This is a genomic window from Candidatus Diapherotrites archaeon (assembly GCA_040755695.1).
In the GTDB taxonomy this organism is placed as follows: domain Archaea; phylum Iainarchaeota; class Iainarchaeia; order Iainarchaeales; family 1-14-0-10-31-34; genus JBFMAK01.
The window spans coordinates 223,723-278,442 of the sequence record JBFMAK010000001.1; the positions used below are offsets into that span (position 1 = coordinate 223,723).

Genomic DNA, 54,720 nt, shown 5'->3' on the forward strand with positions numbered 1-54,720 from the left:
TCAGCCTGCTCTGCCAGAACTTCAACTTCCTTTTCTTGCGCCATTTTCTCCCCATACAAATTAATGCAGTAAAGCCCTTTTGAATTCTTTTGGAAGCATTTTGCCCGTGAAATCCACTGCAGAATCAGGTAATGGGAGTTAATAATTGAGAGAAATTTTTTCCCCTATTAAATTACAGGTGAAAACAATAAAAGAATTTTGGGTTCAGAAACCAAACTTCAAAAAAATTAATTAAAGGCAATTAATTATGCAGCAGGCTTTATTGGACTGCTTTTCTTTGCTTCCATTAGCATAACCACAAAGAATACTATCAGTATTAATGCAATTGCAGGCGCAGTGAATGGCATTAAATCAAACGGTTTCTCTCCAATGCAATCAATAGGACAGCTTTTTGCGTCTTCCCCTTCTTCGCACTTGCTGTTTCCGCATTCTGTTTTTGCTGTAATAAACTGTAATAGCATTGCTCCTGGTTCGTATGCGTCTGCTCTTGCTGTTATTGAGTTGAATCCTTTTTCTGTTGTTAATGCAACCATTCCTTCACTGTTTGTAGTGTAAGTTTTTCCTGCGTAAACTACTGTAGCGTCAGGTACTGCAGAACCATTGTCTAAGGTCACTAAAACATCTATTGTCTGCCCTGAAACAACCTCGGGGTTTTCGGTGCTTACTCTTAGGGAGGTTTTCTTTCCTTTAGGGCAGTCTTGCGAGCAGTTTCCGTGGTTTTCTCCTAGGTCGCATATGCTGTTGCCGCATAAAGATGAAGGCTCTTGCCCTGTTACGGTAATCCTTACAGTCTTATTGTTGTATCCGTCCTTCTTTACTGTAACAAGAGAGTATCCTTCTGTTGCGGTGAATTCTGTTTGGCCTTGGGCATTAGTGTATTGTGTTGTTTTGGCGTAAGTAACTGAAGCATTCTCCACAGGGTTTCCTGAACTTGAGTCTTTTGCTGTTACCATAAAGTTTGCTCCTGCATTTACTGTAGAAGGATTTAGTTCAACAGAGAATTCTTTTAGTGTTGGGCCGCCGCCTCCGCCACCGCCCCCCCCACCTGTACCGCAGTTGGGGATAACAGTATTAGAGCAAGCTCCAATAGAACAAGAGTCTGTAGTGCAATCGTTATTGTCATTGCAGTTCACCCCGCAACATAAGTCTGCTTTAATGCATGGATTCCAGGCTCCTTGTTCTGAGCATGTTTGGCTTCCGTTGCAGTTGTCTATGGTGCAGGATTGAGTTTGCCCTGGAGTGCATATTCCGCATGACTGGCTTTCAGTTCTTGGAGTTGAATTGCAGTTTATGTCAGTGCAGGTTCTTGTCTGGCTTCCATTCAAACAAGAACTCCAGTCTCCGCACTGCCAGTTAGGAGTGCAAGGAACAGTGCAAGCACTAGACTGATAAACATTACTACAACAGTATCCTGTGTTGTATGCTGTGCCCCCGCACAAGCATCTTTGAGTTATTTGTCCTTCCGGACACAAAGAGCATGTTAGGTCTGCTCCTGAACAGTCTTCGTCTGTTCCATTAGAGCATATTTCAGTTTGAGGAGAAGGGCAGCCGCCCCAAACATTATTAGTACAAGTTTCTGTTCCTACAGCACATATTCCTTGGTGTGCTATACTGCAAGACCTTGTTGTTCCGTTAGTGCAGGTTCCTGAAGATATTGTCAGGAACAAGTGTTTTGTCTGGTTTGAGTCAACTAATGGAGGGGCATAAGTTGTTGGAGTGTATTCTGAAAAGAACTCCCACCTGCTCCCTAAATTTCCTGTGGGCATTACACTCCAAGTATTGGTGCATGACTGGCCTCCTTTCAGGTTAGCGCAATTAGTCTGTGGGTTACTGCTTGTAGTGTAGAAAGGCTGAGCGCCAACTGTAGTGCTTACAATCCCTTTTGTGCCCCCTGAACCTGAAGTATAGGTTATTGTAAGTTGTGGCCTTTGAGTTGTGCTGGCTGTTTCTGAAGAGAAAAGATAAGAATAGGCATCGCTTTGAGGTGAAGTAGGAGTTATTATTAAACCATTATTCTGCCTTGAACCTGAAACCCACTGCTGCACTAAACTGACGAAAGCCGCACTCTGAACAGTAAAGAATCCTTGCTGGTTTGCAGCCAAAGAAATTGAATCAACTGCTGTACCATCATGGTCGTTGGGAGCATTGTCTGCGCCTAAAGCAGTCCATGGATTAGAGCCATCATAATAAACATTAGTGACTGTTAATTCACTCCAGTTCCTTCCATTCGCAATAGGATAAAGGGAGAGAGTAACAGCAGCGAGGTCATCGGAATCAATATATAACCTCAAAGAAGCAGAAGAAACAATAGAGCCAGGAGAAATAGAGCTCAAATTAAATTTAAGCAAAGCCCTCCTGTCATTATAGTCAGTTGAAGACCTCCTCAAATAAATAACTTCACCATTCCCTATATTAACATTTTCATTCTTACGAGAAAGACCGGAATCATCAATTCCTGTAGTATAATCTAATGTGACAGTTGGATCTAAAGTAGCTGAAAGAGAACCGCATTCTCCGCCAGTGCAGTCAACCCTTGAAGTGAAAGTGAAGGATTGATTTAAAGTTACATTTGCATCTGCAGTAGGGGTGATAAGTGAAGTTATAAGTTTTCCCCAGGGAATACTCCAAGAAACAGTACTCGAACCCTGCCCCCCAAGATTATCAGTGCAAGAAGCAACCAAGTTAAACTGACCAGAATCATTCAATCTTAAGTCAGCATTATCATAAACCCAGTAGCCTGAAGACTGTGTTGTTGTCTGCTGGCTGAAGAAAGTATTAGAGTCAGGAACATTTGTTAGGGAGAAATTTGCTCTAGCAACAGTTCCATCAGGGTCAGTGCATGAAGCCCTAACTCTAAGCAGTAAATCATTGTATGATAAAGTGTTGCATGTAACCCAGTTGCCTGAAGTATTCCTCTCACACTGCACTTGAGTCACAGTAGGAAGACTGTTTGCTCCTGTACAAGAGCCAGAACAACAATATCCTGTAGTACAGGAACCATTAATTGAAGTGCAAGAAGTATAAGTACTGCAAGCATTGGCATAACAAGTGCCGCCAGCAGTAGAACATTCAGGAATGGGTCCAGCAGGAATTAATACTACCCCCATTCCCATTGGGCCATTGTCTGTTAAAGTAATTGAACTTACTGCTGCCCCCTGAGTTCCATCAGCATTCAAGTTATAGTATGAACTCCCAAGATTTATTGTCATGCTGCCTCCACCACTATTTCTGGGTCTAGAAAACACTATTCCTTTGCTGAAGTCTCTTCTCCAAGCTTGATTACTGCCTTGGGTTACAAGAGTTGCTGGGCCAGCAGGCATTCCTATGTCTATTTCCATTAAGCCAAACCACCATCTATCAGGATAAGATAGGCCTACACCATAAGATGGCTCTGTTCCAAACAAGAAATAAAATTTGTCGTCTTTCAGAATATAATATGAAGACAAAGCAAGTATTTTCACTTGGTCTGCAGTGCTGTTTCTCTTGAAATGGAAGAACAGATATTTTTCTTTTGCCTGCATTCTTTCGATATCACTTTTTTTGGAATTGAAGGTTCCCAAGGGAGTATCATAATCCATATAGCCTTCAAGCATTGATCCATCTGTCACATCATTTGCAAAATAAAAATTTCCTCCAATATTCCAAGGATTCCCTATGACATAAGTTGTGCCTGGAATGTTTGCTGTAAGAGCCTGCTTTATTTTTATTAGGACATCCCTTAAATGATAGGAGAAGTTTCTGTCTGGGTTTTGGGGGTTGGAAAGTAAAAGTTCTGGCTCAAGGTATGTGCCTCCGTACACTGAGCCCTGCCATGGAGCAGTTCCAATTTTTTCCGGAACAAACTGGTCCCATACATTATCGTGAAATATTCCTAAAGGGCCATTACATGGAGGTCTCATGCTTTGCACTTCTTTTACTGCAAAAGCTACTGCCCAGTCCTTTGCTGTTGAGTTGCTTATGTTTACTGCAGTCTGTCCTTTTCCGTACACTTGAATTCTTGCCTTGTCTGGGGTCATAGCAATAGCATTATGGTTTGGAGCAGAAGCTTTATCAACATAAAAAAATATGTAAGTATTAGAAGGAATAGTCCTGTTAAGGCATAAAGTGTTTGAGGTGCTGCTTGATACAGTGAAATCTTCTATTTGAGTATCAGATCCATAACCCATCCTGACAAAATCCCCAACCCATTCTCCTGAAGTCCAGCTCCTTCCCGTAACAGTAATGCAGGAGCCTGAATAACTAAATTGAGTGGGCTGCCCTGGAATTACAAATGCAAAATCAGTCTTCCAATTCCTTATGTCGTCCCCGTTAGGGTCATTCACTGGATCCCATCCAGGAATCAAGTGAGGGTATTCCTGGCTGCTTCCTCCTCCTCCACTATAATAATCAGACAGATTCTGAATTGTGTTTGTCTTCCAGTGGGCAAAACCGTTTTCTAATCTAATCCCCCTGCTTTGAAAATAATTAATTAGGTCAAGATAATCTGAGCCAGGATTGCCACCTGTATCCTCCTGTAGCACGTGATGGGCATTATAATATACTCCGTCAGGCTGGCTTCTTGAAAAATAATTGCAAGGGCACGTGCCATCGTCAGTGAGCCAGTCCAGGTGGTCATTTAAAAATGGGCCTAAAGAGCTCCAAGGCATGGAAGGATTATAACTGTCAATGCAAGCAGGCTCGCAATTGTTGCATAAGCCTTTTGTTCCCCAGGTGTTCACTGAAGGGTGTGTTGGCCCGTAAGCGCTCACGCCCAAAGATAATAAAAGCAGAAAGGAAAAAACTGAAATTAACTTGATTGAATTAATTAATTTCATAATTAGTATACTAATAAGCATTTGGAATTTATAAAATTATCGCGTGCTTTATGCCGTCCACAACGAACTGCACTGCAATTGAGGCCAAGATCAATCCCATGATCCTGCTGAAGACCTTCAATCCAACGCTCTTAAAGACCTTCAATAAGATTTCAGATTTCAGCAAAATAATTAATGAGATTACATAAACAGCAATGGCCGCAATTACGAAGGCAACCTGCAATTCAGTTGTGTTGGCTGAATTAAAGAAAACAATCCCTGTGGTAATGGCAGCAGGCCCAGTGTGCAAGGGCACAGCCAAGGGGGTGACAGTAATGTTCTCTTTCTCTTCCTCTAATTCCTTCTCGCTGTATTCTGTCCTTGTCTTAAAGCCGAACAGCATCTCAATAGCAATAATGAACAGGATTATGCCTCCTGCAATCTGGAAGGAATAAAGATTAATCTTCAAGTAATCGAAAATCTGCTGGCCTGCAAAAACCATCAGCATTAAAACAATGAACGCAATAAGCATTGCCTTGAAAGCAATGGAATTCCTCTCCTTTTTGGTGTATCTTTCAGTGAGCGCAATAAATATTGGAACATTAGCTATGACATCCACTACAACAAACAGTGAAACAAGCACTGAAACAAAAAACTCAATTAAAGCCATTTAATTACCCTTAATTAAACCTGAATTAAAAAAATAGCAGTATTTAAAATAAAAAGTTATTGCTGGATTAAATAATAATTGCCTAAAATTCTCGTTCTATTTCAGATCTTGAAGGGTGGTTGAATTCAATAAAGAAAAAAAGTTCTATTATATTACAACGCCGTTGTATTACGTGAATGACAGGCCTCACATAGGCCACGCTTACACTACAATAGCAGCAGACGTTTATGCGCGCTATAAAAGAATGAAGGGCCTGAAGGTATTCTTTCTCACAGGAACAGACGAGCACGGCCAGAAAGTTGAAGGAGCAGCAAGGAATGCAGGCAAAAGCCCTAAAGAGTTTGTTGACTCTATTGCGCTAGAATTCAAGAAGCTGTGGGAACTGCTCAACATCAAGTACGATTATTTCATTCGCACTACAGACCCAGAACACGAAAAAGCTGTATTAAAGTTCTTCAACAAAGTGAATGACGCAGGAGACATTTACTTGGGCGAATATAAAGGCTATTACTGTGTGCCCTGCGAAACATACTACACTGCAAGCCAATTGATCGAAGCAGACAAATGCCCTGACTGCAGGAGGCCAGTGCAATTAATGACTGAACCCTCCTATTTCTTCAAGCTCAGCAAATACGAGAAGAAACTGCTTGAGCACATTGAAAGAAATAAGGAATTCATTGAGCCTGAAGCAAGAAAAAATGAAGTAATAAACTTCATAAGGCAGGGACTGCAGGACTTGAGCATAAGCAGGACTAGCACCAAGTGGGGCGTGCAGCTACCGAAAGACAAAAAGCACGTGCTGTACGTATGGTTTGACGCTTTACTTAATTACATTACTGCTCCAGGCTATGGCTCTGACTCAAAGAAATTCAATTCAATTTGGCCTGCAGACCTTCATCTCATGGGAAAAGAGATTGTAAGGTTTCATGCAGTAATATGGCCTGCAATGCTCTTGTCTGCTGGAATTGAATTGCCCAAAAGGGTTTTCGGGCACGGCTGGTGGACTGTTGAAGGACAGAAGATGAGCAAGAGCCTGGGTAACATGGTTGACCCCATTGAAGTAAGCAGGAAATACTCAGTAGATGCCTTCAGGTACTTCCTTCTAAGAGAGGTTCCTTTCGGCTCTGATGGAGACTATTCAGAAAAAGCTTTAGTGCAGAGAATTAATTCAGACTTAGCAGACGATTTAGGCAATCTTTTGAACAGGACGATTGCAATGATACAGAAATACTTTAATGGAGAAATCCCTGAAGCAAAGAAATTGAACGAAAAAGAACTGCAATTGAAAGAATTCACACTAAAAAAAGCAAGGGAAGCAGATTTGTTTTTGGAGAAATTAGAATTCAGCAAAAGCCTTTACTGCATCTGGGAGATAATTTCCTCAGCCAATTCCTTCATTAATGAAAAAAAGCCCTGGGAGCTCGCAAAGAAAACAGAAAAAGAAGAATTAGCCTCAGTGCTCAACACTCTCGCAGAAACCCTGCGTGTTATCTCATTGCTTTTGTATCCTTACATTCCTGAAACAGCAGAGAAAATTCAATTGCAGTTAGGGATTAAATCACAAAAATTTGACGAAGCCTTTGAGTGGCCTTTGATTCCATCAAAAACAAAAACAGGAAGAATTGAAATACTTTTCAGGAAAGTGCAGTGAATAATATGAAGATAATTGTTGCATCAAAAAACCAAGTTAAGGTTGATGCTGTAAAAGAAGAATTAATTGAAAAAATGAGTTCTGCGCTATTAAGTGAGAAAAATTTAGCCAAAGGATGGTTTTCAAAATTAGAAGATAAAGCGTGGAGCCACTTGTAAAAAAATATTTAAAATAAAATTTATTTTTTGAAGGATTGGATCTTTACAAAATCATATATTGCCGCAATAGTGAAAATTATTTGGAGGATTACGAAAATTAGGTCATTGATGTAAACGCTGTAAATCAGCAGGCAGACTCCCCCCCCAACATAAAAAATATCCTGCTTTCTTCTTTTTTTAATCAAAATTCCCACAGCAATTAGGATAATTCCCAGAGCGCCAATCAGCTTGAAAAAGTCAATCATAATTTTGTCTTTTTTTTTTTACTTTTTCCTTAAAATTCTTACCTGTTCATCCAACTGCAAATACTCTACTTCGTCGCCTGCTTTTATGTCAGGAACGTCTTTGGGCATAGGGCAATTGAATGCCTCATAAGAAGCAGTGTCCATAAGGGAAAGAGTGTCTCCCATTACTGCTACCACTTGTGCATTGCTCCTCTTAATTATTGGAACTTCAGCATCAGAGCCTGTTGGTTCAAGCAAGGTCCTCTTGTTTTCAGAGAAAATGTCTATTGCAGTAATCCTTGCTTTTGCGCTCCCGTGCTTTCCGGGCTTTGATTTTTCAATGTCAATTATCCTGCACGCGAAACCGTCAATTAGGACGTAATTTCCTTCTTTCAGCTGTCCGACCTTGACAAATTTTTTCTCCATTTATAGTATTAAAGGAACAGCACTAATTTTATAGCTTACGGTCGCTTCTTTCTGTATATATGGCAGAAAATGTATTAAGCAGGGTGAAGAAATCCCTCTTCGAAAAAAAGAAGAAAGAAAAACAAGAAAAAAAAAGGAATATTGCAGTATTCGTTGACGGCCCAAACATCCTGAGAAAGGAACTTCAGATTGACTTGGAGGAAGTTAAAAAAGTTTTATCAAATTTTGGGAACATAAAAATAGGGAAAGTCTTCCTGAACCAGTATGCTTCGGACAAGCTTCTTGAGGCAGTAGCCAACCAAGGCTTTGAGGCAGTAATTGCAGTAGGGGATGTTGACGTTTACATGGCTGTGGACGCAACAGAGGCAGTATTCAATCCCTCGATTAACACGATTGCCTTTGTGACAAGGGACTCTGATTTTCTGCCCGCAGTAGTGAAAGCAAAAAGCCACGGAAAAGACACTATTGTTGTATTGGCTGAAGAGGCTTCGGCTGCAGCATTAAAGAACACGGCAGACTATGTCATTGTTTTAGGCAAAAGGAAAGCATGAAGGCAAAGAACACAAATAATTTTTTATTAAGAACCCGCATTAAAATAATTAATGGAATGAATTGCAGGAATTTTTATGGATTTAATTGAAGGCGAAGTAATAGAGCAAGGAAAAAACCTGAAAGAAATAGACTTTAAGGGGGTCATAATCAAATTAATTAATTCAAAATTTTCAGGCTACATCAACCTGCTCATAGAAGGATTTGACGGCCTTGAAGAGGGAACAATTGTGATGAGAACAGGCTCAATAATTGCCTCATCCTATGAGTACTTAAAGCACGGAATAATAGTTAACGGCAATCCTGCTGTGCCCCAATTCTTTAATGCAGCAGGTGCAGCATACGGGGTATTGGACATTTACTCCTTCAAGCCAACGGACGCAGAACTGGTCATTGCAGTAAACCCTAAAGTAAGGGTTACAATAGACATAAGGCAGAGCGATATTGACAAGCTTTACAAGAAAATTTTCTCTGACGTCTACGCAAAAAAAATCCTTGCAATGGTCTCAGAGCAAAAGCCCTCAAAGTACGAGGCATTAAAGAAGCTGGGCTTAGGGGAAGTAGTAGAGAGTGAAACATAAAAATGAGGATAGCTCCAATAAAAGCAATGAAAGCATTCGCTGAAGTATTATTAGGGTTAGACAGCACTCACGTCCCTGAAAGCCAGATAAAAGCAATAAAAGACCTGCTCTCAAAATACAAGTTTGAGGTGACAGGAAAAGACATAAACAAGGTCCTCAGAATCCTCAAGAAAAAGCATTTGGTTGACTCCATCCTCATAACCCAAAAGAATGGATCCATAATTGCAACAACAGAAAATGGTTCAAGCACAGCAGAAGCAATTACAGGCACAGCCTTATGGAATTATATTTCATCAGAGCTCCCAAGGTCAGAGACAGCACTAATAAAAACAAATGCCTGGCACATGATAATGCCCTACAAGCAGAAAATCTACATCATCAAAGCTTCCTCCAATCTAACAACAATAGAACTCAGAGCCCTCGTAAAAGAATTGGAAGAATTTATTTCTTAAAAGAAATAGAACCCTTTATAAAGCTTTAATTCCCAATAATAATAGAAGAAACTTTTTTTTGGGGGAGAAAATGGGAACAGTATACGCTTTGGCCTCAGGAAAAGGCGGCACAGGCAAAACCACTATAACAGCAAACCTAGGAATTGCCTTGGCGCAGAGAGGAAAAAAAGTATTATTGGTTGACGCAGACATTGCAATGGCAAACCTTTCCCTTTACTTGGGAATGCATTCCTCTCCAATTACACTGCATGACGTTCTCTTAGGGGAGTCAACCATCAGGGACTCAATATATGACGGCCCTGGCGGCATAAGTTTTATTCCCTCAGGTTTATCCTTTGAAAGCTACAGGAGGGTTGACTCTGACAGGCTGGGCCAGGTAATTGGGACAGTGAAAGAAGACTATGATTTCGTTTTAATGGATGGTCCTGCAGGAATAGAAAAGAATGTCATGGCAACTCTTGCAGCATCTGATTCAATCCTGTTGATTACAATGCCAATAAGCCCTTCAATTGCTGATGTCCTCAAAACAAAAATTGTTGCTCAAAGGCTTGGAGCAAAACCTATTGGCGTAATAGTGAATTTCGTTAGAGGAGAGAAAGGGGAGATAACAGCAGACGACATTTCAAAAATGCTGGAACTTCCAATTTACGGCATGATTCCATACGATGACGACCTGAGAAGGAGTTTCATGCAGGAAAAAATTATTCCAACAATCCTCACCAAGCCTAAATCAAATGGAGTAATGGCAATACAAGATGTTGCAGCAAAGCTTTCAGGAGCGCCAATAAAAATCGGAATAAAAAAAATTGGCCCAATAAAAGCATTTTTAAACAAATTGGCATCCATTTTTAAGAGAAAGCCAAAGCAGCCTAAACCGGAAAAACCAGAGAAAATAAAAAAAGAAAAAAAGCAGGCAGAAAAAGAAATAAGAGAAGAAAAAGAAGAGGAAGAAGAGTTCCCGGAAATAAGCGAAGAAAACATTGAATTAAAAAGGTGAAATTAATGACGAACAGACCATTCGATCTATTGAACGACTCAGTGGGAAAAGAGGTATTGGTAGTATTAAAAGGAGAGCTTTCAATAAGGGGCGTCCTAAAGGCTTTCGATGTACACATGAACATCCTCCTAGAAAACGCAGAGGAATTCCAGGACGGCCAAATCAAAAAAAAGTACGGCAAACTAATCCTCAGAGGGGATAATGTAATACTAATCAGCCCTTAATTTTTTCAGAATAAAAAAACAACTCTAATTCTGCTCAATTAAAAAAATTATTCAATTAAAAATTAGTTACTTGAAGGGCTGGTGGCGAAATGGCATCGCACCCCCTTGGCATGGGGGAGGCTCCGGGTTCGAGTCCCGGCCAGTCCATCTAGCTTTTCTTTTTTCACAAAAAAGAAAAGTACAGTCTGCAAAAGAAAAAAGGGTAATTACCATAAAAGAAATTTTTTTATCCGAATTCTTCCATTAGGTTTTTATTTTATTAATCCTATTTTTTTATGAAAAGAAGAATAATTGGTTTTTGCATGGAGAAAAAAGAGGTTCTGCTTGAGAGCATTAGAAGGCTGTTCCAGTTAAATGTCTCGGACGAAGAAATAGTAATTGAACTGCAGGACGTAGGATTAAGCGCAGAAGATGCAAGAGAACTGATAAGAGAGGCAAGAGGTGAAACCAAAGCACAGCAGGCTGTCCAGCCAAAAAAATTGTCTGAAATGACAGCAGAAGAGAGAAGGGATTTCAGGGCGACAAGAAGGGGCGGAAAAGCAGAAGAAATAATGATCCCCCAGGAAGTGCTCAAGCAGGCAGAAAAAGCAATCTCGCAAAAAGAAAAGCAAACAGAAAAAGAATTGACTGAAGAAGAAGAGCCAGAGGAAGTGGAAGAAGAAGTCAAAGCAGGCCCTCCAAGAAAAACAAAAGAAAAATTTGCGGGCAGAGAAAAACCAGGGGGCATCTGGGAGAAAGGAATACTTACAACCATAAACGAGAAACTAGAAGAAATTGAAGGAATAGAAGAAAACATAAATAAGGTAATGGACTCAAAGCTGCAGAAACTGTTCGAGAAAGAAGCAAAAAAGAACAAAGTGCTATTCGATTCAGAGTACTCCCTGCTTTTGGAAAAAATAAATTCCACTCTAGCGCAGAAAACAGAAGAATTCAACAAGATGATGAAAGCAAAAATGCTGGAATTAGATAAGGCAAGCAAGAACTACCTTGATTTAATGCAGAAAGAGTCAGCAAAAAAACAGATAACGCAAGGACTAATAGAAGAATTGAATTCCAAGATTGAGGATATAACAAAAACAAGAAAGAAAATGCAGGAACAGTTCAGCGCAGAAATAGATAAAGTGAAAGCGCAGTCAGCGAGCTTCAGTGGCAATATTGAAGGCAAAATAGATGAAATGGAGGAAAAAATAAATAAGGCATTAGAATTGGAAGTAAAAATAACCGAAGGCCTTGTGGCTGACGCTGAAGACAAAATAAAGGAATTCATTTCGCGGAAAGAAGGGGAAATAACAAAAGAGTTCTCCGGCATAAAAGGAAGGCCTGCACAGCAGGAAGACGTAACAAGGTTTCTGGCTGAAGTCAAAAAGCTTGACTCATTCAAGCAAAGCCTCCAAGACCAGGTAACCCAATCAAAGAATGAACTGGAGAACATTAAAGGTGAATTAAAGAAACTTATTGCAGCCCAAATGGTTGAGGCCTCAACTGAAACAGAAAACAAGATCAATGAATTGTTCGAGGAAAGAAAAGACGAACTGAAGGCTTTCGGCAAGGACTTGACAAAAAAACTGAACTTGAATGAGTTCGCCCAGAAAATGGAGGAACTCAATTTATTCAAGGACCAATTCATTAAAATGATTGACAAGAATGTATCAGAATTAAAGCAGACAAGACAAGAAATAGAAGAGGAAACAGACAAGAAATCCAAATTGATTGACTCAAAAATCAATGCAGTAGACAGGAAAATGAAGGAACTGGCAGAATTCGAGAAAAACTTCGCCAAAGAAATGGGCCTGCAAGTAGAAAAGCTCATTGAAAAAAAGAAGAAGTCAGCAGAAGTAAAAATGGCCCGCAAATTAATCCCAAAAAAAGCCGAAGCCAGAAAACTAGGCAAGAAAGCCCTGCGCGAAACAATAAAAAAAGTGAAAAGAAAAAGGAAACGCTAATTAAAAAATTCTGAAATTGGGCTTGGCCGGAATCGGACCGGCTGCTTCCACCATGTCAAGGTGGCGTCATGCCAATAGACCACAAGCCCTTTTTTTTTTACTTCAATTTCTTTGTTTGAGCGCAGGAAAGCCTTCCCTCTTTCTTTGCTTCAGTCTTTCTTGCACTAACAATTTTTTGTCTGCTTAAATTTTTTAATTTACTGCAGAGAGCGCAGAGTTCTTTAGAGCTGGGGGCACCGCAGAAAGAGCATTCCTTGAGCTCTGCCTTTTTGTATTTTCCTTCAATCAAAGGCTTTAATTGCATGAAAAACCTTAAAATTGAATACTTTGTTCCGGGGAATTTTGACTCCATCTGATTTATCATAGACCTGAATTCATTTCTTTTGGCCTGCCAGGAGAAAGGGCAGCATTCTTCTCCGTAATACTTTATTCCCTTGAAGTTCGCGTAAGCAATTATTTCGCTTTCAGGGCACTCATACAAAGGCTTAATTCTCGGAACAAATTGGTGAAAGGCCTTTACTCCTGCAATAGGGCCAAGCCTTGCCATCCTAAGCAGGTCGTTATCAAAAAAATTCATTGCAATACTTTGAACTTCGTCATCCAAATTATGGCCTGTGGCAATCTTGTCCGCCTTTAATTCCATGCTCACGGCATTGAGAAGATGCCTTCTCATGGGGCCACAGAAGGAACAGCTTGAACCCAATTCTTCTTTTCCTTCAATTTTATTCATTATCTCCTGCATTGTTATGCCGAACCTTTCCTTGAATTTCACTATTTTATAGGGAACCTTCCATTGCCTGCACTGCATTACAGCAGTCTTCAGGGCTTTATCCCTGTAGCCCTTAATTCCCTCATCCAACATTAAAGCGGTTAATTCATTGCTCTTGGAGAAGAATTCATTCAAGAGAAAAAGCGTTGTAAGAGAGTCCTTGCCTCCTGAAACTCCCACAGCAATTCTCTCTCCAGGCTTGATTAAACGGAACTTCCTTACTGTTTTCTTTACCCTCCTCTCAAAGAATTCAAGGAAATGCTTCTCGCAGAAGTAATGAGGCCCATAAGCAAGAAAGATCTTGTGAGGCCTGCTGCACCTGTCGCATTTCCTTTGCCTTGATTCCTTCAATTCCATTACCTTTTAAATTTCTTTCCCTTTAAAGATTTAGTAATAAATTAGGTATTATAAAACCTATTTTTTCAGTTTTTTTAGAGTGAAAAAATGAGTTTCACGCAAGCAGTAAAGCAAACATTCCAGAAGGAATTTAAAGGGGAGAAGGACTCCTTTTATGACTACAAGAAAATCCAGAGGGAAAGACTGATAGAGTACAGGAAAGAGCCTCTGGCAGTAAAAAGAATAGGGAAGCCCACTAATATTCCTAGAGCGCACACTTTAGGCTATAAAGCAAAGCCAGGCTTTGTTGTAGTGAGAGTTAGAGTAAGGAAAGGCTCTGGAGTCCACAGGAGGCCTTCGAGGGCTAGAAGGCCGAAAAGGATGGGGGTAAACAAGTTAACCAGAAGGAAGTCTGTTCAGGCAATAGCTGAAATCAGGGCTTCAAGAAAGTATCCTAACTTGGAGGTATTAAATTCTTACTGGATTGGAGAGGACGGAAAAAACAAGTATTATGAAATAATCCTTGTTGACCCCCATAATCCTTCAATTAAAGCAGACAAGGAAATAAACTGGATCTGCAATAAAAACCAGAGGGGAAGGGCAGAGAGAGGCCTGACCTCAGCAGCAAAGAAAAGCAGGGGCCTCAAAAAGAAAGGCTTCGGCGCAGAAAAGGTCAGGCCAAGCAGAAGGGCACACGACAGGCAAGCATAATTTTTTGATATATTCCTTTAATTTTATTATATATGAAAAAATGTTTTTGCGGCGGCAGCCTAACCGAAGAAACGGCAGTTACCCCTGAAAAAATTAACTATAAATACTTTAAATGCATTAAATGCAACGAAGAATTTTTGAGTTTAGGGCAATTGCATGAAGCAGCTGAAAATTATAGAGTAATTAAAAAATAATCCTTCAATAAAATGTTTTTATGTTCGACCTGGTTTTTTTTAGCGAGAGAATTTCTGATTTGAAGGCAATAGCAGAAACTGAAAGCAGGCTGGGCAACAATACAGTAATCCTTGCAAAAAACTTTCATTCAGAAAAAGAATTGAATGAATTAAAAGAAAAAATTAAAGGAATAAACTTTAAATTTAAACTGTGCCATTTAATTACCGCCCCTGAACCAAAAGAACTCAACAAATTCAAGGGCAAAGCACTGGTTGCAGTGCTTGGAGGGAATGTTACCTTGAACAAGTTTGCTGTGAGCACCAAGGGAATTGATTTCCTGCTTCAGCCATGCAATGAAGGCCAATTAAGCTTTGATACAGCAATAGCGCAGACAGCAGCAGACAATGGAATTCCAATTGCTTTTGCCTTCAGCCAATTCCTTGAAATGGAAGGAGTAAGAAGAAGGGCCCTCTTCAGGAATTATTCTTTTACCTCAAGGCTCATAAGAAAATTCAAGTTGGAATGCATGATGTTCAGCGGGGCAAAAGGCCTTGGGCAGATGAGAAGCATTAAAGACTTAACCTCAGTACTTGTATTACTGGGTTTCACTAGAGAGCAGGCTGAAAGGCTTGCTGAAAGGAGTGCTTTGGAACTGTTCACGCAACGCGAACAATATGTTTATAAAAAGTAAACAGCATGAAAAAAAATTTGAATAATTGATCAGGTGAAAAAATGAAGCCTTTAAAAAAATCATTGAATGCAATCCCTCTTTCCCTGAGGGACAGGAAGCGCTACATAGTATTTGAATTGATTTCAGACAAAAAGTTGAGCGGGAAAGAGCTGAATTTTTCCTTGAATAAATTATTCCTGCAATTGTATGGGGAGATAGGCTTTTCTAAAATGAATTTGTCCTTGATTAAATTCAATGAAGAGAATGGGAAGGGCATTCTGAGGTGCAGGCATTCCTTCCTTGAAGAAGCAAAGGCAGGAATCATGTTTTTGAGCAACAAAGCGAATGAAATCAAGTTGATTCCAAGAATAGTGCGCGTTACAGGTACTGCAAGGAAGGCAAAGGAATTGATTGCCTGAACCTTAAGTAAAGCTTTAAAAACTATTTATGGAAAAAATAATAAGATAGGAGAAAAGGAAAAAGAAAAGAGGGGTTATGGATTGTATCCTGTTTCTAGGGCTCAAACAGCAGCATACGACAGAGTTGCCACAATGTTCTCGCCTGACGGAAGGCTTTACCAAGTTGAATATGCTTCAAAGATTGTGGAGCAAGGAACTTTAGGGTTAGGCCTGATTTACGATAAAGGCATACTCTTGGGGGCAGACAAAAAGGTAACCTCCCCGCTAATACTGCCAGACTCAATAGAGAAATTATTTATAATTGACGACAAGATAGGGGCAATAAGTTCAGGCCTTGTTGGAGATGCAAGAAGGCTTGTGCAGGTTGCAAGGCAGGAATGCCAGGAAAATTATTATTACTACGAGGAATTACTGGACGTTGAAACTCTAGTAAAAAGGATTTCAGGGGTAATGCAGATCTTCACCCAGTACGGCGGCATGAGGCCTTTCGGGGTAAGCCTGATAATTGGAGGCATAGACTCTGACGGAACAAAAAAATTGTTCGAGACAGAGCCTTCAGGGGCCTTGGCTGAATACAGCGCTATAGCAATAGGGAAAGGGAAAAAAGAGGCAATGAAGGTGCTGGAGAAGGATTACACTTCAAACATCAAGTTCGAGGAAGGAGTGAACTTGCTTATAAATGCAATAAAGAAAAGCCTTGCAGAGACAGAAAAACTGGACTACAACAGGCTGGACTTTGCCTTCATTGAAGAAGCAAAAAAGATTACAAAAATAGGCAAAAGCGAATTAAAGTCAATAATGTCAAAAGCAAAACAGCAGTAATCAATTGAATTTCAAAGTTCAAATAAAAAATTTTGTTTATTTCATTTCAAGCAAAGCTTGAAACATTTCAATCCACTTCAGTTGAATTGAAATCCTTTAATTTTTTGGTTCACTTCATAAAAAAAGGTTTAATTTTATGGTGAAAGTCAGCGAGGCAGTAATAGCAAGATACGAGCATTCAGGAGAAAAATTCGAGGTATTAGTTGACCCGAACCTTGCAATGGAGTTGAAGAAAGGAAATCAAGTGAACTTCGATGAATTGCTTGCAATTGACTCAGTATTCAAGGATTCAGCAAAAGGACAGGAAGCCAGCCCTGAATCAATAAACAAGGTATTCCATACAACAGAAATAAAGGAGGTAGCAAGACAAATAATACTGCACGGCAGAGTGCAATTGACCACAGAACAGAAAAGGGAAATGACAGAGCAGAGGAGAAAAGAAATAATAGACTTCATAGCAAAAAACGCAATGAACCCTCAAACAAGTTCCCCTCACCCGCCGCAGAGAATAGAGAACGCACTCCAGGAAGCCCGCATTACAGTAGACCCCATGAAGAGCGTTTCAGAGCAGGTTCCGGAAATAATAAAAGAAATCAGGAAGCTCATACCGATTTCATTCGAGAAACTCAAGATTGCAGTAAAAATTCCCGCGCAGTACGCAGGAAAAGCAAATTTTGTATTACACAAATACGAGGTAAAGCAGGAGGAATGGCTCAAGGACGGCTCGCTTGCAGTAGTAGTAGAAGTGCCGGCAGGAATGAAAGCAGAATTATTCAATGAATTAAATCATCTGACGCACGGTCAAATAGAATCAAAAATTCTGGAAAGATGACTTCAAAAAAACTAAAATTAAAAAACAGGAGAATTAAATTATGACCAAAAAAATTGTAATACCCGGAGAACTGGTTACAGAGGAAAGGAAAAGGCTTGGAGACCATGTCTTCGTAAGAGACGGAAAAATTTATTCTGATGTGTTAGGGTTAGTGGAAGAAGACCCGAAGATTGCGTCAGTTGTACCACTTGAAGGAACCTACAAGCCCAAATTAAACGACATAATAATCGGGGTAATTGTCTCAGAGACATTCTCTGGGTTCATGACAGACATAAATTCCTTTTACAATTCATTCCTCTCAAAAGAGAAAGTGAATGAGCCATTAAGGCCTGGCTCAATAATTTCAGCAAAAATTGTTAGAGTGAACGAAGTAAACGAGGCAGACTTGGACGATGTAAGGGTATTCTACGGAGGCGAAATCATTTCCCTCTCACCAGTGAAAGTGCCCAGGGTAATAGGAAAGAACGGCTCAATGATGGAGGTCCTCAAGAAAGGCACAAACTCAAACTTTGTAGTTGGAAGAAACGGAAGGATTTGGGCTAAGGGAGGGAACATTGAATTGCTTGCACAGGCAATAGAAAAGATAGCAAGGGAAGCCCACCAGTCAAACCTCACAAACAAGATAACAGAATTCCTTGCACAGCAAAGGAATGTACTAATGAACAACAGCGTGAATAACAACGCAAAATAAATTAATGTTTAATTCTAAAGGTGGAAAAAAATGACGGCAAAAGAAGAAAAAGAAAAAAAGAAAGAAAAAGAAGAAAAAAAAATTTACGTTAACAAGAAAGGATTAAGGCTTGACGGAAGGACAATAGACCAATTAAGAGAAATAAAAATAATGGCAGGTGTTCTCCCCAGGGCGAACGGTTCAGCCTACATTGAATGGGGGCAAAACAAGATTCTTGCCTCAGTGCACGGGCCAAGGGAAGCAATACCTAAACACACAGCAAACCCTTACAAGGCAATAGTCAGGTTTGACTACAGGATGGCAACATTCTCCGTGCCTGAAAGAAAGAGCCCTAAGCCAGGAAGAAGAGACATAGAAATAAGCAAGGTGTGCGGTGAAGCACTCGAAAAAGCAATCTTCCTGGAACAGTACCCTAATACCGCAATAGATATATGGGTTGAAGTATTAGACTCAAATGCAGGCAGCAGGGTGGCATCACTAACTGCGGCTTCAGTTGCATTGACAGACGCAGGCATTCCAATGAGAGACCTCATCTCATCTGTAGCAGTTGGAAGAATTGACGGAACGATTGTATTGGACTTAAACAAGGATGAAGAGGATGCACCAGATGCAGTAGACATGCCTTTAGGCATTCTGCCAAACACAAAGGAAATTGTACTGCTTCAAATGGACGGCTTAATGAAAAAAGAGGAATTCGACAAAGCCTTTGAATTAGGAATTCAGGGCTGCATGCAAGTCTACCAAAAACAAATAGAAGCACTAAAGAAAAAATATTCATTGGAAGAAAACATTGTGAAAGGTGAACAAAATGAGTAACATTATGTGGGAACTCCACTCAGACAAGATATTGAACTTAATAAAAGAAGGAAAAAGAATTGACGGAAGGCCATTAAACGATTACAGGAAGGTTTCAATTCAAAGAAATCCATTCCAGAACGCAGAAGGCTCAGCAAGGGTGCTCCTCGGGGAAACAGACGTAATTGTAGGAGTAAAATTTGATATAGGAGAGCCATATCCTGACATGCAAGACGAAGGAACAATCTTGGTTGGAGCAGAGCTCCTTCCACTGGCTTCACCCACCTTTGAGTCAGGACCTCCTGACGAAGAATCAATTGAATTAGCAAGAGTGGTTGACAGGGGCATAAGGGAAAGCAAGGCAATAGACTTCAAGAAATTGTGCATAAAAGAAGGAGAACATGTTTTCATGGTGTTCGTTGACTTGTACGCAATAAATTATGATGGCAACCTCTTTGATGCATGCTCTATTGGGGCGCTTGCAAGCCTCTTAGATGCAAAAATACCAAAACAGGAAGACGGAAAAATAATAAAAGGAGAGTACGAAGGAAAATTAAAGCTTTTAAGGAAGCCATTGCTAAGCACTTTCGCAAAAATTGGAACAACAATGGTGTTAGACCCAACACTTGCAGAGGAAAAAGCAATGAGCGCAAGGCTTTCAATTGCAACAACAGAGGACGACCAAATTTCAGCATTACAGAAAGGAGGCAGTGGATCACTGACAGCACAGGACATAAGCAATTCAATTGAAACAGCAATAAGCAAAACAAAAGAATTAAGGAAACTTATATGAAAAGAATTTTTCAGGCGGTTCTTTAAAATGGGCAAAACAGAAAAAGTAAAAACAACAGGGCGCTTTGGGGCAAGATACGGTGTAGGCATAAGGAAAAGGATAATAAAAATTGAATCAGAGCAGAGGAAAAAGCATTTATGCCCTAAGTGCGGTTTCACTAGAGTGAAAAGAAAAGGCACTGGAGTGTATTACTGCACTAAATGCGAAACAGAATTTGCGGGCGGGGCATACCTTCCTGAAACAATGACAGGCGGCATAATAAAAAAGATGGTCACACAGAAAAGCTTCCTGCCAAACCTTGAAGTATTAATGGAAGCCAAAGAACTTGAAGAAAAAGGGGGCGTCACCCCAGAATTAATAGAAGAAATATCTGGAGAAAAAGAAGAAAGAGAACTGCCTGAAGAAAAAAGGGAAAAGGAAAAGCCGAGAGAAGAAAAGCAAAAAGAAAAATTCAGGAAAGAGAAAGAAGAAAGAAAACCCGAAAAGAAAGAGAAAAAAGAGGAAAGAAAGAAAGAGGGAAAAGGCATAATAGGGAAAGCCAAGTCTCTCTTCCAGCTAAAAAAAGAAAAAAGTGATAAAAAATGAAAAAAGAAGAAGGAAGATACAGGTGCCCTAAATGCAATGAATTCTTCGATTTAGCGTCAGGCGCCATTGTAAGATGCCCTTCCTGCGCAAGCAAGATAGTATTAAAGCAAAGGCAGCCTGTGCTAAAAAAAATTGAGGCAATCTAAAAAAAAGAGTAAGTGACTTTCATTGATCGCTACTACTTCCAGAAAGGCTTCAAGGCGCACTATTTCTCTTGCAAAAGAACTCAACAACTCAATTCCTAGCGCAAGATATGTTTCCAGGGGAAAACGGTCAATAGAGCAATTAGGGCAATCAGCCTTGCAGGAGGGAAAACAGTTCCTGCTGATTGTAGTAGAAGAATACGGCAACCCAAGCGAGATAAGAATAATCAAAATCCATGAAAAGCAGTGGGGTTATTTTGCCACACTAAAAATTTCACTCCAGAAACTGCGGAAGGAATCAAGCAAATTCAAGTCAAAAATTGAATTATTGAATATTTCAGTTGAATCCCCTCAACTCAAGAAACTGGTTGAAGAATTAGGCATCCACTCAGGCAAGAGCTCTCACTTCACCCTTTCAGAAAAAAACAGTGTAATGGATTTCCTGAAAGAAGGCAAGAGCATTGGCCCGAAAATAAAAATAAAAGAGATTGTCTTCAATGAAGCCCAAATATGAATTCAGCCTGAAGGTATTGTTTCCTTCAGCAGAAAACGCTGAAGTTATAATTAATTCCTTTAAGCCGGAGTTTAAGAGAGAACCATCAAACAGGGCTTCCTCCAGAGCGTTAAGAAAAAAAAATGTTCTGCAATTGAATATTAAGGCATTGGACTTAACTGCATTAAAAGCTTCAATGAATTCAGCCTTGAAAGCAATAATTTTATCCCATAAATTAATTGAATTGCAAACCAAATAAAATTTGAAAATGCAAAAAAAAGGAGGCAAAAAAATGAACGAAGACATACAGCAGGACGTAATGGAATTCGATAAAAGCAGGAGCCAGTTGCTCAACATTACAGCGCAGAAACAGCAGATGCAGTTCCAGAGCAATTCACTGAACGAGGCATTGAACGAATTAGAGAAAACAAAAGAAAAAAAAGTATACAAGGCAGTAGGCAATATCCTCGTGCTAGTTCCAACAGATGCAGTGAAAAAGGAATTGAAAGACCAAAAGGAATCAGCAGACCTGAGAATAAAAACCTTACAGAAACAGGAAGACCTTACAATAGAGAAACTGAACAAGCTAAAGCACAAGATTGAATCAAAAGGCGAAAAGGCACCAGAAGAAGAAAAAGAAGAAGCAAAGTGATTGCAATTGCATTCACACCCTTCATTCAATTCATTCCTGCACTCAATCAAAGGAAAAAAAATTGCCCTCCTCACGCACAGCGGGGCAGACGTTGACGCCCTCGCTTCAGCTTCCTCACTCTATTTCGCGCTCAAACCAGAATTCAAAACAAAAATAATTATTCCAGACCACATTTCATTGAATGCAAAAATCCTTGCAGGGAAAACCCAAACCCCTTACACCATAAATGCTAATTCCCTCAGCGAATTCAAAGCCCTCATCATAGTAGACTTGAATTCCATTGAAATGCTGGGCTCAATGAAAAAAAAAGTGCTTTCCTTCAAGGGCCCAATCCTCCTCATAGACCATCACACAAAAACTTCTCATCTTCCAAAAACAAAAAACTTCCATTCAATAATCGACCCAAAAAAAGTGAGTTCAACAGAGATTGTTTTTTATCTACTGAAAGAAAGCAAAATCAAGCTGAACCCTAAGACTGCCTCGCTGCTCGCAGCAGGCATTATTACCGACTCAGCAGGCTTCCATGTGGCTGACTCTGACACTTTTTCTTCAATGGCTGAATTAATGAAGCAGTCAAAGAAAAGCTTTTCAGAAATAACAGAATTGTTTGAGTCAAAGCCTGAGCCAAGCCAGAAGATAGCAAAGCTGAAGGCAGCAAAAAGAGCCAGAATTTACAGGACTGGAGAATTCATTATTGTTACAGCAGAGATAGGGGCATTTGAAGCAGACGCTGCCTCAATACTGACAAGATTGGGCGCAGACCTTGCCTTTGCAGGCAAAGCAGAAAAAGGCCTCATAAGATTGAGTGCTCGCGCGAATAATTTCTTTATCCTAAAAACAAGAATTGATTTAGCCAAAGACATTCTTTCAAAACTGGACAAAAAATTTGAAGGCAATTCAGGGGGTCATTCAGGGGCAGCAGGCTTCAACGGCAAAGGCGAGAGCATAGAGAAAGTGTTCTCTGAATGCCTTGCCTTGCTAAAAGAATTCCTTAAGCTTAAAAGCTTGAATGCAGAAACAAAAGAATACACTTAATCAGATAATTAAAGCAAATTAAAAAAAAGAAAATGAATTAAAAAAGAAAAGATTCATTCAAGGCTTGCATGTTGTCATATTGTCAATCATGCATCTCTGGTGGCATTCAATCCAACTGCACTGTGAGCCATCGGAAATATAATTGTCGCAAACGGCCTCACATTGAATAGATTTCTGCACTTGACTCTGCTGTATTTGAATAGCGCTACCAGTGTTAGCTGAGATTGTTCCAAGCAAGACAAGTTCCACTATCAAAGTGATTACCAGAGCTGCTATAAAAATTGAAGCCATCCTGTAGATTTTTGCTTCTGCCATTATTTCTCCTCCTTTTTTTTGTCAATTAAAATTTTAATAATTATAATAGAACTTTGAACTTGTATTTAAAGCTTTCACTCTATCCTGACTTTTGAGACAAAAGAGCATGGCTTGCAGTCGGATGCATTCTCTTCAACGTACCATCCGTCCTTTAATTCGGAGCTTCCTTTAACGTAAATGTGAAGGCTTCCGCTTGAATCACAGTAAGCGTCAGGCAGGGAGCCATTATATTTAAAGCAGTCTTTTGCGAGAGGCATTGGAACAAAGGCATGGCCTGAGAAGGCAAGATAGATTGAAGAGGCATAGCCTGCAATGAAGCCCAAGACCAAGGCAATTAATGTGAATTTCCATTTAACTCCTTTTTCTCCCATTCAATCAACTCCAAAAAAACATTCAATTCAATTAAATAATATTCATTCGCCTTTAAATTCTTTTGCTGGAAAAACCCCCTTAAAGCAGAAAAATTTATTAAGCCTGAGCACCTTATATTAAAAGCATGAACTCAAGCGGTTTTGCCTTGATTGGGGCAGGCCTTACAGTAATCGTATTGATTTTAGGAGTGGCAGAAATAGCCTTCCTGGGAAAAATTGAGCCATACAATTACATCTTTGCAGCAATAGTATTCGTAATTGCTGCGGCAATGGCATTCAAGACATTCAGCGCAAGAGGCACAAAAGAAGCTTCAGTGCAACAGCAAAAAGAGCCTGAAACAATTGAATTCAGGCCCCAGGAATTGAGTGCAGAAGAATTCATTGAGTCAAGCAAGTCAACAGGCGAAGAAGAAGGAAAAATGAGCCTAGACGAATTCATTCTCTCAAGCCCAAAAGAATTCAAAGAGAAAAAGGCAGAGGAAAGCACTGAAAAAAAATTAGATGCAATAAAAAGCAGCATTGAAGGGCCATTAGAAGAAGAAAAAGAAGAAAAGCCCGAATTAAAAGAAGAAAAAATAGAATTAGGGGAAGAATTAAAGGAAGAAGTTCCAGAAGAAGAAAAGCCCAAAAAGAAGGCCGAAGCACCTGATTACGAAATCATTAAGCCAAAATCAAAGCCTGCCGAAAAAAGGTCGCAGGCAGAAGAATACGAGGAAATGAAGAAGAAGGCCTTCAAAGAACTCAAGAAACTGGTTGAAGAAAAAGAAGAATAATTCACTCTTTGTCTTTCTTTTTTTCTGTTAAATCCTTTGGAAGCCTTACAAACTTCCTGTACTTTGCTTTGGCCCAGCCTGGCGGCTGCTTCTTCCTTAAAGCAAATTCCTCTTTAAGAAGCTTCTTCCTTAATTTCTCGTCAACGTCAGTCTGCTTCATTTTTCCTGCCTACTTGTAATTCTTTAAACCAATAAAGCACTGCTCGCAAATAAACTTCTCATTGAAGTACACTCCAAGGTTGTCTCTCTTCCCGCACAGGACACACAAGTCAATAATCTTCTCCCCTTTCTTTTTTACTTCTGAAGCCCAGCTGTAAAGAAGCTCCCAGGAAACCCATTTCGGGAGAACAAGCTCCTGCATTACCTTCTTGTCTTCAATCAGAATCCTGTCAATATGGCTGGGCCTTATGTGCTTCTCAATGTTTTCAATCCAGTTAATCTTCTCCTGGTCGCCCCTTCTCTTGAGCTCCAAGTACTTTTCCTCAAAAAGCGAGCGCATAGCAATTCCACTCAAACAAAAAATAATGGCTTTCGGAATTAATAAGTCTATCCCCTCACCTAGCAATTAAACAATCAAACCACAGTTATGTAGAAGTAATTAAATAGTTTTTAATAAACTTTTTGCACACATTCCTTTTGCATGGTTTCAATTCCACTGATTAAAATCAGTGGATTGAAATATGTCAAGAGGTTCTTGACATGGCTGAAGTAAAGGTTTTAATTGAGGGATACACAACTGCTGATGCAAAAGAATCCGGCGAAGAAAAAACATGCCCGACAATTACCCTGGTTAAAGACAGGAATATCATAATGGTTGTAGACCCAGGCATACTTGAAGACCAAAGCATGCTTGCCGGAAAATTAAGAGAAGAAGGGCTAAGCATTAATGACGTGAACATTGTTTGCATAACCCATTCTCACATTGACCATTACAGGAATATAGGCATGTTCCCGAAAGCAAAAACATTGGAGTATTACGGTTTATGGGACAAAAATACAGTTGAGGACTGGAAAGAGCAATTTACAAAAGACATAAAAATTATCAAAACCCCAGGGCACAATTATGATTGCATAAGCCTTCTGGTAAAAACTGACAAAGGCATTATTGCAATTGTAGGGGATGTTTTCTGGAAAGAGAATTTTCCTGCTGACGACCCTTACGCAAGCAATAAAAAAGAATTAAAGGAAAGCAGGAGGAAAGTCCTTGCTGTAGCTGATTACATTATTCCAGGCCACGGAAGAATGTTCAAAGTCAAAAAATAATTCTTCTCTTTATGCGAGAGCATACTGCAGTGCTTCCTTGATGTCCTTGACTTCCTTGATTTCTACTTTCCAGCCCTGCTCTTTTGCGTAATCGTTCAGGTTCAAGGTCTTTGGAATGTAATTAATTCTCCTGATAATGAAGCTCCCCCTTCTTTCTTCTTTAACTTGCTGTTCATAATATGAAAGAGTGCTTTGTCCTTTTGGAACAAGGAATAATGCCATGTGGTTTTCCTCTGCTGCTGCAGCCTTTTCTATTACCCCGCCAATCTGGCCTATTGAACCATCTGCATTGATTGTTCCTGTCATTACAATGTCTGCCCTCACCTTTTTTTCCTGCATTGCTGCAATTGTTGCTACAGTGAATGCTGCTCCGGCGCTTGGGCCTCCGATAAGCTGTGTGTTTGCGTCTTCAACTGAGTAAATTATGTCCTTGTCTTTAAGGCTTTTTCCTGTAATTGTTTCTGCCACGCCTGCTGCTGTTTCAATTGACTGCTGGGTGTCAGTTTCAACGAACGGGTTTGTGTTGAAGAGAACCCTTCCTTGCCCGTCCCTTATTTCTACAACTCCCTTGCTTATTACTCCTGCCTGACCTTGCTGTTTGACCGCAACAATGTTTGATGTAGCAGTATAAGTTTTTGAAGGCAGAGTGACAAGCGAGGTTACTGGCTTCTGCTGCTGCAAGAGATAGTATCCTGTTCCTATGCCTACAATGTACACTATGATTACTGCTGTAATTAATGCAATGCTGTTTATGCCTTTTTCTTTTGCCATTTTAGTTTTCCTCCTTTAATTTTTACCTTTAATTTTTGACATGAATGGAATTCCTTCCTTTCTTCACCTTGTTTTTTGCTGCATACTTCACCAGGTAATGGATTGTGCTCTTAGGAATTCCTGTAATCCTTGATATTTCCCTCAGGCTCTTGTAATCGTTCTTCAACTCATTTATTTCTAAAATTTTGTTCAATTCAATGTCCAAGGGTCTTCCCTTCCTTTTCTCTTGAAGGATTGTAATTCCTGCGCCTTCAATTAATTGCATTGCCTTGATGTTCAGTCTCCTGAAGGTTGAAGGGGAAGCGCTTATCTCCCTCAGCTCGCATCTTTCAATCAATTGCTTTAACTTTGCTGCTTTTATTGGCCTCACTAAATGAATTGAAGTGCATTCAACCGGAATTGATTCAATTCTTGTTTCCTTGTCCACCAGGTAAATCATTTAAATTTCTCCTAAAATTTGAAGTCATTTCTTTTGCCTCAAAAGCCTTTTCATTCCTGATTTTACCTTTCTCTTTATCCCTAATTTCGGCCTGGCAATCTTTTTTGCCACGTACTTCAGCCCCTGCAATGCCTCCTTCCTTTTCACTGACCTCTCCACAATTTTGTATATTCCCGGCATTGTTTCAATTATTAGGGGTCCTGCCCACACAATGTTTTCTTTTTTTTTGAGTTCACTCAAAAAGAGTTCATTGCTCAATCCTGCTTCAATGCTTTTCATTTTCATCATTCCTGTTCCAATCCTGTCAGCGCTGTGCGCATCAGAGCCTGCAGTAATGAATTTTGCTTGGGAGCCTAATTCGACTGCCTTAAAGCACCTCATTACAATATCAAAGGTCTGCCTTTCAATCTTTGAATGCACTTTTTTTGCAATCCTTGAAAGCCCTGTCTTTTTTGCCACGACATTTTTTTCAAGATAAGAGAAAAACCTTACAGGCCTCTTCACCCAATTAGACTCATACAGGAAATTGCTCAGGTTTCCGATCATTCCAGTGTAGCACTCTATTCCCAAATCATTTTTTCTCAGCAACTTCACTAATTTTCCTGTTCCAATAACATAGCCTGCGCTGTCATAGTCAAAGCCGAATGGATGCGAGAAGCTCATAGTGAGAGAATTATCTTGCGCCAAGTTCAAAACATTTCCAAAATCAACTTTCTTTGCATTCAAACTCTTTAAATCATAAATTCTTTCGTCCTCGCTGTAAAGCAGCACATGGCCTGCTGTAGTATTAACCTCCATTCCTGGAATGAGAAGAATATTATCAGGCTTGATTTTATTTAGGAGATCAAAGGCTTTTTTTGGATTCATGTCAGAATGTTCAGTAATTGCAACGGCATTCAGGCCTAATTCTATTACCTTGTACCACCATTTAATTGGATTGACTTTTTTTTCAAGTAGGTGAGTGTGCAGGTCAGCAGAAATGGTTTTGGGTAAAAGCTCAAAAGGCATTATATAAAAGGGCTTCAATTAAAATAAAAAAATATGCATTTCTGGCATGCCAGAATTACAATGCAAAGCTTTTTATTCCTGAAAGGCGTTCATTTTATTGCATGAAAAATAATTCTGGCATCACAGAAAATTGCTTTGGCCTCAAAGAAAGGGAATTAATGCTTTACGACCTAATACTGAAGAATTGGCCTACTACTGCAATTGAACTGGCTGCCCACTGCAATGAAAGCATTGCCTCCAGGCACGAGAAAAAGAAGGCTTCAAGCAAATACTCTTACTACCTCAAGAAATTGATTGACAAGCAGTTGATTCTTTCAAAGCGCTCTGGCCACACATTAATTGTATGGCCTCTGGTAGTAGAAAAATACAAGGTAATTCACAGCATCTTAAATGAGAGAAAGTGATGTTTAATGCTTAACCCCTATTACGATAAATTCATTTTTGTAGGCGAAATAAAATTCGTGAACAACAATTTTTCTCTCATGGAAATTCCTTTTACCATAATCCCTAACAGCATTCTCTCTGCCTTGAGCTCCACAGAAAACGAGGCCCTAAACAAGAAGATTTATTACTCTGCCAAGAAAATCGTGAAAGAATCCTTGGTAAACGAATTCAATTTGAGGCCCAAGCTTGAAGGCAAAAACATTGCCTTATTCATGCATGACTTCCTCTCCAATTCAGGCTTTGGTCTCATAAAAGATGTTCAGGTTGACGAAAAAAACCTTAGGGCCATCCTGATTGTCTCAAACAGCGCTGTTGCAATGCAGTTGAAAGGAAAAATTTCAGAGCCCTGCTGCCATCTACTGCGCGGGATCCTGGCAGGAGCGTACAGCAATGCCTTCAATGCTGAATTGGACTGCCTTGAACTTCACTGCGCTTCCCAGAACAGCAGTGAATGCGAGTTCATCGTGAACAAGAACAGCTCCTTTGACTTCGGCAAAGAAAACACAAGAAAACAATTAGACCCTGAAATATAAGTGTAACTATTATTGTTACACTTTTAACGTAAAGTGATACTATTATTGTATCACTTTAGAAAGGTTTATATCAATCAAAGATTATCCAGGCCCCTGACTAATACAATAAAAAGTCGTATTGGCAAACTGCCAAAAGCCCCATTAATTTTAACCAGTTATCATCATACGGGAATATAGGCAATGATTTAGGTTAATTCCACTTTTTTCATTCTCTTGGGAATGACAAAAGGAATCTTTTTTTTGCAGACCAGGCATTCTGCCATGAATGCTGCCTTCTTGTTCTGCTTTTTCACTATTAAAGGGAACTTTGCTTTTCCGCCGTAGCCTTGCTTGTGCTTTTTCTTGAACCTTCTTGTCCCGAAAGCAAGCGACCTGGCCTTGCCTGTCTTGAATGCCTTCAGCTTGTGCACTGTATGCTTCCTGCACTTCCTGCAGTAGACCTTTATTTCCTTAGGCAAATTCATTCAATTTCACTCAATACTTTCTGCAAAGAAAACAATTTAAATAAGTGCTTTCATCTCTTAATGTTCTTCAATTTCGCGTACCATTCTTCTGTGCTCGACTTGTCAATCAATTCCAAAAACAGTTTGGCATTTTTTGTTTTGACGCATTTCTTTGAATTCTCTCCCGTATCCTTCCAGGATTTTCTTTAATTCAATTCCAATTTCTCTTGGAACAGAATCAAGCTGTTCTTTCAATGCTTTCTCTTCAAACTTCTTTGCGTCAACGTATCTCTGCATTAATTTATGGGAATCATTGACCCTGCATTCAGGCATTTCATGGAACAATGAAATCAAAGCGCATTTTTGTGCGTCAGCCTTTTCCATTAAACCCAAAACATAAGAAACTGCAGCAGTCCTCCAGGCATGCTCTGCAACGCTCTCAGGATTCTTTACCCCTGCAAGCCACCAGCCGCTCCTTGCAACCCTCTTCAATTGCCCTAATTCGTAAAAGAAGTTCAGCAATTTCCCTAAATCTTTTTTTTTTGCCATCAATTTTCACACTAAAATTTTTCAGATAAATAATTTAAAAAATGAAATGTATTAAAAAATTATTAGGGCATAACATGGATAAAATAATACTTTACTACAATAAAGAAACAGACGTTCTGGATTTGTCTTCAGGAAAGCCAAAGAAAGCATTATGCGAGGAAACAGAAGACGACCTAATAATAAGGAAGGACCCCAAAACAAAGAAAATAATTGGATTTACTGTGCTAAACTTTCAGAAAAGATTTGAAAACTCAAGAGAAAAAATCACCCTAAAATTTTTTTGAGTTTAATTATGATTAATGCTTAATCTTTGCAGGATTATATTTCCTTATTTTTTCCAAAATTTTATCAAAATTTTCGGGCAGGAAGCTACCTGTCTTGTCCCGCACGTCAGCACTTTTCTTTGCAATAACAATATTTTTTTTCATATTGACCCAACCATACTTACAATCAAACCTTTCTCTTTATTGCGAATTCAGCGAACTCTCTGAGCCTTTCTTTTGCTTTGCCTTCAGGCAGGATTCCTTTTATTTCAGCCCAGCTTTTCTGCACTAATTCCTCTGCCTTCTTTCTCGCGTAATCTATTGCCTTATACTTCTCCATTAATTCTATTGCTTCAATTATTGTTTTTTTGTCTGAGGGATGAGAATTCAGGATTTCCACCAATCTTTTTCTTTCTTTCTCATTCGCTTTGCTTAAAGTATACAACACCATTAAAGTCCTCTTTCCCTCGTGGATGTCTTCCCCTATTCCCTTCCCTTTCTGGAATTCTTCTCCAGTCAAATTAAGAACGTCATCTTGTATCTGGAATACTACTCCAATTGATTCCCCGAACCTTCCAATCTTTTCAGTCTGCTCTTTTCCTGCATCTGCAAGTATTGCCCCAAGCTTTGCCGAAAGCCTTGCAAGCGTTCCAGTCTTGAAAGCGCACATCTGCAAGTACTGCCCTTCACTAATGCCCTCTTTTTTTCCTTGATGCCAGTAAATGTCTGTTGCCTGACCAAAAGACAATTTCAGCAATTCAATTGCGTACAAGTCATAAATTTTAGTTCTTTTCTCGTAACTCAATTTCATTAAATTCTTGTAAAGCAGAATTAATGGGAGAAAATACAAGGTGTTTCCAGCATTAATTGCAATGTCTATTCCGAAAATCTTGTGCGTGCACGGCTTTCCTCTCCTTAATTCTGAGTCATCTTCGATGTCGTCAACCATAATGCTTCCATTATGGGCGAATTCAGGCAACAACACAAAAGGCATTATCTTTTCTGCGCTTTTGCCGCTCAATGCCTCGTACACCATTAACATTAAGGAGGGCCTCCATCTCTTTCCTCCCCTGTCCAGAAAATCCCATATTGGCTCGCTTAAAGCCCTTGTTAATGTTTCCGTGTCATAGGAAAAAGAGGGCTTTCCTGCTGCCATCTTAATCCATTTTCCAGTAATTTTTCTGGGAAAAAACCTCTCAATCTCCTTATTAATCTTTCCAGTATTCTCCTTCAAGTATTCCTCAATACTCTCCTTCAATTGATTTCCCCCGCTTTATTACAGCTTATATAGTTTAAAACAAAAGTTTTTAAATTAAAACAGCATTAATAAATAACTGAATTGAGTTTGAAGGTGAATTAATTGATTGAAAGGGTTAAGACTGGAATTGATGGCTTAGATAAGGCATTAAATGGGGGCATTCCTGCACGAAACCTCGTGCTTATTTCAGGGGGAGCAGGAACAGGAAAAAGCACTTTATGCATGCAGTTTCTCTATAACGGAGCAAAAAAGTTCGGGGAGAAAGGACTTTACGTTTCAACAGAACAAAGAGAGCAAGACCTTAGAAAGCAGGCAGAACAGTACGGCTGGAATTTAATGGAATTAGAAGAAAAAGGCCTGCTGAAGATTGTATTCATTGATATAGTGAAGGAAAATCATTTCCTTGAAAGGCTTAGGGAAGCAATAAAACTCTTCAGGCCTAAAAGACTCATCATTGACTCACTGAGCACGCTTGCAGACTACACCGCAGTAACAGACTACTCCAAGAAGTCCTGGACTTTCGCTCAAATCCAGTCAGAAATCATTCCCACAGCAGTAACAGAAAACATCATGACAAAAAAAATTCTTGTGGCACTAATATCAGAATTAAAAGAGTTCGACAGCACTGTCCTCCTCACTTCTGAATTGCCTGAAGGCACAAATGATTTAAGCGCTGACAAAATAAGTGAATTTATTACGGATGGGATAATAGTCCTGTATCATACCAATATTGGGGGGGAAGCTTTCGGCAACATTCAAATAAGAAAAATGAGATACACTTCTCACAGCCACGCATTATATAACTTATTAATAACCCAGCACGGAATTGAAATTGGTGAAGAAACAACTGTTATGAAATAAGGGTGATTTTTGAGTGGTAATGGGTTTATTAGCAAAATTGCTAATGACAAAACAACTTCGCTTTGAAGATGGAGTTATAAGCCTAAAAGATATTAATCTTACATTATTACCTTCTTTTTTTATAGCAGAACTCACAAAATATTATAAAAAAGAAAATAATATGTCAAAATTTTATTTTATCTCATGGTATTGGGGTTATGTTCTTGTAAGAACAGTTAAAGAAAGATTTAAGCTTGACACCCCAGATCATGTGTATTCTCTTGGAATGGATTTAGGGGAAGCGATGGGGTTAGGTTTGTATAAAACACACGATTATTTTCCAGGGAGGTACACTCATTTTGTGATTAAAACTAATCCTATTTTAAAATACTTTAAAAACGAAAAAATAGATGTGCCTATTGATTATTTTGTATCGGGGGCGATGGCAGGAGGGGGATGTTTAGTTCATAACAGTGTTTGCCAAAATGTTGAAACCAAGTGTATGCATAAAGGAGATGCTGAATGTGATTTTTTGACTGGAACAGAAAAAGAATTAAAAGACAGGGGTTTATGGGATACTGCTGTTAAAAGATATGATTTGGATAAATATTATCCTTTGCAGAAAGAGATTTTTAATAATTATAATGAAGCAAATGAGGTCCAGCTTTTAGATTCAATTATTAATAAAATAGACTCTATTTAGCCTCTAATGCTTTTTAGCAAAGATGAAACTTTTGAATGTTCTTCTTCAATCATTTTCTTGAAATTATTTATTGCTTCAATATTCTTTTGTTCATTAATCTTTTTTGATTTTTCTACGTAAAGATCAATAATTTTATTTAAATAATTATGGGCATTTCCCTTTTCAATTAATAATATTATTGCTGTTTCAATACCATTTTGCTTATCATGTTCAAGGTCATCAATATCTTTTTTTATGAGGTTTACTGCTCTAAATATTCTTGCTATTTTTACTATTTTATTGATATTTTTTTTATTTTCTTTTAAAACTATAAAAGGAATTTGCGCATATATATCCATATCTAAACTTCTGCAATCGTATATTTGCATGCAATAGTTAACTATTTTTTCCTCGTTTACTTCTGCTTTGATCATTTGATGGTAGACGCCTTCAAGGACTGCTATGCTGATTATCTTGTTAAAATAATTTGAAATATTTCTTTTCAATTTATTACTAGATTTTTGTTTATTATAAACAGATAGCGTTCGTATTAATTCGACCAAATATAATGCTTTAATTTCTTTACTTAAATTTTCATCCAAAATATCATCCAGAATATTAATAGTGACATCAAGAGATATAGAAAGATTTAGGCTATCTTCGGGGTATTGAGGGAAAGCCTTTTTTACATAAAAAGTTCTCATATATTTCTTGCCAGTCATCCATTTGGAAGCAAGATTTTGGTGGGCAATTCTCATTATTTTTTCTACTTCTTTATTAATTTTTCCCCCTTTTATTCCAATATCTTTTTTTAAAATACTTTTAATATCCTTCAAGTTATGATTAATAGTTTCTTCATATTTTTTTACAAGGGTTTCCATCAAATCACCTATTAATTAATCCACATAAAAGAATATATTAAGTTGCTTTATTTATATTTCATTTTTAAGTATAAAAGAATTACGGAACAGATTAGGGGGGCTATGTTCATATAAATTATGTAAAAATCCTTTCTTATTATTCTATATAAAATCAAAAATATTGCTTGAAAAAATAAAATTACCAAAAAAGAAAATGAAAGATCTCTTGTTTCTTTAATTGTTAAACTTCTGTACACTTGAGGCATTAATCTAACTGAAGTAAGTACTCCAGCTATCACCCCAAATACAGTTTCTAACATAAGATAATAGGTCCCTGCTTTAAAATTAATACAATAAGCAGTAATGAGAATATGTTTATAATTAGTGATTAAAAAAAGCTTTAAGCCAGTTCATTATACCAAAATTTTTTAGTTTTTTGAATTTTCTTTCCAGCACTTTTGTTAATTCCTTACATTTTTCTCGGTAATCTGATAATGGATCTTCTTCTGAATTATTTATTGCTTCCGCTGCAAATTGTCCCGACCGCATAGCAAAACTTATTCCTTCCCCACTCGTAGGAGTAATCAAACCAGCAGCTTCTCCTGCAAGAAAAACATTTTTTTTACCTAAACAAATGTCATTTATAGATCGAGGCCTCAAAATAATTGCAGATTTAAGGCTTCCTTTCCCATAAATCCCGTATTTTTCTTTTAATTTGTTTTTTAAAATGTTAAACTTATTTTTTGCTTCACTCGGGAAAAGAGCTGAACCTATCAATAACTCGTTATTTTTTGGTATAACCCATGAATAGAAATCTGTTATTGAATTGTCATAAATAAATAAAGCATTTTTAGGCATTTTTTTTGATTGAATTGTTTCTTGCATAGCAAGATAATATGGAATGTTTTTTTTGGATAATTTTTGCCTTACAGTGGAAATCGCTCCATCACATCCTATAACATACTTTGCTATTACAGATTTTATGGTTCCATTTGACTCCAATATTATGGAAATCAAGTTGTTTTTTGTGTATGTAAACTCAATAAGTTTTGCACTTTGCAAAAAACTAATGTTGGGTTTTTTTATATTGCTAAAAAGCCAGTAATCAAATTTTTTTCTGTCCACGTTTAAAAAATTTTTTTCTTCGTGTTTTTTTGTGTTTTTTTCCCAGTCTAAATAGGTTACACTTAAATATTTCGGTTTAACTGTAAATTCTTCTGAAATACTGAATGATTTTAAAAATTCTTTTGAGGCAGAAACGAGCATTCCGCCGCAGGGTTTATCTCTTGGGATAGTTCTTGAGTCAACCATTAAAACACTAAAATTTTTTGATATAGTTTTTGCGAAAACACATCCTGCGGGGCCCGCTCCAACAATTACTATATCGTACCCTATTTTCAAATCAGTAATATTTATTTTGTTCATGCATTGTCTCTTTACTTGTTCTATACAAGGAGATAATATTCAAAACTTATTAAAATATTTTTCTGTTGGTTAGTTCATATTTTCCAAGTAAATTTAACTAAGTTTAACTTTTTAAACCCTTTTATGTATAATTTTTTTATGGGCTCTCTTTCAATCCCTTTTCTTGGGAAGGGGTCTGGCACAAAGGAAAAGATTATTCTTCTTCTAAGCCAGCAGTGGCCTTTGAACACCAAAAAGATTCATTTTGAGTTGGAGAAGTTTTATTCTTTGAATATCACTTACCAGGCCGTTCACAAGCTCTTGAAGCAGATGGAAGAAGAAAAGATTGTTGAGAGAGGCGTTGACGGCTACAAGATAACAAAAGACTGGATTCAGAAAACCAAAAAATTCTCCGAACAACTAGAAGAAATGTACTCAGAGAAAGGAAAGGCGCTTGCAAAAGAATCTGGCGAACCAATTAAATTGAAATTTAATAATTTCTTGGATGCCGCCAGGTTTATTGTTAATAATTTCTATTTTGATTTTCTTAATCCTCAAAGAAAGCCTTCTTTATGTATCTGGAAACATGTTGCATGTCCAATAGGAGCGACTGAGCGGGAGAATGAAAACTTCAGAAAAATATTTTCTTATGCCAAGCATTATGCTGTTACAAATGGGAATACCTTTCTTGATAAGTATTTTGCTAAATATTATGAAACCTTAGGCAAAAAAATAAAACTGAGCATAGACTTTAGCATGGAGGAAGACATTTTTATTAATGGGGATTACATTGCTCAAATGTTTTATGACAGACGCTTAAGAAAAGAACTTAATGAAGTTTATGACAACACCAAAGAATTCAACGAATTTGATTTAGCAAAACAATTTGAGAGAATAACAAACAAGAATTATGTAATACTAATATTTATTTCGAAGAACTCTGAGCTAGCAGATTTTTACAGATGGAAATTCATAAAATATTTTAATAATTAGTGGTAAATTCCGACCTCGAAAACCATGTTTTACCTTTAACATTAAGAAAAAAGAGAATAAAAATATGACGGGAAAAAATGAGTTTGTCGATTAATCCTTTTTAACCTCTTGTTTTATATTTGAGTTTTTTTGTTTTTCATAACAGGTCATTGATGTTTGCTTAACCTGCAAAAGTATAATTCTTTTTCCATGAAGCAGTAGTTTGTGTTCTTGAACCCAAATTTTTCATATATCTTGAAGGCTTTTTCGTTTATGTTTGCCACTAAGGTAAGAACTTTGAATCTTTTTTCTTTTGCTAGCTTTTCCATGAATTGAAGTGTTTTTAGGCCGTAGCCTTTTCCTTGGTGCTGCGAGTTAATTGCAACCTCTGAAATCCACAGATAGTTTCCTTTAATGAATTTGTATGTTTCAGCAAACACAAAGCCAATTATTTTTCCTTCAAGTTCAATGCAAAAGCAAAGATCAGGATTATTTTCCATTAGTTCTGCTAATCGTTCTTTTGAAGAATCCAAAGTCCATTCTTCGCCCTGCTTACGAAACTCTTCAAGCAATATTTTTGCGCATGCAAGCAAATCCTTTTTCGTTGCAGACCTTATATTAAAAGACAATTTAAATCACTTCCATTCCTTACAATTTTATTTAATGTTATTTTAATGCACGTGATTAAATCCACTATTAGCATTTAATCTACAAACTTTATTCCTTTTTTTTGTTCGAGAATCACCCTTAAAGATTCTATATAATACCAAAGTGTTTCAAGTCTTTGCTTTTTATTTAACAGTATTTGAAATCCCTTTAAAGAAGGGTGTTTTTTTTCCAGTTTTTTTGAATATTTTTGCATAATTCTTTTCTTTCCTTCAAGATATTGCAATGATAAAATACTGTACATTACGTCCCTTCTAAGTTTTAATGCCCAAAAGCGAACTGTTTTTTTGTTTAATATTTCATGACGTATTTTTTGTGCTATCCATACAACACACTCATAGTATCTATTAAGATCAAAATGAACATTTTTTAGTATGTCTTTTCCATATATGCACAGCCCTTCATTTGCTATAATGTAATATTGAATGATATTGCTTTTTTTGAAATAAAGCATCTTTGATTCATCTTCAAAAACAATATCCCAATAAATTTTTCTTTTTGTCTTAACATTTTTTATTACTTTGATAATTGATTTTATTGTTTGAATTGGTTTTTTTGAATTTTTTAGAATTATAAACAGATCTAAATCACTTTTTTTTGAAAAATTTTTATTTAGTATGCTTCCATAAACATAAACACTGAGTATTCTATTATCTTTTAATTGTGAAAAAAATAGTCTGACTTTTTTGAGCTCTTTCAAGCGAAAGTTCAATGTTTTCGCCTCATTTGAATATTTTTTGATTTTGGTGAAGTACCCGGGAGAGCATTAACTATTCTTTTGCCCATTGCTTTTTTGAATTGCCTTGTGAACTCTTCAAATAGCTCTCTTTTTGTTAAGCCACTGTTAATAATTCGTCCATCAGCAATTTTTGCAACTTCTTCCATTCTAAAACGATTTTTTCGAATCATATCTTGGTCTCTGACCCAACCTGTTGCTTTATATTTGTCAACTTTTTGTCGGTTCATTATTCTAACTATTCTAATATTTTTTGCTGATTCAACGTAAAAAACAAATAAAGGTTCTTTAGGAAAAAGACTTTGTAATGTTTGGATATCTTCAATTTTGTATGTTCCCTCCACAACTACTGTTCTAAATTTTTGTAATTTTTTTCGAATATACCCTTCTAAAGCTTTTTTGTGTGCGCTCAAACCATATTGTGATTCGATCCTTCTCAAATATTCTTCAAAAGGCAAAGATTGCTTTCGTGCATTTGCCCGCAAAATATAACCAATTGTTAAAATCCTAGTATTTAACGGTTTCTTAAGGAGTCGGGCCAAGGTACTTTTTCCTGCGCCGGTATCTCCAGCTAATGCAACTATCATATTAACTATTTCCAATAGTTTTTTATTTAAATTTTCTGGAAAATTGCCCAATATTGCTTTTTGTTATCTAAACTTTTTATTTTTTCTAAACCAAATGGTTTAATTCTACTAAAACCGTTAGAACCAATTATTTTGCATACTTCCTTAAATATTTCATTTAGCAATCTAATTCGCTTGTAATTTTTTCTTTTAATATCAATTGGGGGGGGATAATTTGAAAGTACTAAAAAACCTTTTGTTTTTAGTTTTTTTGTATAAAATAATATTGCTTTTGCAGTGTCAAAAACTGCTTTTTTTGTTATGAGCGGGTCATTTTTAATCATTTGGACTAATTCTGCTGCCTTTATATTTTCTAAAAAATTGAAATATTTTATTTTTTTCATTTTGCAGAATGTATCAAAGAAAAGATCATCGACTCCATGATTGGATACAACGAAATCAACGGGACCAAAATTTTGGGCAGATTTTTTTGTTGAAAATATTTTATAAGAGAATTTTATTTTCATATGTGAAATAATTTCTTTCAATTTTTTTGAAACATTTTTGTTAGTATCAATAGAATAATAAATCCCCTTGAATTTACTTAGCCCTAATGCATAAGATATTTTTGGTGATAAACCCGTACAAAATTCAAATACTATTTGGTTTTGTTTTAAGTAAAGCTGTTTAAAAATTTTTTCCCAAAATCTTGCAATATCCATTGAACGGTAATCTTTTTCGTGGAAAGGAATTGCAAGCTTTCTAAATTCTTTTTCAAAATCATTTTTATTGTATTTTTTGCGGCTAACTGACCATTGAAATGTAAAATAATCAAAATTAATTGTTGGTTCTTTCTGTTTTTTGAAAACAATATTTTTTACTTCTTTTATAGAATTAATCTTATAATCTGGTTTCTCAGTAGCTTTGAAATATTTTCTGGTTTCTTTTAAAACTAATAATGCTGTTTTCATTCCTATTTTTTTTGCATATACATCTTCATCCTGCCTATCTCCAACTACAAGAATTTCTTGAGGGTGAATGTTTAGTTTACTTAATATTATTTTAAAAGCAGTTAAACTTGATTTTTCTTCTCCAAGTTCTGAGGAAACAATAACCTTTTCAAAAAATTGACTTAGCTTCAGTTTTCTTAATCGTTTGAGGATTATTGGTTTGTAACCGTTTGAAACTAAAAAAAGTTTTATTTTTTGTTTTTTAATATAACGCAAAGTGGAATATGCGCCCGCTTTTAGTCTTAGATATTTTAAAAATGTTTTATAATATTTGTTAGAACAACTAATTATTGTTTTCATTTGCCTTGAATTAGGATTTTTACCATATAAATGATAAAAAAGAAGTTTTGTGTAGAATGGAGGCTTATATTTTTCAACATAATATTTTTTTTGATAGTCTAAATCCGTTTTTTTTTGGGCTTCTAAAAAATAATGCCATTCTAAAGATAAGTCGTTCTTCTTAAAACAATTAAAAGTTAGTTTTTCAGCTTGAATTCTTTTAATTGTCTTACTGCTTTCAACTAATGTATCACCAAAATCAAAAATAATTGCTTTTATCATTAATTTCACTAAGCGATTTTCAAAACTCTAATTATTTATTGAAATATGTTTTGGATTAGTGAACTCAAGAATTGATTCAGAAGTATAGAGTCTTCCAATACCTGATTTTTTGTTTCCGCCCCACGGAAAACCAATTTTTGTTGACCCAAAAGAATTTATGTTTATTGAACCAAAAGACAGTTTATCTGCTATTTTTTGTGCTTTATTGATGTTTCTTGTCCAAATTGAGGCATTTAATCCATATTCTGAATTTGTCAGTTCTCGCACTAATTTATTAACTGAGCTGAACTTTTTCAATAAAATGACTGGCCCAAAAATCGGTTCTGTCAACCCTATTTTTTTCTCCTTTAAATTTTCAATTATTGTAGGCTCGAAATAATATCCCTTTCTGTGCAAACGTTTTTTCCCATAAATTATTTTGTTTCCATTTTTAACAAGATTTCGCAGTTGCCATTGAATGCTTTTTAACTGAAATTTTCTTGCTATTGGGCCCAATTTTAATGTCCACCAAGTGTCGCAAGAAATCTGCGTTAGCGGACCGCACTTTTAGTGCGGGGTGAATTGCGACACAAAACTTTTTCTTTTACTCTCATTATTTCTTCTATCGAGCGCAGTGCCCTAACGGGCACTCTTTGATGGCTCGATAGGAGAACTTTTTGTGAATCGCGATGTTTTGAATAGCTATCCGCACGCAAAAGCGCAGTGCGTTTACCACTTGCAGTGGTGCACTAAATACAGATACAATATGTTAAGGAAGGACAAGTATAAAAAAATGTATGAAGAAATCTTGAAAGAAATAGCCAAAAGGCATGAAATGCTGATTTTGAGTTTGGCAATCCAACCAGAACACACGCATATTGTTGTAAGCACTAGGCCTTGCATTTCCCAGTCAAAAGCATTACAGTTACTGAAAGGCGGTTCAAGTTATGAGTTGTTCAGAAGACAGCCTTTGTTCAGGTTAAGGTATCCTAAAGGGCATTTCTGGAGCCCAGGAAAGTTTGCTAGAACAGTTGGGAACGTTGACTTGGAAACAACAATAGATTACGTTGAAAAGCAAGCAAATCAAACAATGCTTTCAAACTTCCTCTAATCGCAGAAACTCCGAGTCGCCCGCAGGCGACCTCGCCCCGCAAGGGCGAGCCTTTAGGTCGGAGAGAATGTCATTTACTTTAAATATATGCTTCCAAAAATAGTAAATTTTATGATCACGGGCAAATGTAACAATAACTGCGCTTATTGCTATGCCATTGTTGAAGGCAGTGATCTAAATTTTCGAGAATTAAAAAAAGCATTCTCTATTCTTAAAAATAAAGGAGTTAAAGAGGTTATATTGTGCGGCTGGGAACCAACTTTAAGACCGGATTTCAAAAAGATCGTGCGAGAATTAAAAAAGTAGGGGTTTAAGATAATTCTAGATACTGATGGAGATTTCTTTTTTAAAAACAGAAAAATAGTAACTGAAAATATTTTTATCTTGAGTTTTCCTTTAGATTTTCCAGATAGAAGTTATAGAAATAAAAAGAACTTTGAAAATATTTTGCGGGCCCTTAATTTCTATAAGCCTGTTAAAAAGAGACCTATAATTTGTATTGGAACAGTAGTGACAAGAGATAATTTTAATAAATTGCAGGAAATTGGCAGATTACTTGAAAATTATCCAATTGATGTGTGGAAACTGTACCAATTTACACCGACTGGAGGTAATGCGAAAAAGAACCGAGGAAAACTAGAAATTACAAAAACCCTTTTCAATCAGGCTACCAAGAACCTGAAGTGCCTTTTTTCTAATCATTTTAAAGTCATAATATCCCCAGCACGAGAGAGAAGCAAAGCATATTTTTTGATAAAACCGGACGGAGTTGTTTTCACACCAATAAAAGAAAATAATTCTTTTGGCGAAATCAAAATTGGCAACATATTTGATAAAGATATTGAAGAAAAATGGAGTAAGGCAAAGGTGTCAGGCAATTATTTGAAAAAGATTGAATGCTTTAATCAACAATTCTTTAAATCCAAGAATCAAAACTCAAAAAACACATTAAACTATTAAACACTCAATTCTTCCTCTTGGTTGCTTTTTCTATTCTGTCCATTGCTTCTTCTATTAGAGAGTATTTTGTGGCGTAGCTCATTCTGATGAATCCTTCTCCTTGGCAGCCGAATTCTGTTCCTGGGACAGTTAAGACAGAGGCTTTCTTAAGCAGGAATTCAGAGAACTGCTTTGAATTCATTTCCTTGAAATTGAAGCTGGGGAAGGCATAGAATGCGCCTTCAGGCCTGACTTTCACGTGCAGGCAGTGAATATCATTAATTCTTTTTAGTATTAGCTTTCTTCTCCTGTCGTACTCTCTTCTCATCTCAATTGCGTTCTTCAGGCTGCCTTGGAGTGCTGCCTCTGCTGCCTTCTGGCTTACTGTCGGAGCGCAAATGCTTGAATACAAGTGCAAGTGAACAATGTTTTTGGTGAACCATTCAGGCCCAATAAGGTATCCAATTCTGAAGCCTGCCATTGCATAAGTCTTAGAGAAAGAGAAGAGTGAAACAACATTGTCCTGCATTCCGTTCAATGAAGCAATTGAAATGTGCTTGGCTTTATTGTAAACCAGGAACTCGTATGCTTCATCGCTCAAAATCATTAATTCGTTCTCTACTGCAATGTCTGCTATTTCCTCTAATAATTTCTTTTTGTACACTGTTCCAATGGGGTTGCTTGGAGTGTTGAGTATTATGCCTCTTGTCTTTAATGTTATTTTCTGCTTTAATTCGTCAGGATTCAATTGAAAGCCGTCTTCTTCCCTCAAAAAATAGCTTAAGGCTTCTGCGTCCATCAAGTCTGCAATGTTAATGTAGTTCATGAAGCCTGGGTTCGGAATGAATAATTCTTCCCCCGGGTCTAAGACTTCCATTGCGCTCAAGAGCAGGCCTTCAGTCGAACCGCAGGTCACAACAACATTTTCAGGGCTGCAGTAAATTTTATTTTGCTTCCTTGCCTTCCTTGCAATTAATTCCCTTAATTCTTTTCTCCCAATTGGAGGAGAATAATGCGTGAAGCCATTGTCAAGGCATTTTTTGGTGAATTCAATTACGTGCTTCGGGGTGTCAAAGTCTGGCTCTCCAGGCCCCAGAGAAATTATTTTCTTGTCTTCTTCTGCCATCTGGATTATTTTTGCCATCCCTGAAGCAGGCAGGTAAACAGAGCGCTCAGAGCAGATCTTTTCAATTAGCTCGTGCTTGTACTTTGAAAGAACTATTTTTTTCTTTTTTTTCATCTTACAACCCTTGCGTCTACAGCTATTACTTCTTTCTCGTTTGCAATTACAGGGTTTAAGTCCAATTCCTTTAATTTCTCGCGCATCATTAAAGTGTTAACCTTCAAGAGCATTGCCTCTAATTTCTTGAAATTTATTGAATGCTCCCCTCTAATCCCCTTCAGCAAGGGAAAGCCCTTGATTTCTGAAATCATTACCCTTGCTTCCCTCCTGTCAATAGGGCATATCCTCAAAGAAAAGTCTTTCATTACCTCAACAAAAATGCCCCCTAAACCGAAAATAATTGTTGGCCCGAATTGTTCGTCAAGCTTTCCCCCAATTATGAGTTGTTTTCCTTCAAGGAATTTTTGAATATAGATTCCTTCAATTCTCGCGCGAGGAGCATGCTTGTGCGCGTTCTTCAGCATTAAATAAAAATTTTTTACTGCCTCGTGCTCTGACTTGATGTTTACTTGAACGCCCCCAATATCGCTTTTATGGGATATTGCCTCTGAAACAATCTTCATTGCAATTGGAAAGCCCAGCTTCCTGCACGCTGAAAGAAGCTCCTCTTCATTCTTCGCTAATTTCCCGAAAGCGAACTCTATCCTGTATTTTTTGAGCATTTTGGCTGAACTAAGCAAGTTCATATTTTCCATCCAGCTATAATTTAGAAACAACATTTATTAAATTTTTTCGTGCCCTAATCTCTAATTACACTATTCTAGGTTCTTTAAATGAAACTCAAGATATTGGGCGCAGGAAGAGAGGTTGGAAGAAGCTCCTTCCTCCTCGACTTCGGAGAAAAAATTCTTTTGGACAGGGGAGTGAAGTTCCATCAAAAAGAAATCCATTACCCTATGCCAGTGCACACAAACATTAAGGCAGCAATAATAAGCCACGCGCATATGGACCATTCTGGAGACCTGCCTGAATTCTTCATTAAATCCAGCGCCATAACCTTCATGACCCAGGCAACATTTGATTTAAGCGAAATACTCTGGAGGGACACAATAAAGATCTCAAAAATCGAGGGAGCACAATTAAGGTATTCCTCTGATGAAATAAAAAAAACTGAAAGGTTCACTTTCCCTATTCCTTACAGGAAAAAAATTAATGTCTCAGACCATTGCTCCATGGAATTCTTTGACGCAGGCCACATCCTTGGAAGCGCAATAACAAAATTATGGATTAAAAATAAAAGCCTTGTGTACACTGGAGACTTCAAGATAGATGAAACCCGCCTATTCAAGGGCGCTGACACAAGAATAGGGAAAACCAATTATTTGATAATTGAAAGCACTTATGGGAACAGGGAGCATCCAAGAAGGAGAAAAACAGAAAAGCAATTCATTGAAAGCGTGCAAGACACATTAGATAATGGAGGATTCGCTTTAGTGCCCGCCTTTGCTGTTGGAAGAAGCCAGGAAATAATTGACATTTTATACGAATACAAGATTGAGGCCCCAATATACTATGACGGAATGGGCCAGAAGGCTGCAATGGTTTCATTAAAGCACAAGGAATTATTGAAGGACCCAAAATTTTTAGCTAAAGCACTGAATTCAGCGAAATGGGTTAAGGGAGGCAACAGGAACAAAATCATAAAAAAGCCCTGCATTATAGTTACCAGCGCTGGAATGCTTGAAGGCGGGCCAATAATATGGTACTTGAAGCACTTGTACAATGACCCGAAAACAAAAATCTTCCTTACAGGATACCAGGTAGAGCACACAAACGGAAGAAGGCTTCTGGACAGAAAAGAAATAGTATTGGATGGAGAAAAGGTAAAGGTTGCCTGCCAAGTGGAAAAATATGATTTCTCTGCTCATGCATCGCAGGGAGAGCTCCTTGAATTAGTGAGGAAACTGGAACCTGAAGTGGTTGTGTGCGTTCACGGCGACCCTGAAGTAATGGACGTATTCCAGGAAGAATTGAGTGCCCTAGGATTCAAGAGCACTGCACCCAAAAACGGCGAAGAATTAACATTAAAGGAATGAGAATGCCAAGAGTAATTCAAACCTTAAAGCATGCTTTAATTGCACTCAAAAGCAATCCAGTCCTTTTTATCCCAAAAATATTTCTTGCGCTGTTATGGAGCTTTTTCCTCCTTGAAGTAATAAAACTATTCATTGAACTCCAGAAAATTAATTTGCAAATTCAAGCTTATGGGGCAGGCGAATTGAATGCCTTTATTGCAAAAACCTTTTTCCTCCTAGGAATTGCAATTGCATTGTTTGTTGTGGATACAATTGTAAATGCAACCTATCCTTTAATGCTCAAGGCATTCTACGAGAAAAAAAAGCCTTCTTTTTGGCATTCGCTTTCCCGCGTTCTAAAGAATTCCCCTTCAATTGTATTTCCAGTAATTGCTGCATTCCTGCTTTCAATTGCAGTAATAATGCCTTTTGTCCTGCTCTTCGTGCAGTCTTTTGCCTCAAACAATTCTTTGGGCCAAATAGTTTTTGCAGTCCTGCTTCTTGCAATGGTTTTCATTGTGTCAATTGCAACCTTTTTCATTTACCCTATTGCGGTCCTGGAAAAGAAAGGCTTTTCCTCCATTCTGCAAAGCGTCCGCTCTGCAAGAAAGAACCTTAAGCCTGTGTCAGTTGGAGTTCTGATAACCTATGCTTTGAGCGTAAGCACAGCTTTTCTTGGCGTGGCTGCTGGCTCTTCAAGTTTGGCTGGAAGCCTTTTAAGCATTTCAAGCATCATAATATTTTTCGGCCTAAGAATAGTTACTGTTGTGACCTCAACCTACAGCATTATACTGAACCCGGCAATATATTTTGAGTACGAGAAAAAAATGAAACTGAAAGGTGAATTGAATTGAAGGAATTCTGCCCCAAGTGCGGTTCAAAGCAAAAGCCTTTCATTAAAGGCTTCTGCATGAAATGCTTCCTTGAATCAAAAGAATTAATTGAATTGCCAAAAGAACTTGCTTTAGAGAAATGCCCTCACTGCAGTAAATTCAAGCTAAGGAATGCTTGGGTTGAAGAATTATGGCCTTCAATAGAAGAAACAGTCAAAAGCAAAGTGAAAGCGCTTGAAGGAAAAATTGTTTCAATAGAGGTTTCATTAAAGGAAGAAAGAGAAGAAAAAATTACTGCATTGGCGAAAATAAAAATGCTTGCAGAAGGAAACCCAGTGCAGTTATTGAAGGAAGTTCCAATAAAGTTATCCAAGGTTTTATGCGATCCCTGCATGAAGCTGTCCTCAGAATACCATGAATCAGTAATCCAAATAAGGTTTGAAAGAGAGAAAGAAGGAGAGTGGCTTTCAATCCTGGAGAAAATGCACGAGAAACTTGAGCCCTTAAGCAGAAAGGACTCACTTGCAAAAATAACCAAAATAGAAAAAGAAAGGAAAGGATATGATTTATGGATTGGCTCAAAGAGGGCAGGAAAGATTTTGGCTGAAGACTTGGCAAGAAAATTCAATTCAAAGGTAACCTACTCTTACACCACAATAGGGGTGAAGGACTCAGGCAAGCAGAAAAAGAGATACACGTTCTGCGTGAGAATATAGAATTAAAGCAATTCAATTAATTAGAATTATAATTCAAACTTCTTCAGTTTGTCCTCAATTTCCTTTACAGGCATTGAAGAAACAAGCAATGGAATCTTCTCTGATTCGGCGATCTTTATTGCTATAGGGTCAACGTTCTTTGAAATCCCGTGCAGTACAACAATTGAAGGCCTCATGTCGGTAGAGAACCTTCCAATCTTGACTGCAATCATTGGCGATCTTCCATTTTCTACCTGCTGGAAGATTAAAGCCCTTTCAGGGGTCTTCCCGTACAATAGCATGTATTCGTGCACTGGCACATCCAGTATTACCTTCAGTGAATCAATTATGGTATAACCGTAAATCTGGGTTTCCTTGAGCTTGTGAGGGTTTGCTACAACTTGGCCCCCAATCTTTTCCGCAAAGTCAATTCCTTTCACTGCTGCAGTGAATTCATGCACTCCAAACACTTCCTGTGAAGGAATAAAGTCTTTCTCTAACTGCTTTCTTATCTTGCCCCCTCTCTTTTCGTCCAATTCAATCAATGAGCTGACAAGCCTGTTTACTACACCAATTCCAGGGCTCTTCCTTCTCCCTCCCTCGTAATCAGAAATAGTTGAAGAAGAAACCTTGAGGTATTCAGCCAGTTCAGTTTGGCTTATGCCGAATATTTCCCTCCATTTCTTCATTGAGCCCCCAGGGTTCTTTGAAAGGGTAATCTCCCCTGCCATTGCAACATTCAATTTCTCCATTAAAAACAATTTCCCCTTAACAGAAAAAAATAATTAAGAAAAAAGCATTAAAAAACCTTACGTCAATCGCCCTTTTTTCAATTCGTTGATTCTCAAACAAATTTCAATTTTCCTTCTTTTCCTTTAACGGGCCCGGCGGGATATGCTAAATTGGTATAATGAACCCATTTTTTCCCTCTAAATTTTTAAGGTTTTTTTAATTCACTTTTTTATTGTTTTGGTTTTTTTTGAGATTTTTGTTGGTAGGTATTATTAATTTTTTTGTGCATATTTTTTGTATGATTGAGTATCCTTCTGTTGAAAAGATCATTGAGTTTAATTTGTTGTCTTTGAGTGTAATAAAAGTGAAAAAAGCAGATTCTTCAAGAGTTTTGAGCAGGCAGAAGATAGTGGCTGTTATTGATTCTTGTAAAAAAATTAAGGGGGATATTTTTGATAAGGCTGTTGTTCTGCTTAAGGGTCTGGTTCAGGCGCATGCTTTTGCAAGTGGTAACAGGAGAACTGCTTTTCTTGCAATGAAATATTTTTTGGTTATAAACAATCACAAGTTAGGAGTTGAGGATAAGGCCGAGAATGCCAGAGTCATTTTTGGGATCAGGGAAAAGTATTATTCTGATGAAGAAATTAAGGAGTGGGTTAAGCATGGCAAAATCAAGGAATTCAAAAGATAGTTTGCGTTATAAAATTGTTTCCGAGGAATTGGAAGCATTCAACAAGCTTGTTAAAGGTCATGAAAAAATCTTAGAGGCAATTGGCAAATTATAAGGTATTTCAGGGAGCACAATTTTAGTTTTCTTTCTTTCCTTTAACGGGCCCGGTGGGATTTGAACCCACGACCTACGCCTTGCTTCCGCCTCTTTTTCTTTTTAGAAAAAAGAAAAAGGGGCAGTAGGAGTGCGTTGCCCTATCCAGGCTAGGCTACGGGCCCTTTACTCCTTTAATAAAATCTTGAAAGAAAAAGAAGAAAAAAGGGAAGGGAAAAAGGGTTTCAGCAATCTTTTTATACAGGTTATGTTTCTATTTTTAGCAAAACAGTTTGAGAGAATAACAGGTAAAAGAATATGTAATGCTAATTTTTTTCTATAAAATTGACTTTTTTTGGCTCTATTTACTGTTCGTTTTAACTTTTTCAGGATAATCTTTTCGGAAAACAACTTTTTACACCCTCTTTAATTTTTACTTAATCTTTTTATGTAAGAAGATAAATATATTAAACCCAAAGGAATTCCAACGCCCTCATTCTTTAAGAGGTATTTCACTACGGGTTTAACCAACAATAATTTTATTTTCAAGTTTAAAACCTAAAAAAACCTTAATAAAAAAATATATCAACAAAATAATTTAAAGCTTGTGAATTCCACTGCTTTTAAGCAGTGGTGAAGTCTGATTCTTTTTTTCTTTTGTTTGTGGTTATTGTTCCTCTTGTCGGTGCACGTTGTTTTTCGCGCGCCGGCAGGAGGAAGTTTACATATGAACGATTTACCTACTTATAGTTCTAGCATAGGTAAGTTAAAGGTTCATGTTGGAATCAAGGCAAAGTACTGTCATAAGATTTTTTCTGATGAGAATGTGAGAAATCGTTGTGCTGACATTTTCAGTGAAGTTTTTAGGGAGAAGGATATTTGTGTTGATTCTTTGGGTTTTAATGATGACCATTGTCACATGGTTTTTGATTTGGGGTCGAGGTATGCTTTGTGGCAGGTGATGAAGGCTTTGAAGGGTAGGAGCAGTAGAGTGTTAATGCAGGAGTTTCCTTTTTTGAGAAAGAAATATTTTTGGGGTGGCCACCTCTGGAATCCCAGTTATTACCTTGACGGAGTTGGAAAAGACGAAAATAAAATGAATAATTATGTGAACAATCAAAAGTACGGAAAACCAAAACAAGAGAACAACAAGCAGACAAGGCTCACTCAGTTCATGCCACCGACTTCAGTCGGTGGTAATTGACATTTCAAACTCTTGTAAAAAAATTATTTGCTTAATAAACTTTAGGTTGAATTTCAATCAACTAAAAAGTTGATTATTAATTGACTCCATGACAAAAAGTTTTACTGCAATCAAAAAAATTGAGGACGTAAACCTTGACAGAATCTTCAGCGAATTGTTTGAAAAAAATACAGTGATTCCAGTAACAGTAAGTATGAATCCAATTCTATCAAAACAATTAAACGAGAGAATAATAGGATACTTTAAGAAATAACCTTAAATTCCATCCTCTTTTAAAGATTATGGAATTAAATTTTTTGAATGAAAGCAGGGAAACAAATGACTGCAAAGAATCTTCCATACAGAAAAGGATATGTTAAGGTTAGCGACGGGCATAGACTTTATTTTGAACTTTTAGGCAACCCTTGTGGTAGACCTGTTTTGTTTTTGCACGGCGGTCCTGGAGCAGGCTTTAGTAAAAAGGACAGAAAATTTTTTAACAAAAAAAAGTTAAAAGTTATATTCTTTGATCAGAGGGGAGCGGGAAAAAGCAAACCGTTCGCAAGCTTAAAAGGTAATACGACTTTCAAGTTGGTTGAGGATATAAAAAAGCTTCTCACCTATTTGAATATAGATAAAGTTTTTTTGTTTGGTGGTAGCTGGGGTTCAACCCTTGCTCTTCTTTTTGCTATAAAATACCCTGAAAAGGTTACAGGAATGCTTTTGAGGGGAATTTTTCTGGCATCATCTAAAGACATAAATTATATTTTTAATGGGCCAGTAAAAGATATCTTCCCAGAGGCAAGAGAAAGGTTTTTGGACTTGGTTCCAAAAAAATATAAAAAAAATTATGTAAAATATTATTTTAATCAAATGAAATCACCTGTCCATAAAATTAGAGAAAAATTTGCTTTTGAATGGACTTATTATGAGAATTCAATACTTCAATTAAAAACTACTAATACAAAGATTAAAAGAAAACTTCGTAGATGGAATTACAGGGCTTGTGCGCTCGTAGAAGCATATTATACATTGAACAACTTTTTCTTAAAAGAAAATTACATACTTAAAAATGTTAACAGAATTTCGCACATTAAAACCGTAATAATTCATGGAAGATATGACATGGTTTGCTCTCCTTTGAGTGCTTACCTGTTGCATAAAAAAATCAAAAACAGCAAACTTTACTTTGTAACTGCCGGACATTACAGTGGTGAAAAAGAAATAAAATCAAAGATAATTTCAGAAATGAAAAAAGTATAGTTGACTTATTTATAGGAGTTGATACTGTATTGTTAATTAAAACACAAAATTGACTTTATATTGCAAGTTATATTGATTTGATGCAATTAATAAAAAAATGCTGTTTTTATGTTCCTTTAAATTAGAATTGAAAGAATGAATCCTGCGGCAAGGGGTATTGTAATATTGTCATCTATTGGAATGAATTCTGCGAGCATCCCAATTATTGCTGTGCTCAATGCAATCCACGGTGCGAACAGTATCTGCAGGTAAAAGAATGAAATTACAACCCCTGCTGCTGTCCCCTCTAATGTTCTATTGTTGTACAGTTTGAATTTTCCAATGCTTTTTCCAACGATTGTTGCAATGCTGTCGCCGAAAACCAATACCAGTAATGCGCCCATTAAAACCAGAAAATTAGAGTAAAAAATTAATGACGCAAGAAGAATGCCCCCAAAAAACATTATTGCGCCTCTTCCAGGCAGCTTTTTTTCTTCTTCCCTGCCCACAGCTTTAATTATTTTGTGCAGGAAGCTTTTCTCGTCTCTTTTTGCGTGGAATGAAAGCCCTAAGCCTAACACCACAATGCCTGCACTCAAAAAAAGAAAGTTCACTGCCCCAATGAAGCCTAACACCAATATCATTACGCAGCCAAAGAAATAGTGAACGAACTGCCTTCTCAATTCCTTCCTCATTTAATTCAGTCCAATTCTTTTTAGCATAATAAGAAGAAAGGAAAAAAAGAAAAAAGGAAGGGGGAAATTGCCTTAATAGCCGCAGTTTGGTGCTGTTCCGCCCTTGAACAGGTAGTTCACAAGGTATATTACGTCTGTTACTGTTGCTTTCCGCCATTTTTATGTTTTCATTATGTCTCTTAAGTCAAATATTTTGCAGTTATCTATTTCCTTTATTTCTGCTTTTTTTGCTATTATAATAAATTGCCTTTCATAATTGCCATGCAAATTTATTTGCTCTGCCTTTCTTTTGATTTTGTATAAAATTTCTTGTGCTTCTTTTTTTATTATTTTTTTCCATTTTACTTCCCCGCATAATATTTTACTTTTTAGTCTGTCAATTCCTACAATATCAATTTCTTCTTTTTTGTTCCACCACCTGCCAAAAATAAAGTTATTGAACGGCTTTTGCTTTTTTATCCATTCAAGGGCAATCTCCTCAAATGCTTTTCCAACAAAAGCGTTTAATTCAGGGTTTATTTTTTCTTCAATCAGTTTTTTCTGTCTTCCTTGCTCAATGTATTCATTGTTTTCAAATATGAATTTGAACCAGAATTTAAAATAATTATCTTTCAGTACGTAAACACCCCTTCTTGATTTTTCTGGCTTGAAATCGGTGATGGGCACTCTCCTCTCAATTAAATGAAGTTTCTGAAGCACGCTGGCATACTTGGTTATTTTTGCTTTGTCTATTCCTGTGTCATTCATTATTTCCCCTATTTTAGTGTTCCCTTTTGCAATAGATTTTATTATTGAATAATAAGTGCTTGGTTCATTGAGTTCCTGCTGTATGACGTACTGTACATCCTGATACAAAAACTTGTTTTTGTTTAATACTTTCTCCAGTAAGTTTTCAGTCAATTTTTTGTTTTGGTCAAATTCCAACAAATATGCTGGAGTGCCCCCTAAGACGGCATAATTAATGGTCTTTTCCTCCGGTGAAGCTTTTGGAAAAAAACTGGAGGCGTCCTCAAATTTTAGCGGTTCTAGCTGTATTTGTTCAGTTCTTCTACCATAAATAGGGGACTTGTAACCTAACAGTGACTCCATCATTCTTATTGAGGAACCACATAATACAATAAAAGATGGTTTTTTGCTGAAATTCTTGTCCCAGTGCTCTTGCAGAATTGAAGGCACTGCCTTATTTGATTCTACGAGAAAAGGAAACTCATCAAATAGTACGGGCGCCTGCTTTTCTGCCAGATAAATAAACAGAGAGTCATAGTTCTGGAAAGGATTTGATTTAAGGAAAACGTCATGGAAAAATGCTGATGCTTCTTCACTCATTTTTTTGAGCTGTTCTTTCTCAGATTCCTGCCTTGCCACAAGATATAATGCCTTGTGCCTTCTTGCAAACTCGTTCAGCAAAGCTGTTTTTCCAACCCTCCTCCTACCATAAAGAACTACAAGTTTTGGGGTTCCTTCATTATACAGCTTTTCAAGCAACCTTACTTCATCAACCCTGTCAATAAACAAGTATACTCACAAGTATACTATTCTAAAGTATACTATTTAAACGTATGCTTTAAAAATAACAAAATTATAAAAATAAAAAAAAAGAAGGGGGAAATTGCCTTAATAGCCGCAGTTTGGTGCTGTTCCGCCCTTGAATAGATAGTTCACAAGGTATATTACGTCTGTTACGTTCACTTTCCCGTCATTGTTTACGTCTGCTGCATCCATGTCTGCCGGTGCAGGCCCGCCTTTGAACAGGTAGTTTACCAAGTATATTACGTCTGATACAGTTACTTTTCCGTCATCCAATTTAGCGTCTCCGCACACGCTTCTCACCTGAATTTGTGCAGTATCTTCATCGAATCCTGTATAGTTGTCTGTTGCCTTAAAGGTGAAATCATATGGCAGTACTGTATTTGCATCAAGCCCTGGAGTCCAAGTGAATGTTCCTGTTCCATTACCATTGTCTGTTAGATTACCTAAAGTGTTTGGATTAACGCTCAATGCAATGTCGTCGTCATGGCATTCACTATAATCCAAGTCCTGCGCCGTAATACTCACTGTCGCAGTGCTTCCCTTCAACACTTCCTGATACGTTGGTGCAACGGAAATCGTTGGAAGGCGGTTGACGTTGTTTACTGTTAGGGTATGGTCGCTAAATCCAGAGTAATTTGGTCCATCCCATAAATGAATTCTGAAATTATATTGTCTGGCTTGACAAAAATTAGGAGTCCAATTTAAATAAACTCTATATTCATTTCCAAACCATCTGGCATAAAAATTCATATCAGATAATACGTCTCCTTCAACAGTAAAACTACAATTTGGAGGATTAGTGCAAGGATCTATGCTTGTTAGTGGATTATTAAAATTTTTGTTTTCATCCGTATTATCTTGCAATTTTTCAATTAATGACTTTTCATTGAATATGTAATTATTGTTAACTGCCATTACCAGTGAAATAATTATTATAAAACTTATTGTTGTTAAAAGAAATCCTTTTACGAAGTTCATTGTTTTTTACCCCCTTTCAGTAGCAAAATTGCTACATAAATTTATGAATGTAAAGCAATTTAAATGTTTTTGTTTTGGAACTCTAAAACTATTGCCTTTGTTTACTTCTTAGCACCACAACTGAAACAGCAATTAATACTACCACAATAGTCCAATAATTTGCTTCAGGGGCAGTTGCTTGAGCTTGAGAAACATAAAAATAGCGAGTCATAGTATTGTTTACAGGCTTTGCATCCAGAACATAGTTTCCTGTTCCATCATCAAAATAGGCAGTTGCAACAACACGATAGTTTTGCTTTGCATCTAAATTAGAAGTATTAAAATCATTGAAAACAAAATCTACGGCGTTTCCTGCGGCTACATTATTGATAAATTTTGAGTGGGGGCCGGTCTTTTTTACATTATTTTCATCATATATTTCAAGGGTTACTTTTATGTTATGTTTGTTTGAATCCAAATTCTGTACATTCGCTGTGAAGTTCACTAGCTGGCCTTTCTGGACGCTTTCTGGTGTTATCGTGAAGGAGTTCATGCGGAGGACTTCGTTGTAGTTGATGTCAATGTATACGTTATATCCTGGCTGGTCTTCGAAGATTCGCCCGAAATCTGCTGTTTTGTCAGTGAAAATAATTATTCTAAGACTGCCTTTTCCGGCTTTATTGCACATGTACTGTGCTGTGAGGCTCCATTCATTATTGTCTTGATTTTTTGTAATGAAGTCAGAACCAATCCTAGTGCATTGAGGATCACTAAAACCTGCAACCCCATAAATTTTTGAATAAGCATAGGTTAATGAAACCATTTCGCGGGCATAATTTTTTATTGTTCCAGTAATTGTAAGTGGCTCCCCAATGAAACTATATAAATTGTATTTTGGAAAATAAAAATCGATTCTCGGAACATAAAATTTTGCAGTGTATTTTTTATTCCCATAAGGGCTTGAAACATTGAAATTTATGTCATATGAACCAGTTTCACACCCAATCATTTCGATTGCGCTGTCATAAATTCCTATCTTACTACCTAACCTGTAATAAAAATTATCAAAGGCTCCAACGCATTCATTACCGCAGAAGGCCATAAAAGGCGCTACTGAACCACAATCAGCTGTATAACCCCAAGAAGTATTTATATTTGTTGTTGGGCTGTCCCTAGACGGATTTAAAGCAAAAACCTCTGTTTTAACAGTCGTAGTGTTCCCTGAAATACAATTACCTCCGTTATCCTCCCAACAATTACCGTAATATGGCCCAAAGCCATTCACATCAATATTTTGGTCACTATTCCCTACAATTTGAACTATCCCTGTTGCGGTCCTACTGTTCCCGCTTTTGTCATACACTCTTGCTTTAACAATTTTTGAGCCAGTGCTTTTGCAATAAATTCGTAAAACAAAATTGACATCATTTGCAGATGGAACTGGCGAAGGAGATCTGCTTGTTTCAATGCAATCGCTGTCAATTAACCAAACAGGGAGCTGCGTGCTGCCATCAAATCCTGCCAGAGAAGAAGCATTGGCATTAATAT

At 37.4% G+C, this 54,720-nt stretch carries 71 protein-coding genes, 2 tRNA genes and 1 pseudogene (2 of these 74 cut by a window edge); 42 read left to right on the forward strand and 32 right to left on the reverse strand.

Features of this window, described 5'->3' with window-relative positions:
* The 3 genes from AB1467_01280 to AB1467_01290 form a co-directional block, all read right to left on the reverse strand.
* A protein-coding gene (locus tag AB1467_01280) for an LAGLIDADG family homing endonuclease (GenBank protein MEW6294911.1) crosses the window boundary here: on the reverse strand, positions 1-44 show its start. It extends 3,679 nt beyond the left edge of the window; only the first 44 of its 3,723 coding nucleotides appear in the window; the start codon lies at positions 42-44; its stop codon lies off the left edge, out of view.
* A 201-nt stretch (positions 45-245) separates the two neighbouring features.
* Positions 246-4,814, reverse strand: a complete 4,569-nt coding sequence (locus tag AB1467_01285) for a DNRLRE domain-containing protein (protein ID MEW6294912.1) — start codon at positions 4,812-4,814, stop codon at positions 246-248.
* Between the two features lie 28 nt (positions 4,815-4,842).
* Positions 4,843-5,463 (reverse strand): MarC family protein, encoded by a 621-nt coding sequence (locus AB1467_01290; GenBank protein MEW6294913.1) that lies wholly within the window; start codon positions 5,461-5,463, stop codon positions 4,843-4,845.
* Positions 5,464-5,578: 115 nt separating this feature from the next.
* On the opposite strand from AB1467_01290, the gene metG reads away from it, so the two are divergent.
* Both metG and AB1467_01300 read left to right on the forward strand, forming a co-directional pair.
* A complete protein-coding gene (metG, locus tag AB1467_01295) occupies positions 5,579-7,114 on the forward strand; it encodes a methionine--tRNA ligase (protein ID MEW6294914.1) in 1,536 nt (511 codons plus the stop codon).
* Between the two features lie 5 nt (positions 7,115-7,119).
* Positions 7,120-7,272: a hypothetical protein gene (locus AB1467_01300; GenBank protein MEW6294915.1), complete on the forward strand. Its 153-nt coding sequence runs from the start codon at positions 7,120-7,122 to the stop codon at positions 7,270-7,272.
* 20 nt (positions 7,273-7,292) lie between these two features.
* Here the strand turns inward: AB1467_01300 and AB1467_01305 are convergent, their stop codons facing one another.
* Entirely contained in the window at positions 7,293-7,517 is a 225-nt protein-coding gene (locus tag AB1467_01305) for a hypothetical protein (protein ID MEW6294916.1), read from the reverse strand.
* 18 nt (positions 7,518-7,535) lie between these two features.
* The gene (locus AB1467_01310; GenBank protein MEW6294917.1) at positions 7,536-7,922 is read right to left on the reverse strand and encodes a translation initiation factor IF-5A; all 387 of its coding nucleotides are present in this window, start codon (positions 7,920-7,922) and stop codon (positions 7,536-7,538) included.
* Between the two features lie 59 nt (positions 7,923-7,981).
* Between AB1467_01310 and AB1467_01315 the strand changes: the two genes are divergently transcribed.
* The 7 genes from AB1467_01315 to AB1467_01345 all read left to right on the forward strand — a co-directional run bounded on the left by AB1467_01315 (position 7,982) and on the right by AB1467_01345 (position 12,668).
* Complete coding sequence (locus AB1467_01315) at positions 7,982-8,473, forward strand: TIGR00288 family NYN domain-containing protein (protein MEW6294918.1); 492 nt, start codon at positions 7,982-7,984, stop codon at positions 8,471-8,473.
* A 75-nt stretch (positions 8,474-8,548) separates the two neighbouring features.
* Positions 8,549-9,052 carry a DUF2226 domain-containing protein gene (locus AB1467_01320; protein ID MEW6294919.1) on the forward strand — a complete coding sequence of 168 codons (504 nt, stop codon included), beginning with the start codon at positions 8,549-8,551 and terminating at the stop codon, positions 9,050-9,052.
* A 2-nt stretch (positions 9,053-9,054) separates the two neighbouring features.
* Positions 9,055-9,504: a hypothetical protein gene (locus AB1467_01325; protein ID MEW6294920.1), complete on the forward strand. Its 450-nt coding sequence runs from the start codon at positions 9,055-9,057 to the stop codon at positions 9,502-9,504.
* Between the two features lie 70 nt (positions 9,505-9,574).
* On the forward strand, positions 9,575-10,501 hold the full coding sequence (gene minD / locus AB1467_01330) for a cell division ATPase MinD (protein MEW6294921.1): 927 nt from the start codon (positions 9,575-9,577) through the stop codon (positions 10,499-10,501).
* A gap of 5 nt (positions 10,502-10,506) precedes the next feature.
* The gene (locus AB1467_01335; protein ID MEW6294922.1) at positions 10,507-10,725 is read left to right on the forward strand and encodes an LSm family protein; all 219 of its coding nucleotides are present in this window, start codon (positions 10,507-10,509) and stop codon (positions 10,723-10,725) included.
* Between the two features lie 75 nt (positions 10,726-10,800).
* A tRNA-Ala gene (locus tag AB1467_01340) sits at positions 10,801-10,872 on the forward strand.
* 155 nt (positions 10,873-11,027) lie between these two features.
* Positions 11,028-12,668, forward strand: a complete 1,641-nt coding sequence (locus AB1467_01345) for a hypothetical protein (protein ID MEW6294923.1) — start codon at positions 11,028-11,030, stop codon at positions 12,666-12,668.
* Positions 12,669-12,765: 97 nt separating this feature from the next.
* On the opposite strand, the gene AB1467_01350 is transcribed toward AB1467_01345, so the two are convergent.
* Entirely contained in the window at positions 12,766-13,794 is a 1,029-nt protein-coding gene (locus tag AB1467_01350) for a TIGR00269 family protein (protein MEW6294924.1), read from the reverse strand.
* Between the two features lie 87 nt (positions 13,795-13,881).
* Between AB1467_01350 and AB1467_01355 the strand changes: the two genes are divergently transcribed.
* From AB1467_01355 to AB1467_01425, 15 genes and pseudogenes are all read left to right on the forward strand, one after another.
* Positions 13,882-14,484 (forward strand): 50S ribosomal protein L15e, encoded by a 603-nt coding sequence (locus AB1467_01355; protein ID MEW6294925.1) that lies wholly within the window; start codon positions 13,882-13,884, stop codon positions 14,482-14,484.
* Between the two features lie 32 nt (positions 14,485-14,516).
* Positions 14,517-14,678 (forward strand): hypothetical protein, encoded by a 162-nt coding sequence (locus AB1467_01360; GenBank protein MEW6294926.1) that lies wholly within the window; start codon positions 14,517-14,519, stop codon positions 14,676-14,678.
* 20 nt (positions 14,679-14,698) lie between these two features.
* Complete coding sequence (locus AB1467_01365; GenBank protein ID MEW6294927.1) at positions 14,699-15,349, forward strand: RNase P subunit p30 family protein; 651 nt, start codon at positions 14,699-14,701, stop codon at positions 15,347-15,349.
* A gap of 41 nt (positions 15,350-15,390) precedes the next feature.
* Positions 15,391-15,747, forward strand: coding sequence for an Rpp14/Pop5 family protein (locus AB1467_01370; protein MEW6294928.1), 357 nt, complete (start codon positions 15,391-15,393; stop codon positions 15,745-15,747).
* An 81-nt stretch (positions 15,748-15,828) separates the two neighbouring features.
* Positions 15,829-16,569: an archaeal proteasome endopeptidase complex subunit alpha gene (locus AB1467_01375; GenBank protein MEW6294929.1), complete on the forward strand. Its 741-nt coding sequence runs from the start codon at positions 15,829-15,831 to the stop codon at positions 16,567-16,569.
* A gap of 136 nt (positions 16,570-16,705) precedes the next feature.
* Positions 16,706-17,401 carry a ribosome assembly factor SBDS gene (locus AB1467_01380; GenBank protein MEW6294930.1) on the forward strand — a complete coding sequence of 232 codons (696 nt, stop codon included), beginning with the start codon at positions 16,706-16,708 and terminating at the stop codon, positions 17,399-17,401.
* A 40-nt stretch (positions 17,402-17,441) separates the two neighbouring features.
* Entirely contained in the window at positions 17,442-18,092 is a 651-nt protein-coding gene (locus AB1467_01385) for an exosome complex protein Rrp4 (protein MEW6294931.1), read from the forward strand.
* Between the two features lie 30 nt (positions 18,093-18,122).
* Entirely contained in the window at positions 18,123-18,908 is a 786-nt protein-coding gene (rrp41, locus tag AB1467_01390; GenBank protein MEW6294932.1) for an exosome complex exonuclease Rrp41, read from the forward strand.
* On the forward strand, positions 18,901-19,680 hold the full coding sequence (gene rrp42 / locus AB1467_01395; protein MEW6294933.1) for an exosome complex protein Rrp42: 780 nt from the start codon (positions 18,901-18,903) through the stop codon (positions 19,678-19,680). The genes rrp41 and rrp42 overlap by 8 nt, the downstream gene beginning before the upstream one ends.
* 27 nt (positions 19,681-19,707) lie before the next feature.
* Positions 19,708-19,950: pseudogene (locus AB1467_01400) on the forward strand (50S ribosomal protein L37ae).
* Positions 19,951-20,261: 311 nt separating this feature from the next.
* Complete coding sequence (locus AB1467_01405) at positions 20,262-20,411, forward strand: DNA-directed RNA polymerase subunit P (protein ID MEW6294934.1); 150 nt, start codon at positions 20,262-20,264, stop codon at positions 20,409-20,411.
* Positions 20,412-20,433: 22 nt separating this feature from the next.
* Positions 20,434-20,922, forward strand: coding sequence for a hypothetical protein (locus tag AB1467_01410; GenBank protein MEW6294935.1), 489 nt, complete (start codon positions 20,434-20,436; stop codon positions 20,920-20,922).
* Complete coding sequence (locus tag AB1467_01415) at positions 20,906-21,160, forward strand: KEOPS complex subunit Pcc1 (GenBank protein ID MEW6294936.1); 255 nt, start codon at positions 20,906-20,908, stop codon at positions 21,158-21,160. The genes AB1467_01410 and AB1467_01415 overlap by 17 nt, the downstream gene beginning before the upstream one ends.
* Positions 21,161-21,169: 9 nt before the next feature.
* Entirely contained in the window at positions 21,170-21,553 is a 384-nt protein-coding gene (locus tag AB1467_01420; protein ID MEW6294937.1) for a prefoldin subunit beta, read from the forward strand.
* Positions 21,554-22,588: a DHH family phosphoesterase gene (locus AB1467_01425; protein MEW6294938.1), complete on the forward strand. Its 1,035-nt coding sequence runs from the start codon at positions 21,554-21,556 to the stop codon at positions 22,586-22,588.
* A gap of 57 nt (positions 22,589-22,645) precedes the next feature.
* Here the strand turns inward: AB1467_01425 and AB1467_01430 are convergent, their stop codons facing one another.
* Complete coding sequence (locus AB1467_01430) at positions 22,646-22,903, reverse strand: hypothetical protein (GenBank protein MEW6294939.1); 258 nt, start codon at positions 22,901-22,903, stop codon at positions 22,646-22,648.
* 74 nt (positions 22,904-22,977) lie between these two features.
* A complete protein-coding gene (locus AB1467_01435; GenBank protein ID MEW6294940.1) occupies positions 22,978-23,274 on the reverse strand; it encodes a hypothetical protein in 297 nt (98 codons plus the stop codon).
* Positions 23,275-23,399: 125 nt separating this feature from the next.
* Here AB1467_01435 and AB1467_01440 point away from each other — a divergent pair, with 125 nt between their 5' ends.
* The gene (locus AB1467_01440) at positions 23,400-24,047 is read left to right on the forward strand and encodes a hypothetical protein (GenBank protein ID MEW6294941.1); all 648 of its coding nucleotides are present in this window, start codon (positions 23,400-23,402) and stop codon (positions 24,045-24,047) included.
* A gap of 1 nt (position 24,048) precedes the next feature.
* Here AB1467_01440 and AB1467_01445 read toward each other — a convergent pair whose 3' ends face one another.
* Together AB1467_01445 and AB1467_01450 are read right to left on the reverse strand one after the other, a co-directional pair.
* Entirely contained in the window at positions 24,049-24,207 is a 159-nt protein-coding gene (locus tag AB1467_01445) for a hypothetical protein (GenBank protein ID MEW6294942.1), read from the reverse strand.
* Between the two features lie 9 nt (positions 24,208-24,216).
* A complete protein-coding gene (locus tag AB1467_01450) occupies positions 24,217-24,546 on the reverse strand; it encodes a hypothetical protein (protein ID MEW6294943.1) in 330 nt (109 codons plus the stop codon).
* 200 nt (positions 24,547-24,746) lie between these two features.
* Here AB1467_01450 and AB1467_01455 point away from each other — a divergent pair, with 200 nt between their 5' ends.
* Entirely contained in the window at positions 24,747-25,310 is a 564-nt protein-coding gene (locus tag AB1467_01455) for an MBL fold metallo-hydrolase (protein ID MEW6294944.1), read from the forward strand.
* Positions 25,311-25,319: 9 nt separating this feature from the next.
* Here the strand turns inward: AB1467_01455 and AB1467_01460 are convergent, their stop codons facing one another.
* The 3 genes from AB1467_01460 to AB1467_01470 are packed head-to-tail and all read right to left on the reverse strand — an operon-like array spanning position 25,320 to position 27,528.
* Entirely contained in the window at positions 25,320-26,081 is a 762-nt protein-coding gene (locus AB1467_01460) for a S16 family serine protease (protein MEW6294945.1), read from the reverse strand.
* A 28-nt stretch (positions 26,082-26,109) separates the two neighbouring features.
* Entirely contained in the window at positions 26,110-26,520 is a 411-nt protein-coding gene (locus AB1467_01465; GenBank protein MEW6294946.1) for a hypothetical protein, read from the reverse strand.
* Positions 26,521-26,544: 24 nt separating this feature from the next.
* Entirely contained in the window at positions 26,545-27,528 is a 984-nt protein-coding gene (locus AB1467_01470; protein MEW6294947.1) for a hypothetical protein, read from the reverse strand.
* A gap of 101 nt (positions 27,529-27,629) precedes the next feature.
* Between AB1467_01470 and AB1467_01475 the strand changes: the two genes are divergently transcribed.
* Both AB1467_01475 and AB1467_01480 read left to right on the forward strand, forming a co-directional pair.
* Positions 27,630-27,932 (forward strand): hypothetical protein, encoded by a 303-nt coding sequence (locus tag AB1467_01475; protein MEW6294948.1) that lies wholly within the window; start codon positions 27,630-27,632, stop codon positions 27,930-27,932.
* Between the two features lie 6 nt (positions 27,933-27,938).
* Complete coding sequence (locus tag AB1467_01480) at positions 27,939-28,505, forward strand: 4-vinyl reductase (GenBank protein MEW6294949.1); 567 nt, start codon at positions 27,939-27,941, stop codon at positions 28,503-28,505.
* A 185-nt stretch (positions 28,506-28,690) separates the two neighbouring features.
* Here AB1467_01480 and AB1467_01485 read toward each other — a convergent pair whose 3' ends face one another.
* Both AB1467_01485 and AB1467_01490 read right to left on the reverse strand, forming a co-directional pair.
* Positions 28,691-28,969 carry a 50S ribosomal protein L44e gene (locus AB1467_01485; GenBank protein MEW6294950.1) on the reverse strand — a complete coding sequence of 93 codons (279 nt, stop codon included), beginning with the start codon at positions 28,967-28,969 and terminating at the stop codon, positions 28,691-28,693.
* Between the two features lie 102 nt (positions 28,970-29,071).
* Positions 29,072-29,497: an HD domain-containing protein gene (locus AB1467_01490; protein ID MEW6294951.1), complete on the reverse strand. Its 426-nt coding sequence runs from the start codon at positions 29,495-29,497 to the stop codon at positions 29,072-29,074.
* A gap of 41 nt (positions 29,498-29,538) precedes the next feature.
* Here AB1467_01490 and AB1467_01495 point away from each other — a divergent pair, with 41 nt between their 5' ends.
* On the forward strand, positions 29,539-29,781 hold the full coding sequence (locus AB1467_01495; protein MEW6294952.1) for a hypothetical protein: 243 nt from the start codon (positions 29,539-29,541) through the stop codon (positions 29,779-29,781).
* A gap of 166 nt (positions 29,782-29,947) precedes the next feature.
* On the opposite strand, the gene AB1467_01500 is transcribed toward AB1467_01495, so the two are convergent.
* A complete protein-coding gene (locus AB1467_01500) occupies positions 29,948-31,018 on the reverse strand; it encodes a polyprenyl synthetase family protein (protein ID MEW6294953.1) in 1,071 nt (356 codons plus the stop codon).
* A 102-nt stretch (positions 31,019-31,120) separates the two neighbouring features.
* Here AB1467_01500 and AB1467_01505 point away from each other — a divergent pair, with 102 nt between their 5' ends.
* Positions 31,121-31,879, forward strand: coding sequence for an ATPase domain-containing protein (locus AB1467_01505; GenBank protein MEW6294954.1), 759 nt, complete (start codon positions 31,121-31,123; stop codon positions 31,877-31,879).
* 13 nt (positions 31,880-31,892) lie between these two features.
* On the forward strand, positions 31,893-32,561 hold the full coding sequence (locus tag AB1467_01510) for a hypothetical protein (GenBank protein ID MEW6294955.1): 669 nt from the start codon (positions 31,893-31,895) through the stop codon (positions 32,559-32,561).
* On the opposite strand, the gene AB1467_01515 is transcribed toward AB1467_01510, so the two are convergent.
* From AB1467_01515 to AB1467_01525, 3 genes are all read right to left on the reverse strand, one after another.
* Complete coding sequence (locus tag AB1467_01515) at positions 32,558-33,421, reverse strand: hypothetical protein (protein ID MEW6294956.1); 864 nt, start codon at positions 33,419-33,421, stop codon at positions 32,558-32,560. The two genes, AB1467_01510 and AB1467_01515, sit on opposite strands and share 4 nt — an antisense overlap.
* 47 nt (positions 33,422-33,468) lie before the next feature.
* Positions 33,469-33,720, reverse strand: coding sequence for a SemiSWEET family transporter (locus AB1467_01520; protein MEW6294957.1), 252 nt, complete (start codon positions 33,718-33,720; stop codon positions 33,469-33,471).
* A gap of 61 nt (positions 33,721-33,781) precedes the next feature.
* Entirely contained in the window at positions 33,782-34,825 is a 1,044-nt protein-coding gene (locus AB1467_01525; protein MEW6294958.1) for a geranylgeranyl reductase family protein, read from the reverse strand.
* A gap of 138 nt (positions 34,826-34,963) precedes the next feature.
* Between AB1467_01525 and AB1467_01530 the strand changes: the two genes are divergently transcribed.
* Positions 34,964-35,797: a hypothetical protein gene (locus AB1467_01530; GenBank protein ID MEW6294959.1), complete on the forward strand. Its 834-nt coding sequence runs from the start codon at positions 34,964-34,966 to the stop codon at positions 35,795-35,797.
* Between the two features lie 146 nt (positions 35,798-35,943).
* Here the strand turns inward: AB1467_01530 and AB1467_01535 are convergent, their stop codons facing one another.
* The 5 genes from AB1467_01535 to AB1467_01555 all read right to left on the reverse strand — a co-directional run bounded on the left by AB1467_01535 (position 35,944) and on the right by AB1467_01555 (position 39,810).
* Positions 35,944-36,405: a GNAT family N-acetyltransferase gene (locus tag AB1467_01535; protein ID MEW6294960.1), complete on the reverse strand. Its 462-nt coding sequence runs from the start codon at positions 36,403-36,405 to the stop codon at positions 35,944-35,946.
* 74 nt (positions 36,406-36,479) lie between these two features.
* A complete protein-coding gene (locus AB1467_01540; protein ID MEW6294961.1) occupies positions 36,480-37,142 on the reverse strand; it encodes a nucleotidyltransferase domain-containing protein in 663 nt (220 codons plus the stop codon).
* Between the two features lie 8 nt (positions 37,143-37,150).
* Positions 37,151-37,816 carry an AAA family ATPase gene (locus tag AB1467_01545; protein ID MEW6294962.1) on the reverse strand — a complete coding sequence of 222 codons (666 nt, stop codon included), beginning with the start codon at positions 37,814-37,816 and terminating at the stop codon, positions 37,151-37,153.
* On the reverse strand, positions 37,792-39,315 hold the full coding sequence (locus tag AB1467_01550; GenBank protein ID MEW6294963.1) for an HAD family hydrolase: 1,524 nt from the start codon (positions 39,313-39,315) through the stop codon (positions 37,792-37,794). Before AB1467_01550 ends, AB1467_01545 begins: the two co-directional genes overlap by 25 nt.
* A gap of 27 nt (positions 39,316-39,342) precedes the next feature.
* Entirely contained in the window at positions 39,343-39,810 is a 468-nt protein-coding gene (locus AB1467_01555; protein ID MEW6294964.1) for an aldehyde dehydrogenase family protein, read from the reverse strand.
* A gap of 163 nt (positions 39,811-39,973) precedes the next feature.
* On the opposite strand from AB1467_01555, the gene tnpA (AB1467_01560) reads away from it, so the two are divergent.
* From tnpA (AB1467_01560) to AB1467_01570, 3 genes are all read left to right on the forward strand, one after another.
* Entirely contained in the window at positions 39,974-40,405 is a 432-nt protein-coding gene (gene tnpA, locus AB1467_01560; protein ID MEW6294965.1) for an IS200/IS605 family transposase, read from the forward strand.
* 111 nt (positions 40,406-40,516) lie between these two features.
* Positions 40,517-40,711, forward strand: a complete 195-nt coding sequence (locus tag AB1467_01565) for a radical SAM protein (protein ID MEW6294966.1) — start codon at positions 40,517-40,519, stop codon at positions 40,709-40,711.
* 78 nt (positions 40,712-40,789) lie between these two features.
* On the forward strand, positions 40,790-41,365 hold the full coding sequence (locus AB1467_01570) for a hypothetical protein (protein MEW6294967.1): 576 nt from the start codon (positions 40,790-40,792) through the stop codon (positions 41,363-41,365).
* A 4-nt stretch (positions 41,366-41,369) separates the two neighbouring features.
* On the opposite strand, the gene AB1467_01575 is transcribed toward AB1467_01570, so the two are convergent.
* Together AB1467_01575 and AB1467_01580 are read right to left on the reverse strand one after the other, a co-directional pair.
* On the reverse strand, positions 41,370-42,584 hold the full coding sequence (locus AB1467_01575; protein ID MEW6294968.1) for a pyridoxal phosphate-dependent aminotransferase: 1,215 nt from the start codon (positions 42,582-42,584) through the stop codon (positions 41,370-41,372).
* Positions 42,581-43,222: an acetate--CoA ligase family protein gene (locus AB1467_01580; protein MEW6294969.1), complete on the reverse strand. Its 642-nt coding sequence runs from the start codon at positions 43,220-43,222 to the stop codon at positions 42,581-42,583. Before AB1467_01580 ends, AB1467_01575 begins: the two co-directional genes overlap by 4 nt.
* 78 nt (positions 43,223-43,300) lie before the next feature.
* On the opposite strand from AB1467_01580, the gene AB1467_01585 reads away from it, so the two are divergent.
* From AB1467_01585 to AB1467_01595, 3 genes are read left to right on the forward strand one after another with little or no spacing between them, the layout of a single operon-like run.
* Positions 43,301-44,563, forward strand: coding sequence for an MBL fold metallo-hydrolase (locus tag AB1467_01585; GenBank protein ID MEW6294970.1), 1,263 nt, complete (start codon positions 43,301-43,303; stop codon positions 44,561-44,563).
* A 2-nt stretch (positions 44,564-44,565) separates the two neighbouring features.
* Positions 44,566-45,396 (forward strand): hypothetical protein, encoded by an 831-nt coding sequence (locus tag AB1467_01590; GenBank protein MEW6294971.1) that lies wholly within the window; start codon positions 44,566-44,568, stop codon positions 45,394-45,396.
* Positions 45,393-46,091, forward strand: coding sequence for an NMD3-related protein (locus AB1467_01595; protein ID MEW6294972.1), 699 nt, complete (start codon positions 45,393-45,395; stop codon positions 46,089-46,091). Before AB1467_01590 ends, AB1467_01595 begins: the two co-directional genes overlap by 4 nt.
* Positions 46,092-46,117: 26 nt before the next feature.
* Here the strand turns inward: AB1467_01595 and AB1467_01600 are convergent, their stop codons facing one another.
* Positions 46,118-46,822 (reverse strand): helix-turn-helix domain-containing protein, encoded by a 705-nt coding sequence (locus AB1467_01600; GenBank protein ID MEW6294973.1) that lies wholly within the window; start codon positions 46,820-46,822, stop codon positions 46,118-46,120.
* A gap of 278 nt (positions 46,823-47,100) precedes the next feature.
* Between AB1467_01600 and AB1467_01605 the strand changes: the two genes are divergently transcribed.
* A complete protein-coding gene (locus AB1467_01605) occupies positions 47,101-47,493 on the forward strand; it encodes a type II toxin-antitoxin system death-on-curing family toxin (GenBank protein MEW6294974.1) in 393 nt (130 codons plus the stop codon).
* 138 nt (positions 47,494-47,631) lie between these two features.
* Here AB1467_01605 and AB1467_01610 read toward each other — a convergent pair.
* Positions 47,632-47,750 (reverse strand) — tRNA-Arg (locus AB1467_01610).
* 542 nt (positions 47,751-48,292) lie between these two features.
* On the opposite strand from AB1467_01610, the gene tnpA (AB1467_01615) reads away from it, so the two are divergent.
* The 3 genes from tnpA (AB1467_01615) to pip all read left to right on the forward strand — a co-directional run bounded on the left by tnpA (AB1467_01615) (position 48,293) and on the right by pip (position 50,011).
* Entirely contained in the window at positions 48,293-48,769 is a 477-nt protein-coding gene (tnpA, locus tag AB1467_01615; protein ID MEW6294975.1) for an IS200/IS605 family transposase, read from the forward strand.
* Positions 48,770-48,857: 88 nt separating this feature from the next.
* Positions 48,858-49,022: a hypothetical protein gene (locus AB1467_01620; GenBank protein ID MEW6294976.1), complete on the forward strand. Its 165-nt coding sequence runs from the start codon at positions 48,858-48,860 to the stop codon at positions 49,020-49,022.
* 47 nt (positions 49,023-49,069) lie between these two features.
* On the forward strand, positions 49,070-50,011 hold the full coding sequence (gene pip, locus AB1467_01625) for a prolyl aminopeptidase (protein MEW6294977.1): 942 nt from the start codon (positions 49,070-49,072) through the stop codon (positions 50,009-50,011).
* 116 nt (positions 50,012-50,127) lie between these two features.
* Here pip and AB1467_01630 read toward each other — a convergent pair whose 3' ends face one another.
* The 4 genes from AB1467_01630 to AB1467_01645 all read right to left on the reverse strand — a co-directional run.
* Entirely contained in the window at positions 50,128-50,685 is a 558-nt protein-coding gene (locus tag AB1467_01630) for a hypothetical protein (GenBank protein ID MEW6294978.1), read from the reverse strand.
* 159 nt (positions 50,686-50,844) lie between these two features.
* Positions 50,845-52,200, reverse strand: a complete 1,356-nt coding sequence (locus AB1467_01635) for an ATP-binding protein (protein ID MEW6294979.1) — start codon at positions 52,198-52,200, stop codon at positions 50,845-50,847.
* Positions 52,201-52,299: 99 nt separating this feature from the next.
* Positions 52,300-53,193, reverse strand: coding sequence for a dockerin type I domain-containing protein (locus AB1467_01640; GenBank protein ID MEW6294980.1), 894 nt, complete (start codon positions 53,191-53,193; stop codon positions 52,300-52,302).
* A gap of 88 nt (positions 53,194-53,281) precedes the next feature.
* Positions 53,282-54,720: the 3' portion of a hypothetical protein gene (locus AB1467_01645; GenBank protein MEW6294981.1), read on the reverse strand. 604 nt of this gene lie beyond the right edge of the window; only the last 1,439 of its 2,043 coding nucleotides appear in the window; its start codon lies beyond the right edge, outside the window — the gene reads right to left on this strand; it ends in the stop codon at positions 53,282-53,284.

Excerpts from the sequence above, each read along its gene's own strand:
- AB1467_01575 (MEW6294968.1), bottom strand. The coding sequence starts at position 42,584 with ATGAAAAAAAAGAAAAAAATAGTTCTTTCAAAGTACAAGCACGAGCTA.
- AB1467_01315 (MEW6294918.1), top strand. The coding sequence starts at position 7,982 with ATGGCAGAAAATGTATTAAGCAGGGTGAAGAAATCCCTCTTCGAAAAA.
- AB1467_01490 (MEW6294951.1), bottom strand. The coding sequence starts at position 29,497 with ATGGCAAAAAAAAAAGATTTAGGGAAATTGCTGAACTTCTTTTACGAA.
- AB1467_01475 (MEW6294948.1), top strand. The coding sequence starts at position 27,630 with ATGAAAAATAATTCTGGCATCACAGAAAATTGCTTTGGCCTCAAAGAA.
- AB1467_01405 (MEW6294934.1), top strand. The coding sequence starts at position 20,262 with ATGAAAAAAGAAGAAGGAAGATACAGGTGCCCTAAATGCAATGAATTC.
- AB1467_01465 (MEW6294946.1), bottom strand. The coding sequence starts at position 26,520 with ATGATTTACCTGGTGGACAAGGAAACAAGAATTGAATCAATTCCGGTT.
- AB1467_01520 (MEW6294957.1), bottom strand. The coding sequence starts at position 33,720 with ATGTTAGAAACTGTATTTGGGGTGATAGCTGGAGTACTTACTTCAGTT.
- AB1467_01420 (MEW6294937.1), top strand. The coding sequence starts at position 21,170 with ATGCAAAAAAAAGGAGGCAAAAAAATGAACGAAGACATACAGCAGGAC.
- AB1467_01620 (MEW6294976.1), top strand. The coding sequence starts at position 48,858 with ATGACAAAAAGTTTTACTGCAATCAAAAAAATTGAGGACGTAAACCTT.
- AB1467_01385 (MEW6294931.1), top strand. The coding sequence starts at position 17,442 with ATGACCAAAAAAATTGTAATACCCGGAGAACTGGTTACAGAGGAAAGG.
- AB1467_01355 (MEW6294925.1), top strand. The coding sequence starts at position 13,882 with ATGAGTTTCACGCAAGCAGTAAAGCAAACATTCCAGAAGGAATTTAAA.
- pip (MEW6294977.1), top strand. The coding sequence starts at position 49,070 with ATGAAAGCAGGGAAACAAATGACTGCAAAGAATCTTCCATACAGAAAA.
- AB1467_01415 (MEW6294936.1), top strand. The coding sequence starts at position 20,906 with ATGAAGCCCAAATATGAATTCAGCCTGAAGGTATTGTTTCCTTCAGCA.
- AB1467_01550 (MEW6294963.1), bottom strand. The coding sequence starts at position 39,315 with ATGATAAAAGCAATTATTTTTGATTTTGGTGATACATTAGTTGAAAGC.
- AB1467_01515 (MEW6294956.1), bottom strand. The coding sequence starts at position 33,421 with ATGGAAACCCTTGTAAAAAAATATGAAGAAACTATTAATCATAACTTG.
- AB1467_01485 (MEW6294950.1), bottom strand. The coding sequence starts at position 28,969 with ATGAATTTGCCTAAGGAAATAAAGGTCTACTGCAGGAAGTGCAGGAAG.
- AB1467_01495 (MEW6294952.1), top strand. The coding sequence starts at position 29,539 with ATGAAATGTATTAAAAAATTATTAGGGCATAACATGGATAAAATAATA.
- AB1467_01585 (MEW6294970.1), top strand. The coding sequence starts at position 43,301 with ATGAAACTCAAGATATTGGGCGCAGGAAGAGAGGTTGGAAGAAGCTCC.
- AB1467_01365 (MEW6294927.1), top strand. The coding sequence starts at position 14,699 with ATGTTCGACCTGGTTTTTTTTAGCGAGAGAATTTCTGATTTGAAGGCA.
- AB1467_01600 (MEW6294973.1), bottom strand. The coding sequence starts at position 46,822 with ATGGAGAAATTGAATGTTGCAATGGCAGGGGAGATTACCCTTTCAAAG.
- AB1467_01445 (MEW6294942.1), bottom strand. The coding sequence starts at position 24,207 with ATGAAGCAGACTGACGTTGACGAGAAATTAAGGAAGAAGCTTCTTAAA.
- minD (MEW6294921.1), top strand. The coding sequence starts at position 9,575 with ATGGGAACAGTATACGCTTTGGCCTCAGGAAAAGGCGGCACAGGCAAA.
- AB1467_01565 (MEW6294966.1), top strand. The coding sequence starts at position 40,517 with ATGATCACGGGCAAATGTAACAATAACTGCGCTTATTGCTATGCCATT.
- AB1467_01460 (MEW6294945.1), bottom strand. The coding sequence starts at position 26,081 with ATGGCAAAAGAAAAAGGCATAAACAGCATTGCATTAATTACAGCAGTA.
- AB1467_01430 (MEW6294939.1), bottom strand. The coding sequence starts at position 22,903 with ATGGCAGAAGCAAAAATCTACAGGATGGCTTCAATTTTTATAGCAGCT.
- AB1467_01345 (MEW6294923.1), top strand. The coding sequence starts at position 11,028 with ATGGAGAAAAAAGAGGTTCTGCTTGAGAGCATTAGAAGGCTGTTCCAG.
- AB1467_01335 (MEW6294922.1), top strand. The coding sequence starts at position 10,507 with ATGACGAACAGACCATTCGATCTATTGAACGACTCAGTGGGAAAAGAG.
- rrp42 (MEW6294933.1), top strand. The coding sequence starts at position 18,901 with ATGAGTAACATTATGTGGGAACTCCACTCAGACAAGATATTGAACTTA.
- AB1467_01360 (MEW6294926.1), top strand. The coding sequence starts at position 14,517 with ATGAAAAAATGTTTTTGCGGCGGCAGCCTAACCGAAGAAACGGCAGTT.
- AB1467_01320 (MEW6294919.1), top strand. The coding sequence starts at position 8,549 with ATGGATTTAATTGAAGGCGAAGTAATAGAGCAAGGAAAAAACCTGAAA.
- AB1467_01630 (MEW6294978.1), bottom strand. The coding sequence starts at position 50,685 with ATGAGGAAGGAATTGAGAAGGCAGTTCGTTCACTATTTCTTTGGCTGC.
- AB1467_01380 (MEW6294930.1), top strand. The coding sequence starts at position 16,706 with ATGGTGAAAGTCAGCGAGGCAGTAATAGCAAGATACGAGCATTCAGGA.
- AB1467_01325 (MEW6294920.1), top strand. The coding sequence starts at position 9,055 with ATGAGGATAGCTCCAATAAAAGCAATGAAAGCATTCGCTGAAGTATTA.
- AB1467_01640 (MEW6294980.1), bottom strand. The coding sequence starts at position 53,193 with ATGAACTTCGTAAAAGGATTTCTTTTAACAACAATAAGTTTTATAATA.
- AB1467_01455 (MEW6294944.1), top strand. The coding sequence starts at position 24,747 with ATGGCTGAAGTAAAGGTTTTAATTGAGGGATACACAACTGCTGATGCA.
- AB1467_01590 (MEW6294971.1), top strand. The coding sequence starts at position 44,566 with ATGCCAAGAGTAATTCAAACCTTAAAGCATGCTTTAATTGCACTCAAA.
- AB1467_01285 (MEW6294912.1), bottom strand. The coding sequence starts at position 4,814 with ATGAAATTAATTAATTCAATCAAGTTAATTTCAGTTTTTTCCTTTCTG.
- AB1467_01580 (MEW6294969.1), bottom strand. The coding sequence starts at position 43,222 with ATGGAAAATATGAACTTGCTTAGTTCAGCCAAAATGCTCAAAAAATAC.
- AB1467_01470 (MEW6294947.1), bottom strand. The coding sequence starts at position 27,528 with ATGCCTTTTGAGCTTTTACCCAAAACCATTTCTGCTGACCTGCACACT.
- AB1467_01350 (MEW6294924.1), bottom strand. The coding sequence starts at position 13,794 with ATGGAATTGAAGGAATCAAGGCAAAGGAAATGCGACAGGTGCAGCAGG.
- AB1467_01530 (MEW6294959.1), top strand. The coding sequence starts at position 34,964 with ATGGGCTCTCTTTCAATCCCTTTTCTTGGGAAGGGGTCTGGCACAAAG.
- AB1467_01440 (MEW6294941.1), top strand. The coding sequence starts at position 23,400 with ATGAACTCAAGCGGTTTTGCCTTGATTGGGGCAGGCCTTACAGTAATC.
- AB1467_01435 (MEW6294940.1), bottom strand. The coding sequence starts at position 23,274 with ATGGGAGAAAAAGGAGTTAAATGGAAATTCACATTAATTGCCTTGGTC.
- AB1467_01525 (MEW6294958.1), bottom strand. The coding sequence starts at position 34,825 with ATGAACAAAATAAATATTACTGATTTGAAAATAGGGTACGATATAGTA.
- AB1467_01310 (MEW6294917.1), bottom strand. The coding sequence starts at position 7,922 with ATGGAGAAAAAATTTGTCAAGGTCGGACAGCTGAAAGAAGGAAATTAC.
- AB1467_01290 (MEW6294913.1), bottom strand. The coding sequence starts at position 5,463 with ATGGCTTTAATTGAGTTTTTTGTTTCAGTGCTTGTTTCACTGTTTGTT.
- tnpA (MEW6294975.1), top strand. The coding sequence starts at position 48,293 with ATGAACGATTTACCTACTTATAGTTCTAGCATAGGTAAGTTAAAGGTT.
- AB1467_01480 (MEW6294949.1), top strand. The coding sequence starts at position 27,939 with ATGCTTAACCCCTATTACGATAAATTCATTTTTGTAGGCGAAATAAAA.
- AB1467_01370 (MEW6294928.1), top strand. The coding sequence starts at position 15,391 with ATGAAGCCTTTAAAAAAATCATTGAATGCAATCCCTCTTTCCCTGAGG.
- AB1467_01450 (MEW6294943.1), bottom strand. The coding sequence starts at position 24,546 with ATGCGCTCGCTTTTTGAGGAAAAGTACTTGGAGCTCAAGAGAAGGGGC.
- rrp41 (MEW6294932.1), top strand. The coding sequence starts at position 18,123 with ATGACGGCAAAAGAAGAAAAAGAAAAAAAGAAAGAAAAAGAAGAAAAA.
- AB1467_01605 (MEW6294974.1), top strand. The coding sequence starts at position 47,101 with ATGATTGAGTATCCTTCTGTTGAAAAGATCATTGAGTTTAATTTGTTG.
- AB1467_01300 (MEW6294915.1), top strand. The coding sequence starts at position 7,120 with ATGAAGATAATTGTTGCATCAAAAAACCAAGTTAAGGTTGATGCTGTA.
- AB1467_01305 (MEW6294916.1), bottom strand. The coding sequence starts at position 7,517 with ATGATTGACTTTTTCAAGCTGATTGGCGCTCTGGGAATTATCCTAATT.